40 protein-coding genes and 1 tRNA gene (1 of these 41 running past the window's edge) are annotated in these 57671 nt (G+C 58.3%); 20 read left to right on the forward strand and 21 right to left on the reverse strand.

Annotated features, from left to right (window positions below):
* Positions 1-316 precede the first annotated feature (316 nt).
* The 11 genes from B3C38_RS06005 to B3C38_RS06055 all read left to right on the forward strand — a co-directional run bounded on the left by B3C38_RS06005 (position 317) and on the right by B3C38_RS06055 (position 19853).
* Positions 317-1000 (forward strand): phage integrase SAM-like domain-containing protein, encoded by a 684-nt coding sequence (locus B3C38_RS06005; protein WP_286726233.1) that lies wholly within the window; start codon positions 317-319, stop codon positions 998-1000.
* On the forward strand, positions 882-1574 hold the full coding sequence (locus tag B3C38_RS06010) for a site-specific integrase (RefSeq protein WP_286726326.1): 693 nt from the start codon (positions 882-884) through the stop codon (positions 1572-1574). Before B3C38_RS06005 ends, B3C38_RS06010 begins: the two co-directional genes overlap by 119 nt.
* A 257-nt stretch (positions 1575-1831) precedes the next feature.
* Positions 1832-5014 (forward strand): SusC/RagA family TonB-linked outer membrane protein, encoded by a 3183-nt coding sequence (locus B3C38_RS06015; protein ID WP_286726235.1) that lies wholly within the window; start codon positions 1832-1834, stop codon positions 5012-5014.
* An 18-nt stretch (positions 5015-5032) separates the two neighbouring features.
* Complete coding sequence (locus B3C38_RS06020; RefSeq protein WP_286726237.1) at positions 5033-6502, forward strand: RagB/SusD family nutrient uptake outer membrane protein; 1470 nt, start codon at positions 5033-5035, stop codon at positions 6500-6502.
* Positions 6503-6954: 452 nt separating this feature from the next.
* Entirely contained in the window at positions 6955-10188 is a 3234-nt protein-coding gene (locus B3C38_RS06025; protein ID WP_286726239.1) for a SusC/RagA family TonB-linked outer membrane protein, read from the forward strand.
* A 25-nt stretch (positions 10189-10213) separates the two neighbouring features.
* Complete coding sequence (locus B3C38_RS06030) at positions 10214-11839, forward strand: RagB/SusD family nutrient uptake outer membrane protein (protein WP_286726241.1); 1626 nt, start codon at positions 10214-10216, stop codon at positions 11837-11839.
* A gap of 43 nt (positions 11840-11882) precedes the next feature.
* Entirely contained in the window at positions 11883-14375 is a 2493-nt protein-coding gene (locus tag B3C38_RS06035; protein ID WP_286726243.1) for a hypothetical protein, read from the forward strand.
* Positions 14376-14458: 83 nt separating this feature from the next.
* Positions 14459-16492: a S8 family peptidase gene (locus tag B3C38_RS06040; protein WP_022332948.1), complete on the forward strand. Its 2034-nt coding sequence runs from the start codon at positions 14459-14461 to the stop codon at positions 16490-16492.
* Positions 16493-16520: 28 nt separating this feature from the next.
* Positions 16521-16985: a lipocalin family protein gene (locus B3C38_RS06045; protein ID WP_022332947.1), complete on the forward strand. Its 465-nt coding sequence runs from the start codon at positions 16521-16523 to the stop codon at positions 16983-16985.
* A gap of 339 nt (positions 16986-17324) precedes the next feature.
* A complete protein-coding gene (locus B3C38_RS06050; protein ID WP_022332946.1) occupies positions 17325-18512 on the forward strand; it encodes an FprA family A-type flavoprotein in 1188 nt (395 codons plus the stop codon).
* 27 nt (positions 18513-18539) lie between these two features.
* Positions 18540-19853 carry a UDP-glucose dehydrogenase family protein gene (locus B3C38_RS06055; protein WP_174760568.1) on the forward strand — a complete coding sequence of 438 codons (1314 nt, stop codon included), beginning with the start codon at positions 18540-18542 and terminating at the stop codon, positions 19851-19853.
* A gap of 194 nt (positions 19854-20047) precedes the next feature.
* Here B3C38_RS06055 and B3C38_RS06060 read toward each other — a convergent pair whose 3' ends face one another.
* The 13 genes from B3C38_RS06060 to B3C38_RS06120 all read right to left on the reverse strand — a co-directional run bounded on the left by B3C38_RS06060 (position 20048) and on the right by B3C38_RS06120 (position 35493).
* Positions 20048-20497, reverse strand: a complete 450-nt coding sequence (locus B3C38_RS06060) for a YhcH/YjgK/YiaL family protein (protein ID WP_022332944.1) — start codon at positions 20495-20497, stop codon at positions 20048-20050.
* An 11-nt stretch (positions 20498-20508) separates the two neighbouring features.
* Entirely contained in the window at positions 20509-21663 is a 1155-nt protein-coding gene (locus B3C38_RS06065; protein WP_286726247.1) for an endonuclease/exonuclease/phosphatase family protein, read from the reverse strand.
* A 4-nt stretch (positions 21664-21667) separates the two neighbouring features.
* Positions 21668-22273 (reverse strand): rhomboid family intramembrane serine protease, encoded by a 606-nt coding sequence (locus tag B3C38_RS06070; RefSeq protein WP_018694885.1) that lies wholly within the window; start codon positions 22271-22273, stop codon positions 21668-21670.
* Positions 22274-22311: 38 nt separating this feature from the next.
* Entirely contained in the window at positions 22312-24375 is a 2064-nt protein-coding gene (mutL, locus tag B3C38_RS06075; RefSeq protein WP_286726250.1) for a DNA mismatch repair endonuclease MutL, read from the reverse strand.
* On the reverse strand, positions 24376-24819 hold the full coding sequence (locus B3C38_RS06080; protein WP_286726251.1) for a hypothetical protein: 444 nt from the start codon (positions 24817-24819) through the stop codon (positions 24376-24378).
* Between the two features lie 345 nt (positions 24820-25164).
* Positions 25165-26337: a molecular chaperone DnaJ gene (gene dnaJ, locus B3C38_RS06085; protein ID WP_022332940.1), complete on the reverse strand. Its 1173-nt coding sequence runs from the start codon at positions 26335-26337 to the stop codon at positions 25165-25167.
* Between the two features lie 4 nt (positions 26338-26341).
* Positions 26342-26953 (reverse strand): nucleotide exchange factor GrpE, encoded by a 612-nt coding sequence (locus tag B3C38_RS06090; RefSeq protein ID WP_022332939.1) that lies wholly within the window; start codon positions 26951-26953, stop codon positions 26342-26344.
* A gap of 66 nt (positions 26954-27019) precedes the next feature.
* A complete protein-coding gene (locus B3C38_RS06095) occupies positions 27020-27730 on the reverse strand; it encodes an SAM-dependent methyltransferase (protein ID WP_055210988.1) in 711 nt (236 codons plus the stop codon).
* 1 nt (position 27731) lies between these two features.
* The gene (locus tag B3C38_RS06100; RefSeq protein ID WP_022332937.1) at positions 27732-28220 is read right to left on the reverse strand and encodes a hypothetical protein; all 489 of its coding nucleotides are present in this window, start codon (positions 28218-28220) and stop codon (positions 27732-27734) included.
* Between the two features lie 4 nt (positions 28221-28224).
* On the reverse strand, positions 28225-30594 hold the full coding sequence (alr, locus tag B3C38_RS06105) for an alanine racemase (RefSeq protein WP_286726254.1): 2370 nt from the start codon (positions 30592-30594) through the stop codon (positions 28225-28227).
* Between the two features lie 120 nt (positions 30595-30714).
* Entirely contained in the window at positions 30715-33210 is a 2496-nt protein-coding gene (locus tag B3C38_RS06110) for an endonuclease MutS2 (protein ID WP_022332935.1), read from the reverse strand.
* Positions 33211-33230: 20 nt separating this feature from the next.
* Positions 33231-34232 carry an MlaD family protein gene (locus tag B3C38_RS06115; RefSeq protein ID WP_276655889.1) on the reverse strand — a complete coding sequence of 334 codons (1002 nt, stop codon included), beginning with the start codon at positions 34230-34232 and terminating at the stop codon, positions 33231-33233.
* A 13-nt stretch (positions 34233-34245) separates the two neighbouring features.
* The gene (locus B3C38_RS06120) at positions 34246-35493 is read right to left on the reverse strand and encodes an N-acetylmuramoyl-L-alanine amidase family protein (protein ID WP_055204772.1); all 1248 of its coding nucleotides are present in this window, start codon (positions 35491-35493) and stop codon (positions 34246-34248) included.
* Positions 35494-35635: 142 nt separating this feature from the next.
* On the opposite strand from B3C38_RS06120, the gene B3C38_RS06125 reads away from it, so the two are divergent.
* From B3C38_RS06125 to B3C38_RS06135, 3 genes are all read left to right on the forward strand, one after another.
* Complete coding sequence (locus B3C38_RS06125; RefSeq protein WP_286726257.1) at positions 35636-38506, forward strand: putative LPS assembly protein LptD; 2871 nt, start codon at positions 35636-35638, stop codon at positions 38504-38506.
* Positions 38507-38963: 457 nt separating this feature from the next.
* Positions 38964-41045 (forward strand): BACON domain-containing protein, encoded by a 2082-nt coding sequence (locus B3C38_RS06130; RefSeq protein ID WP_286726258.1) that lies wholly within the window; start codon positions 38964-38966, stop codon positions 41043-41045.
* 105 nt (positions 41046-41150) lie between these two features.
* Positions 41151-41876, forward strand: a complete 726-nt coding sequence (locus B3C38_RS06135; protein WP_286726259.1) for a DNA/RNA non-specific endonuclease — start codon at positions 41151-41153, stop codon at positions 41874-41876.
* Positions 41877-42218: 342 nt separating this feature from the next.
* Here the strand turns inward: B3C38_RS06135 and B3C38_RS06140 are convergent, their stop codons facing one another.
* Positions 42219-43082 (reverse strand): nitroreductase family protein, encoded by an 864-nt coding sequence (locus B3C38_RS06140; protein ID WP_286726260.1) that lies wholly within the window; start codon positions 43080-43082, stop codon positions 42219-42221.
* A 45-nt stretch (positions 43083-43127) separates the two neighbouring features.
* Here B3C38_RS06140 and B3C38_RS06145 point away from each other — a divergent pair, with 45 nt between their 5' ends.
* On the forward strand, positions 43128-43571 hold the full coding sequence (locus B3C38_RS06145) for a GNAT family N-acetyltransferase (protein ID WP_117506973.1): 444 nt from the start codon (positions 43128-43130) through the stop codon (positions 43569-43571).
* Between the two features lie 67 nt (positions 43572-43638).
* Here the strand turns inward: B3C38_RS06145 and B3C38_RS06150 are convergent, their stop codons facing one another.
* A complete protein-coding gene (locus tag B3C38_RS06150; protein WP_022332926.1) occupies positions 43639-44883 on the reverse strand; it encodes a nucleoside permease in 1245 nt (414 codons plus the stop codon).
* Positions 44884-45021: 138 nt separating this feature from the next.
* Between B3C38_RS06150 and B3C38_RS06155 the strand changes: the two genes are divergently transcribed.
* Positions 45022-45092 (forward strand) — tRNA-Gln (locus B3C38_RS06155).
* Between the two features lie 386 nt (positions 45093-45478).
* Here B3C38_RS06155 and B3C38_RS06160 read toward each other — a convergent pair.
* The 3 genes from B3C38_RS06160 to B3C38_RS06170 form a co-directional block, all read right to left on the reverse strand.
* Positions 45479-46486: a hypothetical protein gene (locus B3C38_RS06160; protein ID WP_022332925.1), complete on the reverse strand. Its 1008-nt coding sequence runs from the start codon at positions 46484-46486 to the stop codon at positions 45479-45481.
* Positions 46487-46641: 155 nt separating this feature from the next.
* On the reverse strand, positions 46642-48726 hold the full coding sequence (locus tag B3C38_RS06165; RefSeq protein ID WP_278734817.1) for a M3 family metallopeptidase: 2085 nt from the start codon (positions 48724-48726) through the stop codon (positions 46642-46644).
* A 91-nt stretch (positions 48727-48817) separates the two neighbouring features.
* Entirely contained in the window at positions 48818-50989 is a 2172-nt protein-coding gene (locus B3C38_RS06170) for a M3 family metallopeptidase (RefSeq protein ID WP_237957425.1), read from the reverse strand.
* 96 nt (positions 50990-51085) lie between these two features.
* Between B3C38_RS06170 and B3C38_RS06175 the strand changes: the two genes are divergently transcribed.
* The 4 genes from B3C38_RS06175 to B3C38_RS06190 all read left to right on the forward strand — a co-directional run bounded on the left by B3C38_RS06175 (position 51086) and on the right by B3C38_RS06190 (position 53759).
* Positions 51086-51805, forward strand: a complete 720-nt coding sequence (locus tag B3C38_RS06175; RefSeq protein ID WP_286726261.1) for a 16S rRNA (uracil(1498)-N(3))-methyltransferase — start codon at positions 51086-51088, stop codon at positions 51803-51805.
* A 92-nt stretch (positions 51806-51897) separates the two neighbouring features.
* Positions 51898-52440: a chromate transporter gene (locus B3C38_RS06180; protein WP_286726262.1), complete on the forward strand. Its 543-nt coding sequence runs from the start codon at positions 51898-51900 to the stop codon at positions 52438-52440.
* A complete protein-coding gene (locus B3C38_RS06185; RefSeq protein WP_022332918.1) occupies positions 52437-53009 on the forward strand; it encodes a chromate transporter in 573 nt (190 codons plus the stop codon). Before B3C38_RS06180 ends, B3C38_RS06185 begins: the two co-directional genes overlap by 4 nt.
* Positions 53010-53039: 30 nt before the next feature.
* A complete protein-coding gene (locus tag B3C38_RS06190; RefSeq protein WP_286726263.1) occupies positions 53040-53759 on the forward strand; it encodes a hypothetical protein in 720 nt (239 codons plus the stop codon).
* Here the strand turns inward: B3C38_RS06190 and B3C38_RS06195 are convergent.
* The 3 genes in view from B3C38_RS06195 to B3C38_RS06205 are tightly spaced (at most 12 nt apart) and all read right to left on the reverse strand, a layout consistent with a single transcriptional unit that may run on beyond the window.
* Complete coding sequence (locus B3C38_RS06195) at positions 53724-54011, reverse strand: hypothetical protein (RefSeq protein ID WP_022332916.1); 288 nt, start codon at positions 54009-54011, stop codon at positions 53724-53726. The two genes, B3C38_RS06190 and B3C38_RS06195, sit on opposite strands and share 36 nt — an antisense overlap.
* Before the next feature lie 12 nt (positions 54012-54023).
* Positions 54024-55034, reverse strand: a complete 1011-nt coding sequence (locus B3C38_RS06200; protein ID WP_286726264.1) for a class I SAM-dependent methyltransferase — start codon at positions 55032-55034, stop codon at positions 54024-54026.
* An 8-nt stretch (positions 55035-55042) separates the two neighbouring features.
* Positions 55043-57671: the 3' portion of a glycoside hydrolase family 2 TIM barrel-domain containing protein gene (locus B3C38_RS06205; RefSeq protein WP_286726327.1), read on the reverse strand. Its footprint extends 425 nt past the window's final position; 2629 of the gene's 3054 nt are visible here — the last part of the coding sequence; its start codon lies beyond the right edge, outside the window; the stop codon is at positions 55043-55045.

The raw sequence follows: 57671 nt of genomic DNA on the forward strand, positions 1-57671 counted from the left end.
TTAAATTAATTTTAAAATAAAAAGCCGCCAAAGTGCGTTGAATAATATAATATCTTGATATTCAGCGCACAAGGTCTTTTCTGGCGCAAAATCGGCTAATCAAGACATAATATACTGATTAAAAGGCTTTTAAATCTCTGTAAATGCCTTGCCGGATTGTTGTAGTGTTACTATAAAGTAACCGTCTCACACGGGCTAACATCTATACAATAAGATATTTAGGCTGAATAATACGTTATTCGGGGGTTACTTAATCATTACCTTTAATGCGGTTTGCATATTGTTATTAGGTTAAACACAAAAGGTTATTTGAGCAATGAGAAACACGTTTAATGTATTGTTTTACATCAAGAAAAACGCGCCTCTCCGGAATGGAAACGTCCCGATCATGGGGCGCATCACGATCAACGGAGAGCGGACGCAGTTTTCCACGCGCCTCTCGGTCGCACCCGAACACTGGGACGTCGGTATGGGGCGTGTCGCCGGGCGGAGCAATGCCGCCGGCAGAATCAACGAACAACTTTCGAATATCCACTACCACATCGAAAGGTGTTACAACAAGTTATTCTACGAGCAGTCGTTCGTAACTCCGATGATGGTCAAAGAGATGTATTTCGGCGCCAATCTCCGGCAGGAGACCGTGCTCGCCTTTTTCAGGCAGCACAACGAAGAATTCAACCGTATGGTCGGCATCAGCCGCAGCAAGGCCACATATTATAAATATAGGTGCGTCTGCAAGCATCTGGCAAACTACATCTGGGACAAGTACGACCGGAAAGACCTGATGTTCAAGGAGCTCGACCGGGAGTTCCTCACGGGCTTCCACGCCTATATCGCAAAGGAAGCCGGGTATAAAAAAAAACACGATCTGGATTTACATGATCGCCCTGAAACACATCCTCATGCTGGCCCGCAGCAAGGGATATATGGACAAGGATATCTTTGCCAATTACAAATTACAAAGCGAATTCGTAACACGCAACTACCTGACCATGGATGAAATAAACCGAATGATGCAGTATGAGAACGAGGATGTCACCTTACAACTTGTCAGGGACACGTTTTTGTTCAGTTGTTTCACGGGATTGTCCTATGTCGACATCCGAGGCCTGGTGCCGCAGAATATTCAGAAAATAAACAAACAGCTGTGGGTCAACACGACACGTCGTAAAACAGGGGCGGAGGTCAATGTGCGGCTGTTTACCGTCCCGTACAATATCCTGTTGAAATACATGCCCGCATCGGGCTCCGGACGGATATTCGACCTTCCGAGCAACGGGTGGTGCAATAAATGCCTCGACAAGATCGTTGCCGAAGCGGGGATTCCGAAAAAGATCACGTTCCATGCGGCCCGGCACACGTTTGCCACGACAATTACCCTTTCGCAGGGTGTCGCCATCGAAACAATCAGTAAATTACTGGGACATAAAAACATACGCACAACGCAGATCTATGCGAATATCACCCATTCGCATATCAGCGGAGAGATGGAACGCCTGTCAAAACGTATCAACTCGCTGTGCCCCGACTGGACGCCGTCGGGCATGCCGAACGAGTCGGAAAGGCTCTACTAAGTCACTTTTTTCACCCCTTGCATCCCCTTCCGGCTGGGGAAAATCCCGAAATCAACAAAAAACGCTCCGAAATGGCGATTGCAAATTGTAATCGCCACAGGCCTTATACGCGAAAAATCGTAAGCCGTCAACCACAATTTGAAAGACAGCTGTAACCGTGTTAAATTTTTTTTAATAATTTATTTGTAAATGAGTTAGCAATCCGTTATCTTTGCTTGTGAACTTTTTATTTTAAAATTAATTTAAAATTAACGCTTATGGTAAGAAAAATTGTACTATCGTTAATTGCCGTTTTGGGGATTTGCGCCGTTGCAATGGCCCAGAACCAGCAGGTTTCCGGTACAGTTACCGATGCCGCCGGTGCTCCGGTGGCTGGAGCCACAGTCATGGTCGAGGGCCAGCATATCGGTACCACGACAGGTACGAACGGCACCTTCTCGCTTGCAGCCCCTGCAAACGGGAAACTGGTCGTTTCGTTCATCGGGTATGACACCGAGACCGTCGCGATCGCCGGGCACACCCATGTTTCGGTGACGCTCAAGGAGAACGCACAGGCGATCGACAATGTAGTCATCACGGCTTTCGGTGCAGTCAAGAAGAAGGATTTTACCGGCTCGATCGCATCGGTTTCGGCCGGTGAAATATCCAAAACGACTGTTGCTTCCGCTTCACGAATGCTGGAAGGCGCTGTCACCGGTGTACAGTCATACAGCTCTACGGGACAGCCCGGTGACGACGCTTCGATCATCATCCGCGGTATCGGTTCGATCAACGGAACCCAGACCGCACTGATCGTCGTCGACGGTGTGCCTTATTCGTCGGCGCTTTCGACGATCAACCCGCTCGATATCGAGTCGATCGTCGTGTCGAAGGATGCCGCTGCCAATGCGCTGTACGGTTCGCGTGCCGCAAACGGCGTGGTTTTCGTCACCACGAAGAAGGGGACGCGCAACCAGAAGGCCAACATCATGTTCGAAGCCAAGTGGGGCTGGAACCAGCAGGGTATCAAGGAGCATGAGACCATGCAGAACCCCGGCGACTATTACGAATATGTATACGGCGGGCTTTATAACTACTTTGAGGCGAATAATCCGGGGGCGAGCCATGCTGCGCTTGCCAATGAGGCGAACTCCAACCTCATGCCCGTGCTCGGAAACTACATGGCCTATAAGATCCCCGACGGTACGACGCTGATCGACCCCGCCACGGGCAAGCTCAATTCCGACGCGAAACAGCTTTATGCCGACAACTACGACGACTACCTGTTCACCAAGCAGTTCCGTCAGGAATACACGCTGAGCATCAGCGGCGGCAACGACAAGATGGACTACTACGTTTCGGGCAGCTTCCTCGAAGACCCCTCGTATGTAATCATGTCGGGATTCAAGCGTTACTCGGGTCGCGCCGCCTTCAATGCACAGGCCACCAAATGGCTGAAGGTCGGGACGAACCTTTCGTATGCCCGCCGCGATATTGACAGCCCCGGCTATTCGGGGGCCAACACGGGCAACGTGTTCCTGTGGACGATGTGGCAGAACCCCACCGTGCCGTACTACGCCCGCGACCTGGACGGTAACATCCGTTACAACGCCGACGGCACGAAGATGTACGAGCAGGGCAACGGCACGACCCTTTCGCCCTACGGTGCGACGAAGGATCAGTTCAACTCGTTCAACAACTTCGCGCACCCCATGCAGTCGATGAGCCGCGATATCAACAACTCGGTTCGCGACAACCTCTACGCCAATTTCTACGGCGAGGTCGTATTCCTGAAGGATTTCAAGTTCACGGCCAACTTCACGCTGGACAACGTGTACCGGATGGATACCTTCTACCAAAATAACGAATACGGTAGTGCTGCCACGCCGACCAACAACGGCCTTGTCGAGAAATACAACGATAACTATTTCTCGTACAATACCCAGCAGATGCTCAACTGGAACAAGACCATCAAGGAGAACCACAACTTCGACGTGCTGATCGGCCACGAGTTCGGTAAGACCGACACGCGCGTCGTGGATGCCTACAAGAAAAATATTTTCTACCCGGGCATCCCCGAACTGGGCAACGCCGTTTCGCAGTATAACAACGGCTCGACCTCGAGCACCGTGGTGACCGCCATCGAAGGTTACTTCGCACGTGTGAACTATAACTACGCCGGCAAGTATTTCTTCTCGGGTTCGTACCGCTACGACGGTTCGTCGCGCTTCAAGTACGACAAGTGGGGCCACTTCTGGTCTGTGGGCGCCGCATGGCGTATCAAGGGCGAGAGCTTCATGGACAACGCTACGTGGGTCGACGAACTGAAACTGCGCGTCAACTACGGTGTGGCTGGCAACCAGCTTTCTGCTTCGTATCCCTACACCAACCTTTGGTCGGTCGGAGAAACTGATGGCCAGATCGGCATTACGCAAGCCAGCACGGGTAACCGCAATCTTTCGTGGGAACGCAACTACCAGATCGACCTGGGTATCGACTTCCGCCTGTGGAACCGCTTCTACGGTACGGTCGACTATTATAACCGTCGTACGCACGACCTGATCTGGAACCGTCCGACCCCGTCGTCGACGGGCCTTGCGAGCCGCCTGGAAAACGTCGGTATCCTGGCCAACCGCGGTTTCGAAATCGACCTGGGCGTGGACATCCTCAAGCATAAGGATCTCTACTGGAACTTCGCGGTCAACGCCTCGTTCGCACGCAACCGCCTGATCGACTATCCCTCGGAGCTGGGCAACCCGGCGCTGGGCGGCGACTACATCAGCGGTACGTACCTGCGCGGCAAAGGCAAGTCCTACTACAACCTCTATCTCTTCAAGTTTGCCGGCGTAGATCCCGCAACCGGCCAGGAGACGTTCTGGAAGGATGTCGTTGACGGCGACGGCAAGGTTACCGGACGTGAAAAGACCTTCAATATCAACGAAGCCACGCAGTATGAGATCGGCGATGCGCTGCCCGACGTAACGGGTGGGTTGCGCACCTCGTTCCGCTGGAAGAACTTCGATTTCATGCTGGCTGCGGCCTACCAGATCGGCGGCCGCCAGTGGGACGGCAACTCGGCCAACGTATATGATCCGGGACGTGCCGGTTTTGCAGCCTCGCAAGACCTCGTGGGCAACACCTGGACGCCGGAGCATACCAACGCCAAATTCCCCAAGCTGATGTTCAACGGCACCTGGAATTTCGTGGGTTCGAACTGCGACTACCTCTACCGCGACGCCTCCTACTTCAGCCTCAAGACGATCAACGTCGGCTACACGCTGCCCAAGCGCTGGACGTCGAAGATCTGCATCGAATCGCTGCGTGTCTTCTTCGCTGCCGACAACCTCTACTTCACCTCCGCGCATACGGGCTTCGACCCGCGTACCGCTTACACGGCACAGAACGCATTCGGGTTCCCGCAGGCGAAGACCTTTACTTTCGGTATTACGATGAACTTATAATAAACGAGATATTAGCGTATGAAAAACATAGTATATTACATTGCAATAGCTACGGTGCTCCTATTCGCATCCTGTGCGAGCGAGCTCGACACCGAGCCTTCGGGCAGCGAGGTGTCGGATGAGCAGCTGGCCGAACTGATCAAGGAGAATGCCGACCTCGTGCTCGCCCCCATGATGCAGGGAGCCGTCAACTACATGCATACCGGCAACCGCCAGGCAACGACCAACGACCGCGGATTCATGGTCTGGAATCTGGGTATGGATTTGCAGGGCAACGATATGGTGCTCACGAAACTGACCAACTGGTTTGCCGACGAATATATGTTCGAAAGCATCCGTGCCCAGACCAATGCCTATACGGCAGACCGCTGGTACTGTTACTACAAGATCGTCTATCAGTCGAACCAGATCCTCGACCTGATCCCCGACGATGCTACGGCCAAGGCGCTGGTATATAAGGCTCAGGCGCTGACCTACCGCGCGCTGGCTTACTATTACCTGATGTGCGTTTACCAGGACGACTACATGCACGGCGGCAAGGATAAGGCGGGTGTCCCCCTCTATCTGACCGTCGAGGGTGCCAAGGGACGCACCCCGTCGACCGAGGTTTACAGCACGATCACGACCGATTTGCAGAACGCCATCGCGCTGTTCGAGCAGGAAGGCTACGATCCCAAGAGTTCGACGGCGGACATCGACCAGACGGTTGCGAACATGGTGCTGGCTCGCGTGGCACTGACGACGGGCGATTACACCACGGCAGCCAATGCTGCCGGGGCGGTGATTTCGGCAGGCTACTCGCTCATGAACGAGGAGCAGTATACGACTTCGGGTTTCCAGAGCACTTCGCTTCCCGAGACCATCTGGGGCTATACGTGGGCTGCTTCCACTTCGCTCGGCAACCGTTCCTTCGCATCGTTCATGTCGATCACGGCCGTGGACAATGCCAACAACAAGGGTATTTACATGGCCATCGACGACCAGCTCTACAACCAGATCGCAGATACCGACTACCGCAAGAAGAATTTCAACGCGACCGAGACCACGGTAGGGGATTTCACCTATCCGGCCTACTCGAACGTCAAGTTCAACACCCCGACCTACGAGGCTGACGAAATCTACATGCGCCTGTCGGAGGCATACCTGCTGAAGGCCGAGGCCGAAGCCCGCGGCGGCAACAATTCCGCAGCGCAGCAGACGCTTTACGACCTGGTGTCGAAGCGTGATTCGGGCTATGCGAAGTCCTCGAATACGGGCGATGCACTGCTGAAGGAGATCTTCCTCCAGAGCCGTATCGAACTCTGGGGCGAGGGACATGAATTCTTTACCAACAAGCGCTTCAACGTCGGTGTAGACCGTACGGCATCCTCCAACCACACGCACAAGGTAGTCAAGGCTGCCGGCAAGGAATTCACCTACCAGATTCCGCTGTCGATCGAGCTGAACAGCAACCCATACATCAATGCGGCCGACCAGAATCCGCTTTAGTGGTTAATACTTATTTTCTGGGCCCGGAAGTCGTGACGCTTCCGGGTTTTTTTATGCCCGTACCGTCCGGGGAGCAGCGAGCGCCCCCCCCTGTCGTTGCCGGGATTCCTGGAGGGGGCTTGTGACGCCCGGGGTATATTACGGCATCCGGGGTATTGCCGCGATGTCCGGAGGTATCGTTAACCTTTTGAATATTGCAGCGCGTTTTTGCCGTTTCTGGTTATGCATTGGTAACTCGAGGTGCTCGGCAAGCAGCCATTAATATGCTGTAAATAAATTTTATACACCGTACCCTCAGGTAACTTTCAAGTTACCGTGCCTTTTCAAAACCGGATCGCAACCTTGTGCTCGATTAATTATTTATATGATATTCAGCATCTTACCAGAATCGTAAAATCCTGTTCACAGGCTACTGGCTTTTTATTTTAAAAAACCAATTAAAATTAACGCTTATGGTAAGAAAAATTGTACTATCGTTAATTGCTGTTTTGGTGCTCGGCGCATATGCATTCGCCCAAAACAAGCAGGTCTCCGGTACAGTTTCTGACGCAAACGGGAATCCCGTTGCGGGCGCTACTGTCATGGTAGACGGTACTTCGATCGGTACTACGACCAACGCGGCAGGCCAGTACTCACTTTCGGCTCCGGCTGACGGCACCCTTTCGGTGACGTTCATCGGATATGTGGGGCAACAGCTCCCCATCGCTGGCAAATCGCGCATCGACGTGACTATGCACGAAGATACGCAGGCGATCGACGACGTGATCGTGGTGGCGTTCGGTACCTCCAAAAAGGAGGCGTTTACCGGTTCCGCGACCGTCATCAAGGCGGATGACATCGCAAAGTCGCAGCAGTCGAACGTCGCCCAGTCGCTGGCCGGTAAGGTTGCCGGTGTCCAGATATCCAACGAATCGGGTAAACCGGGTGCCAACCCGATCGTCCGCATCCGTGGATTCAGTTCGATCAACGCCGAGAAAGACCCCCTGTGGATCGTGGACGGAACTCCCTACGAAGGAGACCTGAACAACCTGAACCCCAACGACATCGAGTCGATGATCGTTCTGAAGGACGCAGCATCCAACGCCCTTTACGGTGCGCGTGGTGCCAACGGTGTCATCATGGTCACGACCAAAAAGGCCCGTGGACAGGAAGCCACCGTCACGGTAGATGCCAAGTGGGGTGTGAACTCGCGCGCGATGCAGTCATACGACTACATCAAAAACCCGGCCCAGTATTATGAAACATACTACACGGCCCTGAACAGCTACTACCGGTCACAGGGCATGAGCGAGAGCACGGCACACGCCATGGCCAACAAGAACCTGGCCGCCTCGAAGAACGACGGCGGTCTGGGCTACATGGTTTACAGCGTGCCCGACGGCCAGTCGGTTATCGGCACAAACGGGAAACTCAATCCCAATGCTACGCTGGGCAACCGGGTCGTTTATAACGGACAGGACTACCTGCTTACCCCCGACGACTGGGAAGATATTGCTTTCCGCTCTTCGATGCGTCAGGAGTACAACGTGAGCGTATCGGGCGCCACGGATCGCAGTACGTTCTACGCCTCGTTCGGCTACCTGAATAACGAAGGTATCACCGAAAACTCGAATATGGAACGCTACACCGCCCGTCTGAAAGCCGATTACCAGGCAAAAAAATGGCTGAAGGTCGGTGCCAACGCCGGTTACGCCAACTTCACCTACAATTCGCTGAGCGCGGACGGGCAGGGAAACTCTTCGGCCAACCTCTTCGCCTTCACCTCGTCCGTAGCCCCCATCTATCCCCTCTACGTCCGTGACGGGCAGGGAAATATCATGAAGAACGACGCCGGCATCACGATGTACGACTACGGAGACGGAATGAACGCCGGTTTGCCCCGTCCCCTGCTGCCGAACGCGAACGGTCTGGCGGATTCCCGCCTGAACACCGACCGTTCGGAAGGCAATGCCTTCAACGGCACGGGATTCTTCGACATATTGTTCCTGAAGGATTTCAAATTCACTTTCAATGTAGGTGTTTCGCTCGACGAGACCCGCCGGACGACCGTACAGAACCCCTATTTCGGACAGTTCGCCGATGAGAACGGTATCATAGGCAAATACCATACGCGTGATTTCTCGCACAACCTTCAGCAGATCCTCAACTACACCAAAGTCATCGGCAAGCACAATGTCAATGTAATGCTCGGCCATGAATACTACCAGCGCAGGCAGTACCTGCTTTACGGCAGCACGGCCAACATGTTCTCGCCCGACAACGACGAACTGGCCGGTGCGGTAATCGACAAGCAGAGCGCAACCTCGTATGTCATCACCTATAATAATGAAGGCTATTTCGGCCGCGCGCAGTACGATTACGACGGTAAATATTTCTTCTCGGCTTCGTACCGCCGCGATGCCTCGTCGCGCTTCCATCCCTCGCACCGCTGGGGCAACTTCTGGTCGGTAGGTGCCGCATGGATCGTAACCAAGGAGAATTTCATGTCCGGGACGCACGGCTGGCTCGACATGCTGAAGGTCAAGGCATCGATCGGTTCGCAGGGTAACGACAAGATCGGTGACTACCGTTATGTGGATACCTACCGGCTCGCTTCGTCGAATGGAGAGATGTCCGTGGCATTCCTGGAGAAAGGTAATCCCAACATCACCTGGGAGACCAATACCAACTTCAACGCCGGTATCGAATTCGGCGTGCTCCAGAACCGCATATCGGGTAGCATCGAGTACTTCAACCGCAAGACGACCGACATGCTGATGGCATTCCCCACGGCACCGTCGCTGGGTTACTCTTCCTACTATGCCAACGTCGGCGACATGTCCAACAAAGGTATCGAGGTCGACCTGAACTTCACCCCGATCCGCAGCAAAAACGTGCAGTGGGACATCAACGTCAACCTGACGCACCTCAAGAACAAGATCATTTCATTGCCTCCCGAACGCCGCACCAAAGAGGTGGAAGGTTATTACGGCTACGCCGGCAGTAGCTTCTTCTACGGCGAAGGGCTGCCGCTGTATACCTTCTATATGAAGAAATACGCCGGCGTCTCGGAAGACGGACGTTCCATGTGGTATAAGGATGTAACGGACAAGGACGGGAAGCCGACGGGTGAACGAACGACCACCACAGCCTATTCGGAAGGTAGCGATTACCTCTGCGGCAATGCGATCCCCGACCTTTACGGCGGCTTCGGCACGAGCGTTTCGTTCTTCGGGTTCGATTTCGGCATCAACTTCAACTATCAGATCGGCGGCAAGATCTACGACTCGGGGTATGCCGCAGCGATGAGCACGCCGACCTCGACCGGCAGCATCGGCGTGAACTGGCACAAGGACATGCTCAACGCATGGACACCGGAGAATCCGAACTCGAACATTCCGCGTATGCAGTACGGCGATTCGAACACGACGGATACCTCCGACCGTTTCCTGATCGACGCAAGCTACCTGACCCTGCAGAACATCAACTTCGGCTATACACTGCCGTCGAAGTTCACCCAGAAATTCGGAGTCGGCAAGATGCGTATCTACCTCGCCTGCGAAAACGTATTCTATTGGTCCAAGCGTAAGGGACTGGATCCGCGCTACGCAGACAATACGGACAACCAGGGCGTTCTGGGAACCTCGAATTACGCAACCTATTCTCCGATACGCACCATCTCGGGCGGTATCAATATCCAATTCTAATCCATAACCAGCTAATTATTCGGATATGAAAAATATACTGAAAATATCTATAGCAGCCCTTGCTTCGGCTGCACTGCTTAGCGGGTGCATCAAGGAAACATTCCCGACCGACAGGGCCACATCCGACCAGATCGCAGGTTCCCCCTCGGCCCTCGAAGCGATGGTGAAAGGTATCCCCACGGCGCTTATCCAGGTTAAGTCGCTTACCGACTACGGCAATATGCACTGGAATTTCTCCCTCCCGGCCATCCACCTCGCTACCGATTCAGCAGCAGGCGACATGGCCATAACGGGCGATACGGGCTACGACTGGTTCAGCCAGTGGGGCGCCAACGATGCTCTCGCAGAGAACTACGCGGCCAATCTCCTAACCTGGAACAACTATTTCACTTGGATCAAGTCGACCAACGACATCATCAGCACCATCGACCCGGAAGCTCTCACGACCGCAACCAAGCATATCCTCGGCTTCGCTTATGCTTACCGGGCTTCGTTCTACCTCGACCTGGTACGTCTCTATGAGTTCAAGGAGAATAAATACACGTCCGCAGACGGAGTGCTCGGCCTTGCCGTACCGATCGTAACTGAGACCACGACCGAGGCCGAAGCTAAGGCCAATCCCCGTGCGTCGGCAGCCGACGTCTACGAGAAAGTGATCTTCCCCGACCTCGAAAAGGCGGCGACATACCTTTCCGATTACTCGGCGACAGATCCCTACACGCCCAGTTTGGCTATGGTCTATGGGCTCCAGGCACGTGCTTATCTGGAACGCGGTACTGCCGACAACAATCCCGATGCTTACAAGAAGGCCGCAGAGTATGCCCGCAAAGCCATCACCACGAGCGGTTGCACACCCCTGACCCAGGCACAGTGGGAGGATCCGACGACCGGTTTCAATAGTGCGACGGCAAACAAATCGTGGATCTGGGGCCTGCCGATCACCAGCGACAACGTTTCCAACCTGCTGAACTTCCAGGCCCACATCGGTAACGAGGAGTCGTGGGGATACGGACACCAGGTAGGCCGTGCCATTGACAAGGCCCTCTACAACAAGATCGACAACAAGGATTTCCGCAAGCATTCGTGGCTCGATCCCGACCGCAATTTCTACGCGTACAAGAGTTGCCGCCCCAACGGCAGTGCATACTTCGCAACGCTGAAAGACTATGTCAATATCAAGTTCCGTCCCGCCCAGGGCAACTATACCGACTTCAAAGTCGGCGGGACTACGGATATTCCCTGCATGCGCGTCGAGGAGATGTACCTTATCGAAGCGGAAGCTACGGCGCAAAGCAATATCGTCGCCGCCCGTGAACTGCTTAACGAATTCATGAAGTACCGTTTCACCGACGGCTCGTACGATTGTAGCGAACGCACGCCGACACTCAAGAGTTTCATCGAGGAGCTGATCCTCCAAAAACGCATCGAGTTCTGGGGCGAGGGTATCATCATGTTCGACCTGAAACGTCTGGATATGTCCATGACCCGCGGCTACAAGGGTACCAATTCTCCTTCCGATTATCGTTTGAACACCGACGGCCGCGCTCCCCACTGGAATTTTGTCATTACCCGTGGTGAAATCCAGAACAACCCCGCCGTAGTCAACAACCCCGACCCCTCGGGCAAGATAACGCCTTGGACGGATAAGTAACGGCAATATGCAAAATTTGCTTTAATACCAAAGACCGAATAGTATGAAAACAATCAAATATATATTGTACGCGCTCACAGCGACATTCGTGCTCGCAAGTTGCTCGGACGACATTAAGTATACTCCCGGCGAAGGCGAAGACACGGACTGCTACGGCGTTTATTTTCCCTCGCAGGAAAATGCCGGCGACCAAGAGCTCGATCCGGCGGAGCCTACGACCCTGACCTTCACGGCCATGCGCAAGAACTACAACGATGCGATCACCGTGCCTGTGGAAGTCAGCAGCACCCAGGACGGGCTTTTCACGGTCTCGGAAATCAAATTCGAGGCCGGACAGGAAGCAACCACGTTCTCGGTGGACTTCCCCGGAGCTGAGGTCGGTAAGACCTACGATTGCTCCATCGTGGTGAAGGACAAGAAATACGCACTGCTTTACGGAGAATATTCCAACGGGCTCGATTTCAGCGTCACCCGCGTCCAGTGGGATCTCGTGAAGGGCCCCAACGGTGAAACCAAAGGCACGTGGCGCGACGATTTCTTCACGGCGATAATGGGCTCCAACATAAAGGAAAACGGTGTCCCCAATGCAGAAAAGGAAGTCGAGATTTACGAACGTGCCGATATGAAGGGTTACTACCGTATCAAGGATATTTATGACGAAGCCTACATGGCCAAAATCGTCGGTGGAAGGTATTCCAACGTTCCCTCCGTTCCGACCTATACCATCATCGACGCGCGGGATCCCGAAAAAGTATGGTTCCCGGTACAGCCGACAGGTTTTGAGATCAACGACGTAGGTTACGAAGACAACGGCGCATTCGTGATCGTTTCGTTCTGCCAGGAGAATTATCCCGGCATGGCTTCGGCCACGATGTACGGCACGCTGGAAAACGGCGTCCTCACCTTCCCGCCGAAGGCGATCCTTCTGACGACACCTTCGCTATGGGAAGCAACCAGCTACTTCAAGGCCAATACCGAAATGACCCGCCTGTTGTTCCCGGGCGCGGTAAGCTACGATTACTCGGTAGCCTTCGAGAAGTCGGCGCCCGCAGACGGCAAGGTCGCCATCACGGCTACGCTCGGCAACGACGTCGACAAGGTGAAATATGCCTTCTTCGAGGGTGCGCTCAGCGAGTCGCTCGCTGCGGCCAAATCGGGAGACATCGACGCAGGGACGATCCCGAGCGAAGAGATCACGGCTTCGGGTACGATCACCGCCGTCATGGAGAAGACCGGCATCTACACCATCGTCGGCAATTCTTATGACGAAAAAGGCAACCTCCAGAAATACGGGTACGTATCGTTCGGTTACGTCAAGGCCGGCGAGGAGAAACCCGTCATAATGAGCGTCCGCACAGAGCTTACGTGGGAGAAAGAGCCCGAAGGCCACACACCCGAGAACTCGATCAAGACCATCCTGTTCGGTGAGGAGATCGCATCGGGCTACATCGGCCTGTTCACGACGGCTTCGACCCAGGGCATGAACGAATCGCAGCTGATCGCGGGTGTCAAGGCATCCGGCAAGGCACTTACCACAGCTCAACTCGAAAAGATTAACGGCACAGGTTACGCTCCGTTCTATACGGGTCTGTCGGCAGGTACAAGTTACACCCTGCTGGTATACGCCGACAACGGTTACAACGGCAAACTGTTCGCCGTAGAACAGACTACTGCCGGCAAGGCAGATCCGCTGCAGCGCAAGTACACGATCGACGACCTCTATGTGTTCAGCGATAAAGCCCAACTGTTCAAGACATGGAACCTGTGGGGAATCAGCAACGACGGCTCCGGTAAAACGGATCGCAGCAAGATCGGCCAGGTCGTCTTCTCGGAGAATGAGACCGACGACACCAACAATCTGGATGCAATCAATGTTGCGGGCCTCTCGCTCGGAGCCAATAACGAAGACACGGTTGTCTGGGAGTGGTACAACGGGATCATCTATGTTCTGAAAGGGCAGCCCATGGGCACCATTCCGTACCTGGGAGCGACGCTCTATCTCAAGTATTACATTCTGGACAAAGAAACGGGCATGGGTTCCGACGCAATCGACGGCATGATGATCGGAGGTGTCACGGAAGACGGGTATCTCGCCCTGATTTGTGGCCCCGACTGGTCGGATCAGTATAATTTCGACACCATATTAGTCAAGGCATACACGGATGCCAACTATACGAACTCGATCGGCAACTGGGAAAGCTATACGTCCCCGCTGATGGTACCGGCGACCGGTAGCAACACGGGAGCAGCCGCACCGCGCAAGGTTGCTTCGGATAAGATGCTGACCCTCTCGAAGGAAATCTCCATCAACCCCTCGAACTATGTCGAACTGCGCGGCCGCGAACGTGCTCACGCCCTGATCGACGAACTGTTCGGCAAGCCCGTCAACCGCGGCGCGAACCCGCTCGAAGGTGAGGTGTCCGTTCGGATCGCAACTCCCGCGATGAGTTCGTTCTCCGAAGGTTTTGCACCCCGGGCAAACACTCTGCAAAGCGGAGGCATGGAGAAAATGCCCCTGAAAAAAATGGCTAAATAATTTCAGTCGTTCACCCAATTAGTGATCAAGAGCGGTCTCCCCTTCCACCGGGGAGGGGAGACCCTCAAAAAATAACTCGGATTATGATTGATAAAAAATTACTACTCATTACGGCGCTTCTGCTTGCGAGTTGTACGTCAGACCCTATGACCGACGCAACCGACGGCGGTTCGCAGATACCCGCCACATCGCATAAGATCGTCAACACCTCGATCGACGCCGAAGCGGGCAGCCTGCTCGTTTATTTCGACGACGCAGCCATCGGCAGCCTCGAACAGGCCGCCGAAGCCGCCGCCAAGACACGGTCGGTCGCTACCCGCGCGGGTATCGTCTCCGTGGATGAAATACTTTCGGAGCTGAACGTCAGCTCCCTGAACCGCCTGTTCCCGGTAGACACACGCAACGAGGAGCGCACGCGCGCAGCCGGCCTGCACAAGTGGTACGAATTGCAGTTCGACACCGAAGTCGACCTGGATCTCGCCGCACAGAAACTGTCGGCCGTAGCCGAAGTGGCGAACATCCAGTTCAACACGAAGCTCGAAAAAATGTGGGACGGCAAGGCCACCCCGCTCCGTTCGGATGCGCCCGCCATGTCGGCAGACACACGTTCGATCGTATGGCCGTTCAACGACCCGGAATTGAAGCGCCAGTGGCACTATATCAACAAAGGCGACAAGGCCGTGGCACAGACCGCGCGCGAAGGTGCGGACATCAACGTGGAAGAGGCATGGAAACTCACGGCCGGAGATCCCAAGATCATCGTAGCCGTAGTCGACGAAGGCGTGAAATATACGCACCCCGACCTAGCTGCGAACATGTGGGTCAACACCAGGGAGATGACCGGAACCACGGGCGTCGATGACGACGGCAACGGTTACGTGGATGATTATTACGGGTACAATTTCGTTACGAACGGCCCCATCTCCTGGGATGTGGTCGACGCAAAGGGCGACGGCGACTCCGGTCACGGGACGCATACCGCAGGCACGGTAGCAGCGGTCAACAACAACGGCATCGGTGTCTGCGGAGTAGCGGGCGGCTCGGGCAACAACGACGGTGTACGGCTCATGTCGTGCCAGGCCCTGTCCGGTACGGCAGCAGGTTCGGGCACGACGGCCGTCATGGCAAGGGCATTCAAATACGCGGCCGACAACGGTGCTTCGATCATCCAGTGCTCGATGGGTATCAAGGGCGGTGGCTACACCTCCGACGACCAGTACGCCAAAAAAGCCAAAGCGGAGCATGACGCACTCGCCTATTTCATCGCCACGTCGAACTGCGACGCGATAGACGGCGGTCTGGTCATCTTCTCGGCCGGCAACGACGCACTCGACCGTGCCGGGTACCCCGGGGCGTTCCGCGATTATATTTCGGTAACCTCGTTCTCGCCCGACTTCCTGCCTGCAAGCTACACCAACTACGGCCCCGGCTGTAACATCTCGGCGCCGGGCGGCGACGCTTACATTGCAAGCAATTCGACCGCTACGGTACTTTCGACGATGCCTTCGGAAATGAACGAGGGTTCGGATTACGGCTATATGCAGGGAACCTCGATGGCCTGCCCGCACGTATCGGGCGTCGCCGCACTCGGCCTCTCCTATGCCGTGGCAAAAGGCAAGCACTACACCCGCAACGAGTTTATCAGCATGCTCCTCACCTCGGTGAACGACATGGAACGGTATCTCGACGGCACCAAAGAATCGAACGGCACGATGTACCTCGAAAAATACCGTAAGCAGTTGGGTACGGGCGCAGTAGACGCTTATCAACTGCTGATGCAGATCGAAGGCACGCCGTGCCTCAAGGTCGGTGTAGGGGCTGAAGAGCTCATTCCCCTGACGCAGTTCTTCGGCGGCAGCGCAACGAACCTCACCTACACCGATGTTTCGATGTCCGCAGCCGACATGGCCAAACTGGGGATCGAGGCTGCACCCACGATGGCGTACGGCAAACTGAAGATCAAATGCACCAAGTCCGGCGTGGCGAAGATCACGGTTACGGCAATCGGCGGCGGCGACAAGGTCGGCACGGGCAGCGTGATGGGCGGCATGACGATCACCAAGGAATTCGCCGTCATCGCCCGCGGCGTACAGGCCGGGAACGGAGGTTGGTTATAATACGAATTACGATAACAGCAAAAAGATCATGAGAAAGACTATCTATATTCTCTTTGCCATACTCGGCATGAGCCTGTTCGCAGGGTGCGACGACGACAACAAAGACAACAACACGCCGTTGGCCAAGCAACTCGTCGGAGAATGGCGCCTGACCTCATGGACAGGCCAGGCTCCGCAGGTGTTCGACGCCTACATCGCATTCGACGGCGGGTCGTTCACCATCTACCAGAAGATCGAATCCGTAAAGTACCAGAAATACACGGGCAGCTACTTGCTCAAAGGCGATGTACTTTCGGGAAATTACAGCGACAACACCCCCTGGGGAAGCTCGTACACGGTCACGGCAGACGAATCGTCCAACACCATCACGCTGACCAGCACGGCCGACACCGGCGACGTGTGCGTATACACTCGTGCGACGATTCCGGAGTCGGTAAAGAACGACGCGGTAAGCATGCAGGGCGTACGCTCGGATTTCTTCCGGTTGCTCTAAGCCCCGGCTTGTAATATTTCCAAAGCCTTCGGCACTTGCCGAAGGCTTTTTTTTACGCCTGTCCCCGATGCCGCAGTGCGGGTTCGCCATGCGCAAACGGCAAGCCCCCGGTCAACGCCACAGGCACCCCGCAGGCCGGAAAACCAGCTGCCCAGCCACCGCATCATGCGGGAATCGCTTTTTTTTCGGAAACAGATTTCACGCATATCCGAAAAAACGGTTATCTTTACGCAAATTTTTAATATCCGACGATAGGGAAAAATCCGGCAAGCAGGAAGGCACGCGCCGCTCCACTTTGGCACATTTTTCACTATCTTTGAAACAAATACGCCACGCACCATGAATATCACCGAAATTTTGCCCGGCATCCATTACGTCGGGGTCAACGATCGCACAACCACCCGTTTCGAAGGTCTCTGGTCGCTCCCGCAGGGGGTTTCATACAATGCCTATCTGGTTGCCGACGAAAAGGTCGCACTGATAGATACCGTCGAAGAGGGCTTCGGCAGCCGTCTGACAGAGAACATCCGCGAGGCCATCGGCGACCGCAAGATCGACTACCTGGTCATCAACCACATGGAACCCGACCACTCGTCGTCCGTGCGCGCACTGCGCATGCTCTACCCCGACATCCGAATCGTGGGCAACGCCAAGACGCTGCAGATGCTCCAGGGATTCTACGGCATCGACACCGGGACGCTCGAAGTCAAGGAGGGCGACAGCATATCGCTCGGCTCGAAAACGCTCTCGTTCTACATGGCGCCGATGGTACACTGGCCCGAAACGATGGTGACATGGTGTGCCGAGGCCGGCACGCTCTTCTCGGGCGATGCCTTCGGCACGTTCGGCGCCATCGACGGCGGCATCACCGACTCGCAGGTAGACCCGTCGCGCTACTGGGACGAAATGCGCCGCTACTACGCCTGCATCGTCGGCAAATACGGCGTGCCTGTGCAAAAGGCGCTCGCGAAGGTACGGGGCCTGAACCCCACGACCATTTGCTCGACCCACGGCCCCGTATGGCAGCGCGAGATCCCGCAGGTGATGGACGTCTACGACCGTCTGAGCCGCTACGCAGGCGAACCTGGCGTGGTGATCGCCTATGGCTCGATGTACGGCAATACGGAGCAGATGGCCGAGCGCATAGCGCGCGAACTGGCCGCCGAAGGCGTGGGCCCGATCGTCGTCCACAACATGTCCTACGCCGATGAATCCATCGTCCTGCGCGACGTGTTCCGTTACGACACGCTCATCGTGGGCGGCCCGACCTATAACGGAGGGCTCTACCCGCCCGTGGCACGCCTGCTCGACCTGATCGCGGCACGCTGCGTCCCGCAGCGCAACTTCGGTTGGTTCGGCTCCTTCTGCTGGGCGAGCGCCGCCGTGCGCTGCCTGGGCGAATTCGCACAGAAGATGAAGTGGGAGGCGATCTGCGAACCCGTGGAAATGAAGCAGGGTTTCTCACCGGCATGGCACGAGGCATGCCACGCGCTCGCAGCGCGGATCGCCGGGTGCATGCACCGCTAAACCAACCAAAAACTTGGACATAATATGATGAAAATCGCAGTCGTGGGTACGGGTTATGTCGGTCTGGTATCGGGTGCCTGTTTCGCAGAAATGGGACTCGATATTACGTGCGTCGATGTCGACAGGAAAAAGATCGACGCCCTGAACAACGGCCTCATCCCGATTTACGAGCCGGGGCTCGAAGAACTCGTCAAACGCAATGTCGAGGAGGGGCGCCTGCACTTCACGACCGAACTGACGGACTGTCTGGACAAGGTGGAAGTAGTCTTCTCGGCCGTCGGCACACCGCCCGACGAAGACGGTTCGGCAGACCTGAAATACGTGCTCGAAGTCGCCCGTACGTTCGGTCGCAACATCAAGAAGTATACGGTGCTCGTCACCAAAAGCACCGTACCCGTCGGTACGGCGCAGAAGGTCAAGGCCGTGATCCGGGAAGAGATAGACAAACGCGGCTGCAAGGTGCCGTTCGACGTGGCCTCGAACCCCGAATTCCTGAAGGAAGGCGCGGCCATCAAAGATTTCATGTCGCCCGACCGCGTGGTCGTAGGCGTCGAGAGCGAACGGGCGCGCAAGCTGATGACCCGCCTGTACCGTCCGTTCCTGATCAACAATTTCCGGGTACTGTTCATGGACATCCCCTCGGCGGAAATGACCAAATACGCGGCCAACGCCATGCTGGCGACCCGCATCTCGTTCATGAACGAGATCGCCAACCTCTGCGACCTGGTAGGGGCGAACGTCGAAATGGTGCGCAAGGGCATCGGATCCGATGCCCGCATCGGCAGCAAGTTCCTCTACCCCGGCTGCGGCTACGGCGGCTCGTGCTTCCCCAAGGACGTGAAAGCCCTGGCCCGTACGGCCCAGGAACACGGTTATACGATGCAGGTCATCGAGGCGGTGGAACGGGTCAACGAAGGGCAGAAATCCATCCTGTTCGGCAAACTGCAACGGGCGCTGGGCGACCTGCGCGGGAAAACCATCGCGATATGGGGCCTTGCATTCAAGCCCGAAACGGACGACATGCGCGAAGCGCCGGCACTGGTGGTGATCGACCTGTTGCGTAAGGCGGGCGCCACGGTTCGGGTCTACGACCCCGTGGCGATGGAGGAAGCCCGCCGCAGGATCGGCGACGAAGGGGTGCATTACGCAGGTTCGATGTACGAAGCCGCGGAGGGTGCCGATGCCATCGCGCTCGTCACGGAGTGGAAACAGTTCCGGATGCCCGACTGGCCGCAATTGCTCACGCTCATGCGCGACAACATCCTGGTCGACGGCCGCAACATCTTCGACAAGGAAGAGGTGCTCAACGCCGGGCTGCGCTACTACGGCATCGGAAAATAATACTCTTACGGCACAGGCATAACGACACAATCCCCGGAGCTTCTGCTTCGGGGATTGTCCTTGTCGCCTGCACCGCCTGCTACACCTACCCCGCGATGCGGCTCCCATCCCGAAAACCCGACGCAGCATAACGGCAAAACGAGAGGCGGTTCCGCAGGGAACCGCCTCTCGCGCATCCGTAATCCGGCCCGCCGTTACTTGCGAACCTTCACAATGATCTTGCGCACATCGCCCTCGCCGATCATCGGCGCATGGCCGTCCTCGGGGAAGAAGATCGTGAACTGCCCCGGGCGCAGCGTATAGAAGGTCTGCGGCTCATCGTCGAAGAAACGGATATCCTTCCCGGCATCGAATTCGCCCAGCGGCTTGCGCAGGTCGGCACGCTCGCTCCACCCGAAGGTCTCCTGCTCACCGCGGATCAGCACCTGGATGTCGATATAGGCGTCGTGTATTTCGAGTTTGGCATCCGCCGGTTTTTTCAGCTCAGGTTCCATTACGTTGACATAGATGTCCTTGCCGTCGAGTTCATGGATCCCCGGCTCCATCGTTTCCCAGTCGGTCGAAGCGATGAAGCCGAAGGCTTTTTCCAGACGCGGGCTCACCGGATAATAGAGCGCGCTGTTCTTCAAAGAGTCGAAAATCATAGTTTATCGGATTAGTTATTCAGTAGATTCTTTTGGAGACGCACCACGACGGGCAGGTGATCCGAATATTCGACCTGCGGCACCTCGTAGGAAACCGGGTCGAAACTGTCGGAGCAGAGGACATAGTCGATGCGCAGCGTATTGAAGAAGCCGCGGAAAGTATGCGAATAGCCCGAACCGCTCTTGCTGAAAGCGTCGTTCAGCCCCCCGGCCATCGTGCGGTAGACATAGGACATCGGCGTATCGTTGAAATCGCCGCAGACGATGCACCGCGCACGCGCGTCGGCGATGACATCGGCAATGCTGTCGACCTGTGCGGCACGCAGGATGCTGTTCTCGCGCAGGCGGCTCACGATGCTGCGGATCTTGACTTCGCGTGCCGTGTCGGAGATGAAATCGCGGTTGGTGATATATTCGTTGTCGGCCGCCTTGATCGCCGTCGAACGCAGGTGGTTGTTGAACACGCGCACCGTATCGTCACCGATCAGCAGGTCGGCCCAGACCGACGTATTGGGGGTCAGGACGATGCCCGAGCGCAGGATACGGTATTTGCTCAGGATGAAAAGCGATGCCCCATACAGCGAATCGGGAGCCTGCGTGCGGCCGAAGGCCGCGCTTTCGTATTTCTCGTCCAACAGGGCGAAATCGTCGGATTTCTCGGCCAGGCGGGCATTGAACTCCTGCATGCAGACGATATCGGGATCGTATTCGCCGATCAGGCGCACGATGTCATCGACATTGCTGGCTCCGCTTTCGCCGAAGAAACTGCGCACGTTATAGGTCATGACCTTGAAAGCCCGGCGGTCATAGCTCTCCTCGCCGTAGCTGCGGCGGAATTCGGGCTTATAGAAGAGCGAAACCTTGAAGAGGCAGATGACGACCAGCGCCAGCATCGTCCCGGCGCGGAGCAGCCGCCAGCGGATGACCCAGTAGAGCGCCAGGATGACCGTAGCGACGTAGATCGCCGGGGCGGCAAGCCCCAGCAGGGGAAAGAACCAGACCCCGGCGGGGTTCACATAAGGGACGAAATAGGTGACGGCCATCGTGGCCCCGACAACGACGGTCAGGAGCGTCATCACCAGGTCGAGTAGCCACATGAGCAGGCCGCGGTGCGGTTTCTCCCCGCGCCGGCTGCCGTAATCGTTCTTATAGAATTCGCCGGACATCGGCTCAGAAGCGGATTATGCCGCGCTGCTTCCACCAGTGGAGCAGCAGGAAACCCCAAAGCATACCGCCCACGTGGGCGAAATGCGCCACATTGCCTACGCCGCGCCAGCCGAGGAAAAGTTCGATGACGCCGTAGATGATGACGAACCATTTGGCCTTCATCGGGATCGGCGGGATCAGCAGCATGATGACCGCATTGGGGTGCATGACGCCGAAGGCGAGCAGCAGCCCCATCACCGCGCCCGAAGCACCGACCAGCGACATGGGCAGCTCGCCGAACGCCAGCGCCGTGAAATACTGGATCAGCGCCGCACCGATGCCGCAAACCATGTAATAGGTCAGGAAACGCTTCGACCCCAATTCGTATTCCAACGTACGCCCGAACATCCACAAGGCGAACATATTGAAGAAGATATGCTCGAAATTGGCATGCACGAACATGTAGGTGACGAACTGGTAGGTGTGGAACAACGGCGCTCCCAGCCACAGGGCGCAATACTCCATGATGGCGTTATGTGCCGGTTGGATCAGGGCCGTAGCCATGTAGACCAGGGCATTGATGATTATCAGGTTTTTCACCACCGGGGGTGTCTGAAAATAGCTGTTCATTGCGTAAAATTTTTACAAAAGTACGTTTTTCCACCGGATTATCCCAGTTTGGTACGGATATCTTCGGGGGTTATTTCTGCAGTTATGGCTTTGCCCGAGGGCGAGAAACTGAAATTGCCCGTAGCGGCGAGCTGGGCGAGCAGTACGGCGGCTTCGTCGCGCGACATATTGCGGGGAATGCCTTTCGCCCCGCCGCGCGCCATGACGGCGGCGATCTTCTCGCGGCGCTGATCCGCGAGCGACACGGGCGTCGAAAAGGCTTGCAGCAGGTCGTAGACCATCTGGTCGACGGCATCGGCCGGCATATCGGCCGGAGTGCCCTTCACCTCGATCGTCCCCTCCCCCGCAAAGTCGATGTCGAATCCCAGCGACGCGAATTCCACGGCGTTCTCCTCGAGCAGTGCATATTCGTCACCCGACAACACCAGCCGCTCGGGAAAAAGCAGTTGCTGGCTCACGGAAGACCCGTTTCCGAGCATCTTCAGGTAATCCTCATAAAGAATGCGCTCGCGGGCACGCCGCACGTCCACCACGACGAACCTCCCGCCCAGCAGCGCGGCGAGGTACCCGCCGCCCAACGGCAGGGGATCGGTAAATTCCGGACGCCCCTCAACCGCCAGCCGCTGCTGCCCGGCCGTAGCCCCGGAAGGGATGAACTCCAGAGCACTCGTCCCGAACCCGGCATCGGACTCCACCTCGAAACTGCTCCCCGAAACGAAATCCTCGAACCCGTCGGCCGCCGAGGAAGGGATGGTGAAATCCTCCCCCGCCGGCAGGGTTTGCGGAAGGGTAAATCCGCTGCCGGCGCTGCGCAGCCCGCCGGGCAGGCTGCTCCCGGACGCACTGCCCCCCGACTTGCCGCCGCCCATACCGACGCGCGGGGCGAAGCCCGTCCCGGCCGTATCGGAAAACGTCTGTCCGCGATCGTCGTACGGGACGTCGAAGCCCGTGAAATCGACATTGGGATCGGGCGCCGTAGGGTCGATATACTCCTCGCGGAACGGATTGTAGTCGCCGTTGGACATGGCGCGGGGCTCGCTGTAGACGGCCCCTTTGCTCAATGCCGGGATCTCGACGATGCCGTCGCGGTCGAAATCCATCAGCGGCACGGCCCCCGTCTTGGCGAGCGTCTCGCGCACGGCGGCGTTGATGATCTGCCAGACGGCCTCCTCGTCGGCGAATTTCACTTCGGTCTTCTGCGGGTGGACATTGACGTCGATGCGCGAAGGGTCGATCGTCAGGTAGAGGAAATAGGAAGGCGAACTGCTCTCGGGGATCAGTTTCTCATAGGCCTTCATGATGGCGCTCGTGAGGTACGAACTCTTGAAATAACGTCCGTTGACGAAGAGGTACTGCTCGCCGTTGCGCCGCTTGGCGGCAGCCGGACGGCCGATATAGCCCCCGATGCGGGCGATCGAGGTGTCGGCATCGACCTCCAGCAGGTTCTGCTTGATATGGCGTCCCACCACGTCAACGATACGTCCCGCCAGCGACGTGGCACAGAGCGTATAGACCGGAGCGTCGTTGGCGTAAAGTTCGAAGGCGATATGGGGGTTGCACAGCGCAACACGCTGGAATTCGGCCTTGATCTGTGCGGCCGAAGCCGTACTCTTGTCGAGGAAACGACGGCGGGCGGGCACGTTGTAAAAAAGGTTGCGCACGAAGAACTGCGCCCCCACGGGACACATCACGGGAGTCTGCCCGGCGAACTGGCCGCCGTTGATTTCGGTCTGGGTACCCACCTCGTCGCCCTCCTGCCGCGTGCGCAGTTCGACCTGCGCCACGGCGGCGATCGAAGCGAGCGCCTCGCCGCGGAACCCGAACGTATTGAGGGCGTAGATGTCTTCGACGGAAGTTATCTTGCTGGTGGCATGGCGGTCGAAGGCCATACGCGCGTCGATGGGCGACATGCCCGAGCCGTCGTCGACGATCTGGATCAAATCCTTGCCCCCGTCACGGAAGTTGACCTTCACGGTACGGGCGCCGGCGTCGATGGCGTTCTCCATCATCTCCTTGACCACCGATGCGGGACGGTTGACGACCTCGCCCGCAGCAATCTGGTTGGCGACGACTTCGGGTAATAATCTGATCTTATCTGCCATTTATTCCTGATAATCGTTGGGAACCACCGTGATAGGCTGCTCCTGCCACTCTACGTCGGAAATACCCGTCTGGTCGAGCCCGTTGCGCGGAGCGGATTCGGAGGCAGCGGATTCGGTCTGTGCCGGCGCCGTACGGGCGCGCAGGAACACATCGGCGAGCTTCGGATAAAGGATGTAGATGAACAGCAGGACGATAACTGCGGCACCGGCCATCTTCCAGATGCGCATACGACCCTTGTCATCCTCCTTGGAACGGCGGGCGGCACGGGCATCGCGCTGCGTACGGATATATTGTCCGGGACGGTACTCACGATCCCCGTCTTCGACCCTCTCGCCGCGAAGTTCGGCACGGCGCTGCTCGCGCGCCTCCTTTTCGGGATCGTAGTAGCGCGGTATGTAGTTAAACTTGTTGGCGTGTCTCTTGAACGGGGTGAAACCTAACATGGCGTGTCCTCCTAATTATTTTTGGTAAAGATACGAATTCTCCGGCAATTTTATTGCCTGTAAAACCCTTTTTTCCGCCTGCGGCGCCCGTAAAGTCCTGCCGAGGATGCGGCGCCAGACGTCCGATGCCCCGCAGCAGGGAGAGAGGGGGGGGGCAAGCGGTGCGGAAGGGGAAGCACTCCTCAGACAGGCCGACAATAGCCGCAACCGCCCCGGAAAAGGCGGCGGGGAATACGCCCGCAAACCTCCGTGCACCGCAGCGGAAAGGTCGTTGCGAACGACGGCGGAATGCCGTGGCCCGCAAAGTTCCCCGACATCCCGCCGCATATGCAAACCGCTGCTTCCCTACCGGAAGAAACTCTTCATCCGCTCGAAGATATTCTGGTTCTTGACCGATTCGGCATGCTGGAAACCGGGCTGCTGCGCCAGTTGTTCGACCAGCCGCTTCTCCTCGGCACTGAGCTTCGAGGGGATCGTGATGTCGACCACGACCAGTTCGTCGCCGCGGCCATAGCCGTTGACGTCGGGCAACCCCTTGCCGCCCAGGCGCAGCACCTTGCCGGCATGCGTTCCCGGGGCGATCTTGATCTTGGCACGGCCATCGACCGTCGGCACCTCGACCGTACCGCCCAGCAGGGCTGTCGTAACGGTGATATTGAGGTTGTGGATCAGGTCGTTGCCGTCACGCACCAACTCGGGATTGGACTCCTCTTCGATCATGACCTGCAGGTCGCCGTTGACGCCTCCGTGACGGGCGGCATTGCCCTTGCCCGTGACGGTGAGCACCATACCCTCGCCCACGCCGGCCGGAATTCGGATCTCCACGACCTCCTGGCCGCGGAGGGTTCCCTCGCCCTTGCACTTGTCGCAGGGTGCGGTGATGACTTTGCCCGTACCGCCGCACGTGGGGCAGACGCCCTGCGTCTGCATGCGGCCGAAGAAGGTGTTCTCCACACGCGTCACATAGCCCGTACCGTTGCAGGTCGAACAGGTCGAGTAGGAGTTGCTGTCCTTGGCCCCCGTACCGCCGCACTTATCGCAGGCGACGGTCTTGTTTATCTTGAGTTTCTTGGTGACGCCGTTGGCGATCTCGGCGAGGGTCAGCTTGACCTTGATGCGGATATCCGATCCCCGGTTCACACGACGCCCGCCGCCCGATGACGACGACGAGCGGAACCCGCCGCCGAAATGTCCGCCGAAAATATCGCCGAACTGCGAGAAGATATCCTCCATCGAGAAACCGCCGCCGCTGAACCCGCCGAAGCCGCCTGCCCCGCCACCCGCGGCACCGCTCATCCCGGCATGGCCGAACTGATCGTAACGGGCACGTTTGTCGGGGTTCGACAGCACATCGTATGCCTCGGCCGCCTCCTTGAATTTCTCTTCGGCCTCCTTGTCACCCGGGTTTTTATCGGGGTGGTACTGGATGGCCGCCTTGCGGTAAGCCTTCTTTATTTCGTCAGCGTTAGCGTTTTTCTGGACGCCCAGCACTTCGTAGTAATCCCTCTTTTCTGCCATGGCATTATTCTCCTACAACAACTTTTGCGAAACGCAGCACCTTGTCGCCCAGCATATAACCCGTCTGGACAATGTCGACGACCTTACCCTGCATTTCCTCTCCGGCAGCGAATTTAGCCACCGCCTCGCACAGGTCGGCGTCGAACTCCCTGCCCTTGACGTCGATCTCGGTGACCCCTTTCTGACGAAGCGTATCGGTAAATTTCTGTGAAATAAGCGTCACGCCGGCACGCAGCGCCTCGATGTCGTCGCTCTTCTGCATGGCATCGACGGCACGCTGCACGTCGTCGCGCACGGGGAGCATCGCCAGCAGCACGTCACGGCCCCCGGTCTGCACCAAGTCCATCTTCTCCTTGAGCGTACGCTTGCGGTAATTATCGAATTCGGCCTGCAGGCGGATGAATTTATCCTGCCACTCGGCCAGCGCCGCCGTCAGATCCGATCCCGCTCCGGCCTTGTCGCCGCCTTCGGCAGCGTCTGCCATTGTGTCAGTCCCGTCCTGCGAGTCGTCTGACACATTGGCACAGGGTTCGCCGTCGCACGAAGGGTAACCTTCACCGGGAACGAATCCTTCGTCACCGTCAACAGCCTCATTATAAGTTTTTTCCTTTTTCATATCTCGTGTTTTTCAGATTTTCCGTCTTATATTCGAACAAATTGTATACCAACCGCCGGGCCATGCCTACCCGATGATAAAAATCGCCGGGTGCCTGTTCATTTCCGGCAGCCGCACCGACCGCCACTCGCGCACGGCGAGCGTACGGATATATTCGCCGGGAGCGGTAATGTCCATCGCCAGCGTCAGGCGCGTCTCGGGGGCAAGGGTTTGCAGGAGCTGTTCCATCAGCTTCACATTGCGGTAAGGCGCCTCGATGAAGAGCTGCGACTGGCGTTCGGACTGCGCACGGCGTTCGAAGCGGCGGATCGCCTGGACCCGTTCGGGCGGCTTGACGGGCAGGTAGCCGTTGAAGGCGAACGACTGCCCGTTGAGCCCCGAGGCCATGACGGCCAGGATGACGGACGACGGCCCGACGAGCGGCACCACGCGGATACCGTGGCGGTGGCACGCCTCGACGACCAGAGCCCCGGGATCGGCGACGCCCGGCACGCCCGCTTCGGAAACAACCCCCGCCGAGCGGCCCTCAACGAGCGGTTTCACCAGCTCTTCGACCTCACGCCCGGCGACGGTATGTTCGTTCAGCTCGCGGAACTCCAGCGTGTCGATCGGCCGCGCGATGCCGGCCTTCGACAGGAACCGCCGCGCCGAACGGGTGTTTTCGACGATGAAATAGTCGAGCGAATCCATCACGGCACGGTTCGCCGCGGGCAGCACGTCCCACGGTGCCGTCTCGTCCGAAATCGGACACGGGATCAGATAGAGCGTTCCGTACATCTTATTTCAGTTTTTCGAGTTTGGCCCGGAGTTCCCGCTCCCGGGCAACGGCTTTCGTATACAGCACAGCAAACCAGACGCTCAGCGCCATGACACCGGCGATCACCACCCCGAAAACACCGCTCAGGAAAAATGCGCTCACGACCAGCCCCGCAACCGAAAGCATCAGCGGGGATTTGCGGACATTGCAGCCGATAGCCACATAGCCGCCCGCCAGCACGAGCATCACGATTCCGACCACCAGCCTCTCCCCGTTTCCCTGGGCGTTGACCAGTTCAACCACGCCGCTGGCGAGCGCCAGCAACGCCGCGGCGAACATGGCGCTGCGGGCCTTGCCCAACTGGTTGAGGGCCGATTCGGATTCGAGCTGTGCCGTCAGCAGCCGCGCCCCGAGGCACTCGGCGGCCTCATCGCGCCCGGCGGGGCAACCGCAGGAGGGACACGTTCCGGTTCCGGAAGCGATTTCACCGCCGCAATCATAGCATTTCATAACTTTATTCTTTGAGGTAAATCCGTTTTACGCGCCCCGAAACCGAGGTCATGATCTCATAGGGAATTGTATCGAGCACGCGGGCCATCGTTTCCAGGTCGTTGCCCGGCTCGGGCGAGAAGACCACGACTTCGTCGCCTTCCTTCACGCCGGGAATCCCCGTAATGTCGACCATGCAGCTGTCCATGCAGATGCGTCCGACGATGGGGGCGGGACTCCCGGCCACCAGCACCGACCAGCGGCCGCAGCCCAGGTGGCGGTCGAGCCCGTCGGCATATCCGATGGGGATCGTCGCCGTCGTAGTTTCGCGCGTGAGTTTCCCGGCCCGTCCATACCCTACGGCCTCGCCCGCAGACAGGTGCTTGACCTGCACGATACGCGTGCGGAGGGTCGAGACGGGACGCAGCATCCCGTTATGCCGGTAGCCGAAGCCGTAAAGCCCCAGCCCAAGGCGGCACATGTCGAACTGCGCCTCGGGGAAGCGTTCGATGGCGGCCGAATTGGCCGTATGGCGGATGACCGGATAGGGCAGCGAGGCGGCTACGCGGGCGCTCATGCGGTCGAACAGGGCGATCTGCGCCCGGGTATAGGCATCCTCTTCGGGCATGTCGGCACAGTTGAGGTGCGAGAAGACCGAGGCGACCTTGACCTGCGGGGTTTCCGCCAGCGCCCTGCACAGCGCCCCGACTTCGTCGTCCGTGAATCCCAGCCTGTGCATACCCGTGTCGAGCTTGATATGGATCGGGTAACGGCTCTCGCCCGCATGCACCACGGCCCCGGCGAAGGCGCCGAGCGAATGGAGGCTGTATATCTCGGGTTCGAGGCGGTTGGCGATCATCTGATCGAAACTGTCGGCATCGGCGTTGAGCACCACGACGGGCATCGAAATGCCCCGCTCGCGCAACAGCACCCCCTCGTCGGCGAACGCCACGGCCAGGTAATCGACGCCCTGGTGCTGCAAGAGCTGCGCGACTTCGAAATCGCCGGCACCGTACGAACCGGCCTTGACCATCGCCACGAGCTTCGTACCGAAGCTGAGCTTCGAACGGAAGAAATTGAGGTTGCGCGTCATGGCGTCGAGGTCGACCTCCAGCACCGTCGTATGGCTGCGGCGCGCGAGGGCGTGCGCCAGTTTCTCGAAGCGGAAATCGCGGGCGCCTTTCAGCAGGATGGCACGCCCGGCCACGGCCCTGCGGTCGATGCGCGCGATGCACTCGTCGGTCGAGGCGTAAAACTCCTTGTCGCAGCCGAACAGCCCGGCATGGCGTTTCAGGCGCGGGCCGATGCCAATCAGGAAGTCGACGCCGGCACGTGCGACCATCTCCGCGACACGGCCGTAGAGCTCGCCGTCGGAAAGCCCGCTCTGCGAGATGTCCGACAGGACGAGCGTACGGCGGCGGTTCAGCGCCACGCCGTGCAGGTAATCGAGCGCCAGCGCCAGCGAATTGAGGTCGAGGTTATAGGCGTCGTTAATCAGGATCGAATCGTTGATGCCCTCCTTCACCTCGAGGCGCATGGGCAACGTAGGCGCCGAAGTGAACGACGGCGCGGGATAGTGCATCGCGGCGCAGAACGCCTCGACGATCTGGGCATTGCGGCGCGATGCGGCGTTGCCGATGACCGACTCCGGCACCTCGGGGAACGACGCGGCATCGAGGGGCTTGCGGGCGGCGAAACGCGCCGCGACCATGCCACCCAGTGGTTCGTAATAGCTGTGGTAGACGATTTTCGAAGCATTGCGGGCCAGCACCATCTTCTCGTCGCATTTCTGTTCGAGATTGAGGAAATTCTCCTGGTGCGCGTCGCCGATCGAGGTAAAAATAACCACGTCGGGACGGATGATGCGCTCCAGCCGCTCCATCTCTCCGGGCTTCGAAATGCCCGCCTCGAAGATGGCTAACTCCTCGTCGCCTTCGAGCATCAGCACCGAGAGGGGCACGCCCAGCTGCGAATTGTAGCTTTTCGGAGAGCGGTAATATTTCATCCCCGCGGGCAGTTCTTCGGCGATCCACTCCTTGATGACGGTCTTGCCGTTCGAACCGGTGATGCCGACGACCGTACCCCTGAATTGCGCACGGTAGTGCGCCGCAAGGCGTTGCAGGGCGTCGATGGCGTTGTCCACACGCACGAAGCCGCAACCGGCGGGGCACTCGACATCCCGTTCGACGAGGAACGCACGCACGCCGCGCGCCGACATCTGGGCGACGAAGCCGTGCGAGTCGTGATTGGCACCGCGCATGGCCACGAACATCGGGCAGCAGCCCAGTTCGCACGACAGCGAACGGCTGTCTGTGACAACCGACCGCACTTCGGCATCGCAGCCTGTAAATTTCCCGCCGACAACGGCGGCTATTTCCGAGAGTTTGTAGTTCATCCTGTATCTTATCCGTTTTTCGCCGGGCGGATGGCATCCGGGGCTTCACGAAGCCGGCGGGGCAGGAACATACGCGGAGTATGCGGCTGCCGCGAGCGGAAGCGCCGGAGGCAGCCGTCCTCACGAAAGGTCAAATGTCACGATCGTAATTCCCGCCCCGCCCCGGTCGGCATGCTCGTCGCGGGCGCTTTCGACCTCAGGCACCGTGCGCAGGTAGCGGCGTATCTCCTCCTTGAGAGCCCCCGTGCCCTTGCCGTGGAGAATCGACACCGACCCCACGCCCACCATCAGGGCGTCGTCGATGAAATCCTGCACGGCGTCCAGCGCCTCGGCGGCACGCATGCCCCGCACGTCGATATGGTCTTTGAAGCTGAGCTTGCGGGCCGAAATGCCGGCCGACACCACCGTCCGCGCCGTCTGCGGGCGTGTCGCCTCGCGGAACTCGCTGTTCGAAACCACGGTCAGCATCTTCCGGTCGACCGTAGTCAGTATCTGGCCGAAGGCGACCTGCGCCTTGCGCCCCTTGACCGACTGCACCACGCCGACCATATCCTGTCCGGCCATGCGGACTTTCGACCCGGCCTCCACCTCGCGCGGTTTCGGAGCTTCGGCAGGGGCAGCCCCCGCCGCCTGCGCCTCGCCCCGCTGCGCCTTGCGTTCTTCACGCCGCTGACGGCGGCGTTCGATACGTTCGATCTCGCGGGCGACCTCGGCATCCTTGTCCGCCGTATCGGTCTTCGTCACCGCGTCGCGGAAATCGTCCAGTTCGCGGCGCGCAAGGCGCGTCAGCTCCTTTTCGGCCTGCGCCTCGCGGATCGTCCTGATCGTATTCTCGATCTGCCGGTTGGCATCGGCGATCAGCTGCTGCGCCTCCAGCTTGGCCTTTTTGAGTATCTCCTGCCGCTCGGCCCTGATCTTCGACAGCTGCCCGGCATAGGTCTGCTCCAACTCCTCGACCTTGCGGTCGGTCAAGCGGATGCGGTCGCGCTTCTGTTCCCAGTAATGCTTGTCGCGGGCGATCTCACGCAGCTGCTTCTCGATGTTGATATGGTCGCTGCCGGCCTTCTCGCCCGCCGCGCGGATAATATCCTCCGGGAGCCCGATCTTGCGGGCGATCTCCACGGCGAACGAACTGCCCGGCTTGCCCGTTTCGAGGCGGAACAGCGGGCGGATATTCTGCACGTCGAACATCATGGCGCCATTGGCGATGCCCTCGGTATTCGACGCATAGTATTTGATATTGGCATAGTGGGTCGTGATGACGCCGTAGCACCCTTTGGTCAGCAGGCGTTCGAGGATGGCCTCGGCGATGGCGCCGCCGATGACCGGCTCGGTACCCGACCCGAACTCGTCGATCAGCACCAGCGTCGACGACGAAGCCCCCGCGAGCATGTTCTTCATGTTGAGCAGGTGCGACGAATAGGTAGACAGGTCGTCGTCGATCGACTGCTCGTCGCCGATGTCGATGAAGATCGAACGGAACACGGGCAGTTCCGAAACCTCCGATGCCGGAACGGGGAACCCGCACTGGAACATATACTGCACGAGGCCGGTGGTCTTGAGGCAGACCGACTTGCCACCTGCATTGGGCCCCGAAATGACAAGGATATGCTTGCGGCGGTCGAGCTGCATGTCGAGCGGTACGACCTCGCGCCCCTGCGCCCGCAGGGTTTGCTGCAGGAGCGGGTGGCGGGCATTCTTCAGCACCAGCCGGTCGTCGTCCGAGATGATCGGTTTCACGCAGCCGTTCTGCGATGCCCAGCGTCCCTTGGCACGCAGCATGTCGATCTCGGCCAGGTAGTCGCCCGACGCGGCGATCAGCCCGGCATCGGGGCGCACCGAATCGGTGAACTCCGAGAGGATGCGGACGATCTCGCGCCGCTCGGCATATTCCAGTTCGCGCAGCTCGTTGTTGATCTCCACGACCTCGACCGGTTCGACGTAGAACGTACGCCCCGTGGCCGATTCGTCGTGGATGAAGCCCTGCAGCTTGCGTTTATTGGCCGCGGCAACCGGGATCACGGCCTTCCCTTCGCGGATCGATATCTGGGCGTCGGCATCGACGATACCGGCCCCTTTGGCGGCGGCGAGCACCGCCTGCAACCGCTTGGCGGCCTGCCCTTCGCGTTCGCGGATGGCGCGCCGAATCTCCAGCAGGGCCGGCGAAGCATTGTCCCGGATATTGCCGAAACGATCGACGATGGCGTCGATCCGCTGCACGATCCCGGGGAATGCCTCGACGCCGCGGCTGCGGGCATACAGCGCCGGATATTGCCCTTCGCGGGCGAGGATGAACGCAACGACGCTGCCGACGAGGCTCAGCGCCCGGTGCAGGGTCACCACCTCCCCCACGTCGAGGAACGTCCCTTCGACACGCAGTTTGGCAACGACATGGTCGACGTCGGGATATTCCCCGCCGGGAAAATCGTGCTCCATGTCGAGCAGCAGGCGCATCTGGTCGGCAAGTTCCAGCCTCCGCCCGATCTCGCGCGCCGAGGTCGAGAAAGTCTCTTCGGCGAGCTTCCCGCGGGCGGCACGCATAGTGCAAAGCGCTGCAACCTGTTCCCGAAGCCGGTCGAAGCCGATCTTCTGCTCGAAGTTTGCAGGATAAATCATTTCTATGTCGGGTTGATGGGCTACTGCAGCCGCTTGAGCGAATCGCGCTCAGCCTTGGCAGCAGCCTTGGCGGCCTTCCTGTCGGCACGCTCCTTCATCTTTTCGGGGTTGCGCCCGAAGAGCGAGAGGTGGACGTAACGGCCGGGGTATTGTTTGACATCGGCCAGCAGCGCCGCGAGGTTGTCGCTGGCCTTTTCGAGCGAATCGTACAGTTCGGGGTCGCTGATGAGCTTGCCGATCGTGCCTTCGCCCTGCGCGATGCGTGCCACGAGACCGTCGAGGTGCTCCACGGCCTGCGAAAGCTTGCGGGCAAACTGTTCCTCGGTGAGCTGCGAGGTGAAACGATCCACGTCGCCGATGATGCTGTCCACGCGCCCGGCATTCTCACCGAGCATGTCGGAGAATTTCGAAAGGTTGTCCAGCGCGCTCTTCAGGCTGTTTTTCTCCGCCGAGAGTATCTCGGCCATGTCGCCCGTCACGGAGTTCAGGTTGCCGAGCGTCCCGGCGATGTTGTCCGCATTGGTTTCCATCAGGCCGTTCAGGTTTTCGAGCGTGCGCGAAAGGTCGGTGGTGAGCTGCGAAACCTTCTGCTTGAAGAAATCCAGCTCGGAGCCGGCCATGTCCATCAGGTCGCGGTCGCGGCTCGAACGCAGCGTATCGCCCTTCTGGAGGTAGGTGTCGGCCGTGCCGTAGGTGATTTCGATCGCCTTGGCGCCCATCAGTCCGTTGCTGAAGATCTTGGCCTCGGAATCGGTCGGAATGCGGTACTGGCGCTTGATGGTGAACTGCAACACGACCTTGTCGCTGCGCGCGGGGTCGAACGAAAGCCGTGTCACGGAGCCGATCTTCACGCCCTTCATCATGATCGGCGACGCGTTCTGCACGCCGTTGATCTGGTCGTAGGCGGCATAATACTCGACGTTCCGGCTGAAAATGTCGAAACCTTTCAGAAACCGGATTCCGGCCCAGGCAACGCCGATCATCGCCACGGCGAATATTCCGATCTTAACTTCCCTTTTCATATTTCGCTTGTTTTTATTTCACAATTTGCGTACCCCGGCAGCTCACGACGAAGGCGTCGGGGAAAACCTTGCGCACTTCGGCCAGCCGTTTCTGGGCGGCGGCACGGGTATCGTACTCGCCGACGCAATATTTATAACGGAACCGCCCCTCGGCGGTATACTGTTTCACTTTGTTGCGGTAGGATTTGAAACGTGCGGACGAGGTCGGCACGGTCTGCGCGCTAGCCAGCACCTGCACGGTATAACGCAGCGGCCGGGCGGCTTGTTTGGGGGCATCCCCGGCCTTGGCCGGTTTCTGCGCCCCGGACTTGCCCGCAGCCTTCTCCGGCTCCCCTTTTTCCGGGGTGGCGGCCTTCGCGGCAGGCGCATCGGATGCCTTGTCCTGCTTCGCAGGGCGCACGGGCTCCTTCCCGATGACGACCTGCGTTTCGGGCTCTTTACCGGGCTTCGGGGCTGCTGCGGCCTCCTCTTCGGCGCGGCGCGTTTCGAGCACATAGGCCGAATAATCCCTCACGCCTTCGTAAATCGAGCGGGCGATCTCGTCCTGCCCCTTTTCCGATTTCATATAGGCCATCTCCTGGGCGTTGGACATGAAACCGATCTCGGTCAGCACGCCCGGCATGTCGGTGGCATAGAGCACGCGCAGCAGCTGGGGTTTGATGCCCCGCGAATGGCGCCCGGCCTTCAGGTAATTATTCTGAATACAGCGCGCCAGCGCCATGCTGTACTCGCCGTAGGTGAATTGCAGGTTCTGGATATAGGCCCGCACGATGGCCGCCGTCCGCTCGTCCGACATGTCGATCAGGTCTTCGCGGTTGTTCTCGAACAGGGCGTTCTCGTTGTAACGCTGCTCCTTGGGGCTTTCGCCCATGATGAGCGTCTCGACACCCCGTGCCGCCGAGGATTTCGCAGCATTGACGTGGATCGAAACGAAGAGGTCGCCGCCGGCCTTGTTGGCGATGTCGGCACGCGCCTGGAGGTCGGTTGCCAGATCGGTGCCCAGCGCCTTGTCCGTCTTGCGGGTATAGACCACCTTCACGCCCGGCATCCCCTCCTCGATGAGCTTCCCGAGTTTGAGCGCCACCTTCAGCGTGAGGTCTTTCTCGTAGACATTGCCGTAGTGCGCCCCGGGGAATTTCCCGCCGTGTCCGGCATCGATGACCACAACTTCGACCCCGTGCGCAATATTCCCGGCCGTGGCACCGTTCATTAGAACGGTAACGGCCGCAAACGCGAATAACAGGAACAGTCGTGTGCGCATATTTAATGGAGTCAAATGTGAGCTTTCTGTAATTTTTTACCTATCTTTGTCGCGCCTAAAAAACCCGGCGGGAGTGCATCGAGGCCCCGATCCAGGCGTTTTTGCCGACATGTCGGCAAAGGTACGAAAAATTATTGGGATTTTGGATAGAATCAGGGTAAAATATCTGTTTTCGGCGGCGGCACTCCTCCTCTTCGCCCAGTTGGTGTTCGGCTCGTCCGTACCCCGGGGAATGCTTGCCTCGGCAGCCGAAGACAGCCTCCGCCAACGCCTGTCCGATTCCCTCCGGATCCATTCCGAAGCCGCGGCCGAAGTGCCGGAAGCTGCGACCCAAAGCCGCCGCGACCGCCGCGAGCAGGCACGCGCTGCCCGGGAACAGGCACGTCGCCGCGCCGCATTCGAAGCCCTGCCGCAGGAGCAGTGCGATTCGCTCTTCGGCGCACAGCTCGATTCGCTCATCACGCAGAAAGGCGACTCGCTCGAAGGCCGCGGAGCGGACACCATCGCCCGCGACACGGTGAAAGAGAAAAAGCCCCAGAAACCGGGGGCGTTCCTCGACGACCCGATCTCGGGCAAGAACAAGGATTCGCTGGTCTACGACGTGCGCAACAAGATGGTCTATATCTACAACGAAGGCGACATCACCTATCAGAACAGCAACCTCAAGGCCGACTACATGCAGATCAACATGGACAACAAGATGGTCTATGCATACGGCAAGCCCGATTCGCTCGAAGGCAAACCGATCGTCACCAAGCCCGAATTCTCCGAGGGCGACGCTTCGTACACGATGGATACGATCACCTACAACCTCACCTCGAAAAAGGCCAAGATCAAGGGCGTGGCAACGCAGCAGGGCGACGGCTGGCTGGTCGGCGGGAGCGTGAAGAAGATGCCCGACAACACAGTCAACATCGAAAACGGCAAATACACGACCTGCGACGAGACCGACCACCCACACTTCTACCTGGCGATGACCAAAGCCAAGGTCATCCCCGGCAAGAAAGTCGTCACGGGGCCGGCTTACCTCGTCATGGAGGACGTGCCGATCTACTTCCTCGGCATCCCCGAGGGTTTCTTCCCGATCAACATGGGGCCAAAATCGGGTCTGCTGATGCCCACCTATGGCGAGGAATACACCAAGGGGTTCTTCCTGCGCGACATGGGTTACTATTTCACGCTGGGCGACTACGCCGACGTGGCCGTGCGCGGCGGGTTCTACACGCTCGGTTCGTGGGAGGCATCGGCCGCATCGCGCTACATCAAACGTTACAAGTACAGCGGCAGTTTCAACATGCAGTACTCGAACATCAAGACGGGCGAAAAAGGCGAACCGGACTATATCAAGCAGAGCAACTTCCGCATCCAGTGGACACACTCCCAGGATCCCAAGGCCAACCCCGGGTCGACCTTCTCGGCATCGGTAAACTTCGCGACCAGCGGTTACAGCAAATATTCGGCGACCAACCTCAACGACATCCTCTCGACGCAGACCAACTCGTCGATCGCCTACTCGAAGAACTGGGCGGGCACACCCTTCTCGCTCTCGGCGAACATGTCCATCTCGCAGAACTCGCAGAACAAGAGCCTCTCGGTGACGCTGCCGACCGTGGTCTTCAACGTCTCGCGTTTCTACCCCTTCAAACGCAAGGAACGCATGGGCAAGGAGCGGTGGTACGAAAAGATCTCGATGCAGTATACGGGCAAGATGACCAACTCGGTGACCACGACCGAAGACAAGATCTTCTCGAAGGAGACGTTCGACAACATGAAGAACGGCATCGAGCATAACATCCCCGTCTCGGCGTCGTTCAACCTGTTCAACTACATCAACATCTCGCCGTCGGCGACATACAACGAAAAGTGGTACTTCAAAAAAGTCGAATTCGACTGGAACCCCGTCACGAACAAGGTCGACACGCTGCCGACGCAATACGGGTTTTACCGCCTCTACAACTACAACTTCAACGTCTCGGCATCGACGACCGTATACGGCATGTACGACTTCACCAAGAAGCGCAAAGACCGCAAGATACAGGCCATCCGCCACACGCTCACCCCCTCGATCGGATTCTCCTACACGCCGGACTTCGGCGACCCGAAATACGGCTATCACAAAACCATGCAGACCGACTCGACGGGACGCTTCACCAGCTATTCGCCCTATTCGGTCAACGCATACGGCGTCCCCAGTTCCGGACGGTCGATGTCGATGAACTTCGCGCTGTCGCAGAACCTCGAAATGAAGGTACTGTCGAAGCGCGACACCTCGGGCGTGAAGAAAATCAAACTGATCGACGAGCTGCGCATCAGCGGGTCGTACAATTTCCTGGCCGACTCGATGGGGCTCTCGACCATCCCGATCTCGTTCCGCACGACGATCTTCCAGAATTTCGGCATCAACCTCTCGATGACGCTCGACCCCTACCGGCTGACGCCTGACGGCAAGCGCTACAACAAGCTCTTCTTCCCGGGGCGTATCGTCTCGACGGGCTGGTCGTTCGGTTATACGTTCAAATCGCGCGACGACCGCTCGCAATCGGCCATCAACGACATTACGAGTATCCCGCCCGAATATATGAACCCCTACTACGACCCCTACGGCAATATGGATCCCGTACTGCGGCGGCAATACATGTCGCAGATGTACTACGATTTCTCGCTGCCGTGGAACTTCGGGTTCAACTATGCCATCAACTACAACATATCGACAGGCAACTACCCGCCCAAAGGCTACAAGAAGAACGTCACGCAGACCGTCAGCTTCAACGGCAGCCTTACCATAACGCCCAAGACCGGCATCACCTTCCAGGGCGGTTACGACATCAAGGCGAACAAACTCACCACCTCGTCGATCTCCATCTCGCGCGACCTGCACTGCTGGCAGATGTCGTTTTCGTGGATACCTTTCGGGTTCCACCGCAGCTGGAGCTTCAACATCGGCGTAAAGGCGGCATCACTCTCAGACCTCAAATACGACAAGAGCCAGTCGATGTACGACAATATGTACTAAATCCCGATCCCCGGCTCATCCCCCACCCTCTTCCATCCCGGACGATCCGCATTGCCGCTGCACAATGCGGCACGGACGCCGTTTCCCGTCGTCGGTACCGGTTGCAGTATCCCAAACGGGCAAAATCGGCAAACGAACAGACGTTTGTGTATATATTTTGACCGGAAAGCGGAATTTCACAGTTTTTTAAACGGGAAGAGATTATATTTTGCTATATTTGGTACGAGAGTGTTTTTAACCAAAAAATTTAGCCTTATGAATTACATTCTGTCCACCAGCAAGGGGGGGGGGAAATCCGACCTATCTTCCGCCCGTAATTGAGACGATCGACATCGTGACTGAAAAGGGGTTTGCAACATCGCCCACACCACCCGACGCCTATGACGATTGGGGCAGCGGCGGCGGTGCAGGAGGTATCGGATCGGGAAGCGAACACGAACTCTAATACCGCAGCCCTATGAAAAGTCTCTCTAAAATCACACTGTTTGCAGCTCTCACCGCTGTAACAGCCACAGCCTGCCAAAAGGAAGACAACGGCATCGACACCTCTTCCGGCAAACTCGTCAAGATGACTTTTACGGCCGGGAACCCTGAGCTCAAACCGGAAGTCCGCACCGAGATCGACGGATTGACCCCTTATTGGTCTGTCGGCGATCAGATCGGCATCAGTACCGACGGGACGAAGTCCAACTACCCCTTCACGAACGATGCGACGGAGCGCGCCGCAACAACGACTTTTTCCGGGAACGCGAACATTTCATCAACGATTTACGCTTATTATCCATTCACGGCCAACGGAATCGACAAAGTAGGAGATAATACGGGTGCAAAAGTCGATCTCCCGGCAAACCAAACCCCGACAGCCAGTTCATTCGACGGCAAAGCCGACATCCTGGTCAGCAAACCGCTTACACTCGATTCCGAGGGACAGCAAGTCGCCAATCTGGAATTCAGACGATTGAGCGCCATCGTCAAAGTCGTACTCAAAGACCAATCCACAGGCGCAAAACTGGCCGACCAGCACGTATCGTCATTGTCCATTACGACCGATGGCGACAACACACTGGCAGGCCGGGTTGTTGTAGACCTCTTGAACTACACGATGTATGCACCCTATTATAACGGCTCCAACACCGTAACGGCGACCTATACGACAAATACGGAATACGTTATCAACGGTGTCAGCGGCACCTATTTAAGCGTATATCCGCGATTGCTGGCTGCGGGGTCGAAATTGGTCGTCGAAGCAGCGACAGAAGGGTATGTCATCAAAAAAGAGATTGTCCTGTCCAATGAAATCGATCTGGAAACAGGAAAGATCACCACTTTGAATGTCAATCTTTCAGACGAACACATCACAGCCGCGGCAACCGGTCTGAGCCTGCCGTTTACCGACGATTTCAGTGACCTGACAGGGAACGGATCCGCAGCAAACATCTTGTCCCGCAAAGACAAAAACGGAAACAACTTGTATGTGGCGAACTCCTATGTTTATCAATACAACTCCCCGCATGGCCTACGCATGAGTTCGAGCGACAACTCCGGGTATATCGTCACCAGCGAACTGGATCTCTCCGCACCGTTCTCGGTACTGATTTCGGCCAAAGTCTGGCCGAAAGATACTTCCGGAATCAAAGTAACCGCCGGAGAATCCGCGGCAATCACGACCGCAGACCTGACCGAGGAGTTCAAAACCTACCTGCTGAAATTCGACGCACAAAATTCGAAAACGAAAATCAGGATCGAGCCCTCCGCCGCAAAAGAAAGAATAATTATCGAAAGCATACAGATCGTTCCCGGCCATGACATCACTCTGCCGCCGGTACTGAAAATCACATCGGAAACGACCTTATCCGTTCCTGCGGAAAGCGCTACCAAAACCATCAACTATACGGTTGATAATCCCACAGACGGGGTGTCGGTCGTCGCATCGTCGAACGTTTCCTGGCTCAATTCATTCGTTTATGACGTCGACGGCGTTTCTTTCACGATAGACGCAAATCAGGGCGAGGAACGTTCCGGCACCATCACATTATCGTACGAAGGCGCCGAAGCGCAAACCGTAAGCGTCACCCAACTGGCAGCGGGCGAAGAAGTAAAATCATACGTTAAAGTAACAGCAGACCTTGCAGATTGGAGCGGTAGTTACATTATATCCGCAGGCACCAGCGCTGCCAATGGCACAATCACCGGTAAATGGTTAAAATACACCACTGTTTCCATAGCAAATGATCAAATCGAAAGCAACGCAACGACAGATGCGCTGGCTGCCATCATCGAAAAAAATGCAGACGGCTACTATACGATTAAATTCTCCAGCGGTTTTCTGATGACGATCGATGACAACTCCGGCATTAACGTAACCTCAACGGCAACAAATGCCAATGCACAATGGTCGTTTAGTATCAGTAACGGGAACGTTTCCATTGCAAACAGGGAAACACCTAGACGCATACTGCGTTGTAATGGGAATTCAGGCTATAGGACATACACGGGAACCACAGGAACATTACCCAGTCTCTATCGCTTATCGAATTGAACTCCGGGCGGGGAAGGAGGCGATCCTTCCCCAGACCCTACTCCGGGAACAGGAACAGCGGCATTAGGAAAATCGTGGGCGGAACTGCCCGCAGCGAACACTTCGGTGACCGAGATATGCCACTACATCACCGACGTGGCGGCGACGGGCAACGGTTCCTACCCGCGCAATTTCGCAATGGGTTATGACAAGGCGAAAAAGACGGCCCTATGGGCAGCATATCCGCTGCACGCCTATTATACAGCCCCGAACGCTTCGAAAGAGAGGGCCTACTCGGCCGACCCGTCGCTGGGAAAGACCGAGCAGATGGTGGGCGGCGTGGGAGCACCTTACAACAAGGGACACCAAGTCCCCAACGCCGACCGGAAAGTGAGCAACCTGGCGAACAAGCAGATTTCCTACTATTCAAACATGACGCCACAGCTCGCTACATTCAACAGCGGTGCATGGGGCACCCTGGAAAACAGAGTCCGCGGATGGATGTGCGCCGATACGCTCTATGTGGTAACGGGATGTTATTTTGACGGGACAGAGGGTACGACGACCGACAACGGCGGCAACCCGTGCCCCGTACCGACGCATTATTACAAGGTATTGCTGCGCACCAAGCAGGGCACCACGGGACAACCCGTAACCACGCTTGCGGCCGACGAACTGCAATGCATCGGATTCTGGTACGAACAAACCACAGACAAGGCCCAGACACCGGACAATTGCGCGATGTCCGTGGCGGAGATCGAAGCCAAATGCGGGTTCGAATTCTTCGTCAACGTGCCGAACGCTCCGAAAAGCGGCTACTCCCCGGGGGAGTGGGGCCTTTCGGGCAACTGACACCGAGCCGCAAAGGAGAAGCGGCCCCTGCACAGCAGAGGCCGCTTTTTTTTGTATCCCGGCGACAACCGGCGCTATCCGGCCGCATTCGAGTGGAGGGGCAGAGGCGGGGACGGACAATTCTGCAGCAAGAGGGCAGAAGAGAGGTTTCCACTGGAAGCAACCGGATAAGACAGCCAGGCGGAGCAACCGCGGCAAAAGCCCCCGGGAAAGACAAAGGAGCGAGAGGCCGCGGTTCCATAGACAACAGCCGGATCAAGCGGACAGATGAAGCGAAGAAACAAAGCCCCCGGAAAAAGCGACTGAAATTTCCCGGGCACAGCTCCGGGAAGCCCTGCAAGCCTATCTCCGTTCCAAAGGGGAAGGCGTGCGGTCGATATAATTCGGGTAGCGGAACTGCGGCATCCCGAGCGCCATGACGGCACAGATACGGCGGCCGGCGAGCCCCAGCATCTTGCAGAGCCCCTTTTTCTTATCCTGCCGCACGGCGGTCAGCACGAAGCCCATATATATCTGGCTCACCCCGAGCGCTTCGGCCATCAGCGAAGCGTTCTGGTAGGCGAGGTTGGCATCTTCGGCGCCGAACCGGCTCTCTTTCGGCGCATGGATCAGCAACACGGCCGTCGCACCCCGCAGGATACGGTCGTTGCCCTCGGCATATTCGCGGCGCATTTTCCAGAAAACGGGGATATAGCGGTAGACGTCGGGCAACAAACGGCTCAGCCACGGGCGCACGAGCGGGTGGGAAAGGCGATCCGCGAGCTTGCCGAACACGCCGAGCGTATATTCGCTCATACGGCGCAGCAGCACAGGGTCGGTCACGAGCGTATAGCCCAACTGCCGGGCGTTGGTGGCCGTCGGAGCGAGGTCGGCGGCCGCAACGATCCGGTCGAGCATCTCCTGCGGCACGGGGCGCTGCGAGAGCGCCCGGTTCGAGCGCCGCGCAGCCATCAGCAGTTCGACCTGAGCAGGTGTGGGCATGGCCGCATAGTCGACCGGATGCACCTTGGCGGGCGGAAATTCCGCATGTGCCACAGACCCCGTCGGGCAGGCCGCGACGCAGTGCCCGCAGACGATGCAGTTCTCGGGTTTCGAGAGCGCCACGGGGCCGCCCGCCTTCTCCTGTACGAAAATCTGCGAAGGGCACACCTTCACACATCGGCCGCAACGGATGCAGCTCACACCATCCACACGGATCGTATCCATATCTTCCGAAATTTTAAGTACCTTTGTCATCAATTACAAACCGCCATGTCCCCTGTCCTCACAAAACATTTCAGCGAACTCTCCACCCGGGAATACCACCGTATCGTGCAGGCACGCGAGGCCGTCTTCTTCCTCGAACAGCACATCACGGAACCCGATGCCGACGCCGTTGACCCGCAGAGCGTATTCATGTGGATGGAGGACGGCGGCCGCGTAGTGGCCTTCCTGCGGATCATCCCGGCGGGGATCGCCTACGCCGAAGCCTCGGTCGGCCGCGTGCTGGTCGATGCTGCATACCGCCGCCGCGGGCTGTGCCGCAGCCTGATGTCCGAAGCGCTGCGCTATATTGCCCGGACATGGGGCCCCCAGCCCATCCGCATCTCGGCACAAGAGCACCTGGCCGGATTTTACGCCACCCTCGGGTTCGCACCGGTCTCGGACACCTATTTCGAAGCAGGTATCCCGCACGTCAAAATGCTCCGCCCGTAGCCCGGCACCCGGGTAAAAAAATTCCGGCGGCGAGAGGTTTCCCCGCGCCGCCGGAACCATACTTATATTAATGGTTCACCGAGACCATCTCTTCGGGGTTGTGCTTGTATTTGAACACGACAGCGAAGACCACGGCCACCACGAGGGCATAGCCGGCGAAGATATACCACGAATCGGGCCATCCCCAGGCATCGACGACGGCACCGGCGGCATACGAACCGAAGAACGCACCGAAGCCGTTGGTCATAATCATGAAGACGCCCTGTGCCGAAGAGCGGATCTCGCGGCTGGTCTCCTTCTCGACGAACAGCGAACCCGAGATATTGAAAAAATCGAATGCCACCCCGTAGACGACCATCGAAAGGATGAGGAACGCGGCACCCGAGCCCGGGTTGCCGACGCCGAAGAACCCGAAGCGGAGCACCCACGCCAGCATCGAGATGAGCATCACTTTCTTGATCCCGAAGCGCCGCAGGAAGAACGGGATCAGCAGGATGCATAACGTCTCGGACATCTGCGACAGCGAAAGCAGGATCACCGAGTGTTTCACGATCGCCGAATCGGCATACTGGGGCATCGAGCCGAAGCTCTGTATATAGGAGTCCCCGAAGGCGTTGGTTATCTGCAACGCGGCGCCGAGCAACATCGAGAAAACGAAGAAAATGGCCATGCGCTTCTCCTTGAAGAGCGTGAACGCACGCAGCCCCAGGGTATCGACCCACGACCTGGCCTTGACATTGCGGTCGACGGGGCAGCCGGGCAGCGAGAACGAGTAGACGGAGAGCAGGAACGACAGCACCGCCGAGACATAGAGCTGCCACTCGGTCAGCTTGATCTGCACGCCGCCGATATGCGTCAGGTCGACGAACCACATCGCGGCGATGAAGCCTACCGTACCCCACACGCGGATCGGGGGGAAATGTTTCACGGTATCGAGCCGGGCCAGGTCGAGGGCATTGTATGCCACCGAATTCGACAGGGCGATGGTCGGCATGTAGAACATCACGCTCAGCAGCATACAACTGTATAAAGGCCCATAGGCCGTTTGCGAAGCCGCGGCAATCAGGAACCCGCCGCTCACCAGATGGCAGATGCCGAGCAGCTTCTGCGCCGGGATCCACCGGTCGGCAATGATACCCATCACTGCGGGCATGAACAACGACGCAACGCCCATCGTGGCAAAGAAACTTCCGATTTGCAGCCCTGTGAAGTCGAGGCCACCGCCAAGGTAGGCGCCCAGCGAGATGAGCCACGAACCCCAGATGGCATACTGGAGGAAGTTCATGACGATAAGGCGGAATTTAATTCCCATAATTCTCTGATTTTAGGTTGTTTTTATTTACAAGTTCATTCGGTCGGAAAATGATTAAAACAAATGTACTAATTTTTTTTGTGAATTTTCTTTGCAATTGAAAAATAAAGTTCTACTTTTGCATCACCAAAACGTCATTGAGCTATGGTGTAATGGTAACACAACAGATTCTGGTCCTGTTATTCTTGGTTCGAATCCAGGTAGCTCAACTGAAAAAGCGAGGAAGTCTTCTCGCTTTTTTCATTCTTCCTCCACGCTCCTTCCCCCCCGAACAGCCTGTTTCGCAATGCGAAACAAACAAACCACGCTTCCGTCGGATATCAGCATTATCACCCACACCTGAAATTTTAATTTCAAAATCCGAGCCGTACTCAAAAACAGGCATCAAAAACAGACAATCAATCTGCACGCACACCCGTTTTCCGTCTTGTTTTACCCGAAGCCTTACCCTACTTTTGTATTGCACAGGAGATATGAAGAATTCAAGTGGGATTGTGCAAGGGGCGGGCTACACCCGCAAAAGTGACGCAAGTGGAAAATCCGTCAGGATTTGAAGCACAGGATAGACACCAAGGAACTAGACGCAAGGTTCCGTTTATTCCTGGAAGACTTCGGGGGAGGGTTCTAAGCCCTCCCTTTCCAATTCTGCCACGACAGCTCGCTGCCGCTTGAAGAAATGGATCCGCTGCAATTCCCCGCTGCATGATATCAACGTCGCAAACCGGCTCAGGGCCAGCACCCAGCGTTTGGTGTGCTCGAACATGTCCGGATCGGAGCTGCGCAGCGAGTTGATCGAGAACGCCTCGAGGCAGCTCGCCCGGTAATGCCGTGCCGAAAGGTAGCAGTAAGTCGCTTCGATATCCATATCCGAAATAAAGACCGACACAGGCCGCCCGCTGCGGAACTGCCCGGAAACACAAATCTCTTCCAGGTCGTCGAGCATTTGCAACAACTCGGCTTTCAGCACTTCGACGCTTTCGTCCCTAATCAGATGCATGTTGCGGAATGCGCAGATGGCGTTGACCCAGCGTTTGGTACAACTGCCGTCGAATATCAGGGTCGTGGCAGGCATCAGCTGCGCTTCGTGCACCAGGTCGCGGTAGCTCTGCAAAAGCACCTCCGGCACTTTCATATCCTCGAATTTAGCCCCCGAACAGTCGATGAGCCCCTGCTGGTAGAGCCATTTGAAAAGTTTGAAATTGGTCAGTTTCGGATAACGCATGTAAAGCATCCGCGGAAACGAATTTCCGGCGATGGCCTGTTCGGCATCGACGTCGGAGGAAACCTCACGGTAGAAAAGGGTATCCTGGTCGATAACCCCCGTGTAATCTTCGAGCGCCGTATGGTAATCACTGAAACTCAGCCGGAAAAGCACATTCCCGAAATCCAAGGCCCCGACCGTGCGGTCGAGCGAAAAATTCATCTGCGCCGAAAGTACGCCCGCCTCCCCGAAGGTGAAAGGCACTTCGCCGCGCAGCCGGCGGTAAGCCGCCTCGCGGCCGATATTGAGCTTGTCCGTCAGAATGGCCGCCGCATTGGTATATTCCGGGGTACTATTTTGTATAGCACCGATCAGTGCCGCATTTAGTTTTTCCAGAGGCATAGTGCAAGTGTATTAGCGTAATAAAATTCTCAATCCCAACCGCAAATTTAGTAAAATATTCATCACAAGGAACATTTCAGGGCAAAAGAAATGCACCGTAAAAAAGGGAACCTCCTGTTGGGAGGTTCCCTTTTTTATCGGGTATGGGAATGCGGTTATTTGCCGAGCCCCATTTTCTCGATCAGCGCCCTGGTTTCGGGTTTGTGGCCGCGGAAGCGCACGTAGAGTTCCATCGGATGCTCGGTACCGCCCTTCGAAAGGATATTCTCACGGAACGAGCCGGAGACCTCGCGGTTGAAGATGCCCTTTTCCTTGAAGAGCGAGAAGGCGTCCGCCTCCAGCACTTCGGCCCACTTGTAGCCGTAATACCCCGCGGCATAGCCGCCCGAGAAGATATGTCCGAATGCCGGGGCCATCGCCGTTCCGGGAACTACGGGCAGCACCTGCGTCGGGGCCATCGATGCGACCTCGAACTGCTCGACGTCGCCCTCGAAAGGCTCGGTGATCGTATGCCATGCCATATCGGTCAGGCCGAACGAAAGCTGGCGCACGTTGGAATAGGCCGCCAAATAGTTCTGTGCGGCGACGATGCGGTCGACGACCTCGGCCGGGATCGGCTCGCCCGTCTGGTAATGCACGGCCCACAGGTCGAGGAACTCCTTCTCGGTAGCCCAGTTCTCCATGATCTGCGAAGGCAGCTCCACGAAGTCACGGTAAACGCTCGTTCCGGTCTGCGACTCGTACTTGCCCTCGCCCAGCATGCCGTGGAGCGAGTGGCCGAACTCATGGAGGAAAGTTTCCACTTCGTCGAAAGTCAGCAGCGAAGGGGTCGTTTCGGTGGGCTTGGTGAAGTTCATCACCAGCGACACCAGCGGACGGGTCTCCTTGCCGTCAACGATCTTCGCACCGCGGAACTCGGTCATCCATGCCCCAGAACGCTTCGATTCGCGGGGAAAGAAGTCCAAGTAGAGTACCGCCATGAAACGGCCGTTCTCGTCGGTCACGTCGTAGGCCGTCACGTCGGGATGGTACACCTCGATCTTGTCGTTGGGCGTGAAATTCAGCCCGTAGAGCTTGTTGGCGAGCATGAAGACGCCCTTGCGGACGTTTTCGAGTTTGAAATAAGGTTTCACCAGCTCGTCGTTGAGCGCATATTTCTCGTGCTTGTACTTCTCGTTGTAATAGCCCCAGTCCCACGGCATGAGCTGGCCTTTGAACCCGAGCGAAGCGGCATAGTCGCCGACGGTCTCATAGTCCCGGTCGGCATAGGCTTTGGTCTGGGAAAGCAGCTCGTCGAGGAAGGCCATGACCGTCGGGGTGTTCTCGGCCATGCGGCGTTCGAGCACGTAGTCGGCATAGCATTTATAGCCCAGCAGGTTGGCGATCTTCAGGCGCAGGTTGGCGATCTGTTTCACGACCGGCGTATTGTCGTTCTCGCCGCCCAATGCGCGCGAATTGTAGGCACGCCAGAGTTTCTCCTTGAGCGCACGGTTCGACGAATAGGTCAGGAAAGGCACATAGCTCGGTGCCTGCAACGTCACCGTCCAGCCCTTTTCACCGCGCGCCTTGGCATCGGCTGCCATGCCCTCCTTCACGAAGTCCGGCAGTTCGGCCACGACCTTCGGGTCGGTGATGTTGATCGAGAAGGCATTGGTCGCAGCCAGGGCGTTCTGGCCGAATTGGAGCGTCGCGGCCGACAACTCGGACGAATACTTGCGGTAGAGCTCCTTGTCCGCGTCGGACAGGGCGGCCCCGTTGCGTGCGAAACTCTGATAGGTATCCTCGAGCAGCTTCTTGTCCTCTTTCGAGAGGCCGCGGCCGGGTTTCCCGTAGACGGCCTTCACGCGGGCGAAGAGCTCGGGGTTGAGCGAGATGTCGTTCGACAGTTCGGTCAGCTTAGGCTGCACGCGCAGTGCGATCTGCTGCATTTCGTCCGACGTATCCGCTTCGAGCAGGTTGAAGAAGATACCCGAGATACGATCCAGCAGCGCACCGTGGCGCTCCAGAGCCACGATAGTATTGCCGAAGGTCGGCTTCGAGGGGTTGGCGACGATCGCGTCGATCTCGGCACGCGAGCAGGCGATGGCCGCGTCGAACGCAGGCTCGTAGTCCGAGAGTTCGATCTCGGAGAACGGCGGGGTCTGGTGGGGCGTATTCCACGCCGCCAGGAGGGGATTCGACATATCAAGTTCGGGCAGCTGCGCTTTGGGGATCGAATTGTCGGCGCAGCCTGCCGCCATAGCGGAAAATGCCATAATTACCAGTGCTTTTTTCATTTTATATCAGTTATGCGGTTTCTTCTCGATGAGTTATCTGATTATACTATATGGGTTATCTGACTATCGGTATCGTATTGAGGAGCGCAACCTCCAGTGAATCCAAGGACGGCGGTTCGGGGGTCCACAGGCCGCGGCTGCGCAACATCGCCCGCTTGTCGGGATCGGCACCGCGGAATGCCCGGTAGAGCGACATGCCGTCCTCCGAACCGCCGCGCGAAAGCAGCTTGGCGCGGAAATCTGCGGCGATCTTCTTGTTGAACAGGTCGCCGCTCTCGCGGAAGGCCTCGAACGTATCCTTGTCGAGCACCTCGGCCCAGGTATAGAAATAGTAACCTGCCGAATAGCCGCCGTCGAAGATATGGCTGAAATAGGGGTAACGGTAGCGGGGCTCGATCTGCGGGATCAGGCCTCGCTTCTCGTTGAGCGCCTGCCGCTCGAATGCCATCGGGTCGAACGGTTCGTATTCGGTGACCGAGTGGATATCCATGTCGGAAAGCGACGCGGCGATCAGTTCCGTGGTGGCGAAACCCTGGTTGAAGAGTTCGCTCTTGCGGAGTTTGTCCACGAGGTATTTCGGGATCACTTCGCCCGTGCGGTAATGCACGGCATAGTGCTTCAGCATCTCGGGTTCGAATGCCCAGTTCTCCATGACCTGCGAAGGCAGCTCGACGAAATCGCCCTCGACCTCCGAGAGGCCGCGGTATTTCACGTCGTGAAACAGGAAGTGGAGCGCATGGCCGAATTCGTGGAAGAGCGTTTCCGTCTCGTCGAGCGTCAGCAGTGCGGGCGTATTGCGCACCGGGCGCGTGAAGTTGCAGACGACACTCACCACGGGCGCCACGCGCTTGCCGTCCTTATAGGTCTGCTCGACATAGTTGCCGCACCAGGCGCCCTGGCTCTTGCCGTCGCGGGGGAAATAGTCGAAATAGAGCACGCCCAGGTGCGAGCCGTCGGCATCGAGCACCTCGTAGGCGACCGCATCGGGATGGTAGAGCGGCACGACGATCGGCTGGAAGGTGATGCCGTAGAGGCGGTTGGCCAGGTAGAAGATGCCGCCCTGCACGTTCTCGAGCGAGAAGTAGGGACGCAGCATCTCCTCGTCGAGGGCATAGTTCTGCTTGCGCAATTTCTCGGCGTAATACCACCAGTCCCACGATTCGAAGGTGGCACCGGGGATGTCCTTCTGCAAAAGCGTGTCCATCTCGGCCAGCTCGCCCTTGGCGCGTTCGAGCGCCGGCGTCCAGATCTGGTCGAGCAGGCCGTAAACGGCATCGGTCGTACCGGCCATCTCGTCCGCCACGACATAGGCGGCGTAAGAGGGATAGCCCAGCAGGTGTGCCTTCTCCGTGCGCAGGCGGATGAAATCGTTGATGAGCTGCTTGTTATCGTATTCGTCGCCGTTGTTGCAGCGGTTCAGATAAGCCTTGTATATTTTCTCGCGCAGGTCGCGCCTGGTAGAATAGGTCAGCAGCGGAATCAGACTGGGCTTGTGGAGCGTGAAGACCCACTTGTCGCCCTTGCCCATCTGCTGGGCCTTCTCGCGGGCGGCATCGCGGATGCCTGCCGGCAGCCCGTCGAGTTCGTCCGACTTGAGTTCGAGCACGAAATTGTTGTTTTCTGCGAGGATGTTATTCCCGAATTTCACGGCCGTGAGCGACAACTGCCCGTTGATCTCTTTCAGGCGGGCCTTCTGCTCGGCGTCGAGCAACGCCCCGGCACGCACGAAGGAGTCGTAGGTTTTCTGCAACAGGCGCATCTGCTCGGCGTCGAGCCCCAGCGCCGCACGCCTGTCGTAAACCTCCTTCACACGGACGAAGAGCTTGTCGTCGAGGCGGATCTTGTCCCTGTGCGCGGCCAGCAGGGGCATGGCCTGCTCTTGCAGGGCCTGCATGCGGTCGTTGGTTTCGGCGGCACACAGCATGCCGAACACCAGTTCGGTCTGCGCGAGCATTTGCCCGGCATCGTCATAGGCAAGGATCGTGTTTTCGAACGTGGCCTCGTCCTTGTTCGAGGTGATGGCGTCGATCTCGGCCTCGTGCAACGACATGCCGCGCTCGAAGGCGGGCATGAAATGCTCGGGCAGGATCTTGTCGAACGGAGGTACGCCGTGCGGCGTATCCCATTCGGTGAAAAACGGGTTTTCCCCGGCCGTTTTCCGGGAATCGCATGACGCAAGTGTCATAAGCAGTAAAAGTGTTGTGAATAATCCTGCAATACGTTTCATCTATCGTGTTATTTTGTGTAACTTTGCAATCGCCGACGGCGGAGGCATCTTCGATGCGTCCGCACAGCGATGCAAAGTTAGTAATTTATAACAGGTATGCAACTTTTTTACGCCCCCGACATCACGCCGCCCCTCTATACGCTGAGCGAAGAGGAGTCGAAACATTGTGTCCGCGTGCTGCGTCTGGGGCGCGGCGATACCCTCCATATAACTGACGGAAGGGGCAATTTATTTTGTTGCCAGATCACCGACGACAACCCGAAACGATGTACGGTTCGCGTCACCACGACACAGGCGCAGTGGGAACCGCTCCCCTACCGGCTGGTGATGGCCGTGGCGCCGACCAAGAACGCCGACCGCTTCGAATGGTTCCTCGAAAAGGCCACCGAGGTGGGGGTCAGCGCCATCGTCCCGCTCGAAACGGAACACAGCGAACGCCGCGTCTTCAAACCCGAACGCGCGGGGAAGGTCATCACGGCGGCGATGAAACAGTCGCTCAAGGCCTACCGCCCGGAGCTGCACCCGCTTACGCCGTTCCGCGAGGCCGCAGCCAGGCCGTTCGAGGGGCGGAAATTCATCGCCCACTGTGCCCCGGCGCTGTCGCCCGCAGGCAAAGCCTACCTGCCCGCGACGCTCCGCAAAGGCGAGGCGGCGCTGGTCTTCATCGGCCCCGAAGGCGATTTCTCGGCCGAGGAGATCGCTTTCGCGTGCGCCAACGGGTTCGAGGAGATCACCCTCGGCACGCAGCGCCTGCGCACCGAAACAGCAGCCGTCGTCGCCACGGTCATGACGTCGGTGGCCAACGCCGGACAATAAAACGGCCGGGCGGGAAGCATAGCCGCCCCCGGAACCCCGCCCCTGCGACAGGGCCGCCGCACACGCCGGATTAAGTAAAGAACACGGAAAACATGCAACGACTTCGTACCATTTTCGCCTCCTTCTTCAAGATCGGGCTTTTCACCTTCGGCGGGGGATACGCCATGCTGCCGCTCATCGAGCAGGAGCTGATCGCCAAGCGCGGCTGGATCGAGCACAAGGAGTTCCTCGACCTGCTGACCCTCGCACAATCCGTTCCGGGCCCCATCGCCATCAACACCTCGGTGTTCGTAGGCTACAAGATGCGGGGGCTGAAAGGCGCCGTGGCGGCATTGCTGGGCAGCGTCCTGCCATCGTTCGTCATCATCCTCGCGATCGCGCTCCTGTTTGCCGACATCCGCCACAACCCTATCGTGGACGCCGCATTCAAGGGCATGCGCCCGGCCGTGGTGGCACTGATCGTCGTGCCGGTGATCTCGCTGGCGCGGGGGATGCACTGGGCCATGTTCGCGGTGATCGCCGCGTCGGCGCTGGCCGTATGGTACCTGGGCTGGTCGCCGATCTATATCCTGATCGCAGCGGCGGCCATCGGCATCGCATGGACATTATTCATCGCTAAAAAAGCAGGCAAATGATCTTCTGGCAACTGTTCGTAAGCTACCTGAAAATAGGGTTCTTCGGCTTCGGAGGCGGCTACGCCATGCTCTCGCTCATCCAGAACGAAGTGGTCGTGCAGCACGCCTGGATGACCAACGCCGAATTCGCCGACATCGTAGCCATCTCGCAGATCACCCCCGGGCCCATCGCCATCAACTCGGCCACCTATGTCGGCTACACGGTCGGCGCACAGGCCGGCAACGCGTGGTGCGGCATCCTGGGTGCGGCGCTGGCGACGTTTGCCGTATGCCTGCCGTCGCTCACGCTGATGCTGCTCATCACGCGCTTCTTCCTCCGCCTGAAGCAAAACCCCGTCGTCGAAGGAGCCATGAAGGGCATGCGCCCCGTGGTCATCGGCATGATCGCCTCGGCGGCACTGCTGCTGATGTTCCCGCACAGCAAAGCACCCGACGAACAGAACTTCATCGACGGCTGGAGCTGGGCGCTGTTCGGCGGCGTCTTCGTCGCCTCGGTCAAAAAAGTGAACCCCATCCTGCTGATCTGCCTCTCGGCCGCGGCGGGCATCCTGATATACTACATATTCTGAGCATCCCGGAAGGGAAACACCCTCGCAGCCATGAAGAAACCCCTCAAGAAACGAATTAAAAAGTGGAAAATCGGCGACTACGCGCGCCAGTTCTCGATCGTCACGGGCGGCGTACTGCTGACCCTGTGGCTGACCGCCCGGATCACCGAAGCGGCCAAACAGCGGGAGGTACGGCAGGCCATGCAACTCGTCGCATCCGAACTGCACGACAACCTGCAGGTCGTCCGGGATTACAAGTACACATACGGCAAAGACAAATGGGTGGCACGGCGCCTGCTGGAAGCGGATTTTTCGCTCGCAGGGTTCCCGTCCGACACGGTCGAAACCTATTCGCGCTACATCACAGGCGGCATGGACAAGCCCTACCGCCTGTCGAGCGATGCGTTGGAAATGCTCAAGACGACGGGCATCGCCTCCCATATCGCCGACAAGCAGACCCTCATCGACCTGCTGCGCTGCTATAAGGAACTCGCGGCGTTCGACGACTACATGCAGCTGTACTACGACCAGCGCATGCAGGCCATGCTACCCTCCCAAATGGAGAATCTCCATTGGAATTCACCCTACCGCGAAGGATTCGAGAAAACGCTCTCCGACAAAACGGTACGAAACTGGATCGGGCTGATCCCCAGGGCCTTCGACGACTGGTTTTTCGGAGAGTACGAGAAGAAACTCGAAAACATGATTCTCCTGCTGGAGGGGCGTTACGGGAAATCAGAACATGGCGACGACGGCGCCTCCGGCCAGTAACAGGATCAGGAAGGCGCAGAGGAACAACAGGCCGAGGATGGCCACGAACGTGCCGACGCAGCCCCAGCGCTGGCCGCCGTACGGCAACGGGTCGGTCAGCAGGGTGATGATAAGCCCCACGAGCGGCGTGAAGATCAGGCTCACGAGGAATGCCAGCCCGAAGCCGATGCGCCGGCTGCTGCCGATGATGCCCACCAGGACGGACAACAGGCAGTCGCTCAGCAGGCCGAACAATACGATCAGAATACTCATGGTTCCAAGTTTTTAACGTGTAAAACGGTAGTACGTACCGAGCGGCAGCTGCTTGCCCGCCCGGTCGGTAAAACATAGTTCGCCGTACTGCTCCGTACGCGGTGCACCGAACGCCTGCCGCACGGCCGTACGGGCCAGCGTGGACGAAAGCCCCATCGAGTAGAGGTTCAGCACGAGGAACGCTCCCTGCGGCTCCAGCAACCGGGCACAGCACTCGAGCATCTCGCAGATGTTGTCCTCGAGAATCCATTTCTCGCCGTTGGCACCCCGCCCGTAGGCCGGGGGATCGAGGATGATGCCGTGGTAACGGTTGCCGCGGCGGACTTCGCGCTGCACGAATTTCAGCGCATCCTCGACGATCCACCGGATGCCGTCCAACCCGCTCAGCTCCATGTTCTCGCGCGCCCAGGTGACCACCTGCTTCACCGAATCGACATGCGTCGTATCCGCCCCTGCGGCACATGCCGCGAGACTCGCCCCGCCCGTATAGGCAAAGAGGTTCAGCACGCGCAGCGTGACGCAACGCCCCGGGCCGGTGGCAGAGTGCCCGTCCCGGCCCGATCCGGCGCCTGACGGCACTGCAACATCGTGTGCCGGCAGGAGACTCCCGGCCGCGGCCGCACCGGAAATATCCGCAGGAAACGTCCCGCCCGAAGCCAGCGCCCGGCAATTATCGTAGATGAAGTTCCAGTTGGCCGCCTGTTCGGGGAAAATGCCGACATGCTTGAACGACGTGAGTCCCAAGCGCATACGGAGTGCCATATCCTTGTATTCGTAGGCCACCGTCCAGCGCGGGGGCATGCCGGGGCGCAGGCACCATTCGCCGCGTTCGTCGCTGCGCACGTCGCGCAGGAAGGCCGCGTCGGCCATGTGGCGCCACTCCCCCTCGGGGAGCGAGCGCCGCCAGATGGCCTGCGGTTCGGGACGTCGGGTGACGTACTGCCCGAAGCGTTCGAGCTTCTCGAAATCCCCCGTGTCGATCAGTTCGTAATCCCCGAACGAGGGTGTCAACTGTCCTTGCATGCTTATGGTTACTTTACCGTCGGCTTCAGCATGAAGCGGAACGTATAATCGCCGTAGGGCACCCGGAACTGCTTTTCGGGCAATGCGCCCCAGCTGTCGATACAGCCCAGGCCCGATTGCAGCAGGTCAAAGTTCACGAACGTGGCATCGCGTGCCACGAGCGTCCCGGAATGCTGCTGCGGCGGAAAATTCGATACGTCGAGGTCTGCCGTGGCGTACGGCAGCGCCGAGGCCGAGAACGGCGCATCGGCAAGGATCGTCAGCCCCGTACCGGCGCTGTCGGCCACCGTCCACCAGCGCAGGCCGCCCTTGGTGCCGGACTCCTGCGGACGCACGTATTCATCGTGGTACTGGTCGGCGACACGCTGCTCGTAAAGCCCCAGGTCGGCCGACGAAAGGCGGTCGGCATAGTTCTCGTGCGCACCGCGGCCGTAATAAATCACACGGTCGTAACGCGCCGGCATCGTGAGCGTCATGCCGAAGCGGAACAGATTGGGCACCTCGGCCGTCTTGTCGGCGGTCATCCGCTCGGTGACCTCCATTTCGCCCGCACCGTTGATGCGGTAGGTCAGCGCCAGCGTAGCTTTCACGGCGGGCAGTTCATAGAGGGCCTCCACGACAGCCACCCCGTCCTCGACCGCAGCGTCGAACTTCGTAAGCCGCAGTTCGGGGTTCTTCCATACGGCCTGACGCTGGTGCAGCCTCGCCCCGAGGTCGTTCTCGGTCGGGGCACGCCAGAACTGCGGGCGCAGTTCGGCGCCCTCGGCCATCAGCTCACGGCCGTCGACCGTGTATGCCGCCAGGAACCCGTCGCGCGAGAAGAACACCTGCCACGTATCCCCTTCGACACGCGCACCGCGTTCCCAGCGGGTCACCTCTACGGGACGCGCCGAGGCCGCAAGGCCAAAACCGGCCTTACAGTCGTACTCGCGTACGACGAACTGCTGTCTGGCCGCCGTATGGCCGATGTCGAGCAGCGGCTGCTTCTCTTTGAGTTTATAGGCCACGTTCACCAGGATTTCCTTCGCCTGCGGGCAGAAATCGGCTGCAGTGAATCCCAGCTCATATGCACGGCGCTGCTGCGGGGCGACATCGAGGTCGCCGATGCGGCCGGCCTTCACCACACGGCCGTCGGCAAGCAGCTGCCACTCCATTTCGTAGGCATCCAGCCCGATGAAGAAATTTTCGTTATAGACCTCGACCCTGCCCCGCGCAAGGTCGACGGGCGTAGTCCAGATGCTCTGGTACTGGCGCTGCACCTCGTAGGCATGGGGGTGCCACGTGCGGTCGGGGGCGATGATACCGTTGCAGTTGAACGAGTTGTCCGTCGCATCGTAGTCGTTGAAATCGCCGCCGTAGAGGAACGACACACGGCCGTCGGGCTCGTAGCGGACAAGCCCCTGGTCGACGAAGTCCCAGATGAAACCGCCCTGGTAGGAGGGGTATTTGCGCACCAGTTCCCAATAATGGTCTAGGCCCCCCATCGAATTTCCCATGGCATGGGCATATTCACACTGGATGAGCGGTTTGGAGGGGTTGTTGCGAGCATATTTCTCGCATTGTTCATAGCCCCAGTACATGGGGCAGATGATGTCAGTGAAGGCCCCGTCCTGATCGTACACGGCACGTTCGTAATGCACCGGACGCGAAGGGTCGTACTCCTTGATCCAACGGTAGCATGCCTCGAAGTTGGGGCCCATGCCCGCCTCGTTGCCCATCGACCAGATGATGACCGAAGGATGGTTCTTGTCGCGCAGCACCATGCGCCGGTTGCGTTCCATGTGTGCCTGCGCATAAGCCGGCGCCTTGGCCAGCGTGTTGTCGCCGTAGCCCATGCCGTGCGACTCGACGTTGGCCTCGTCCACGACATAGATGCCGTAGCGGTCGCACAGCTCGTACCACTGCGGGTCGTTGGGATAGTGGCTCGTGCGTACGGCGTTGATATTCATCTCTTTCATGATGCGGATGTCCTCGATCATCCGTTCGCGGCTCACCACATAGCCGCCGACGGGATCCATCTCGTGGCGGTCGGCGCCCTTGATCAGCACGGGCTGCCCGTTCACGAGCAACTGTGCGTCCCTGATCTCCACGGAACGGAAGCCCACGGGCTGCGTCACGGTCTCGGTCACGCCCCTGCCGTCCGACACGGCGATCTCGAGCGTATAGAGGTTCGGGGTCTCGGCCGACCATTTGGCCGGGTCGGCGACCTCGAAGACATACCCGCCCTTGCCGCCGGCAGGCTGCAATCGATGTTCCGCCACGACACCGCCCGCCGCATCGCGCAGCGTCAGACCGACCGACTTCACGCGGGGCGTGGTTTCCACCTCGACGCGCAGCGTGGCGTCCTTATATTCCGAATCCAGCACGGGCGTGATACGCACGTCTTCGAGGTGCGCCTTGTCGCGGGCAGTCAGCTCCACGCCGCGGGCAATGCCCGCGAAGCGCCAGAAGTCCTGGTCTTCGAGGTAGGTGCCGTCCGACCAGCGGAACATCTGCAGGGCGATGAGGTTTTCGCCCGGCTTCACGAACTTCGTGATGTCGAACTGCGCGGCCAGCTTGCTGTCCTCGCTGTAACCGACGAAACGTCCGTTGACCCAGACATAGACGTTCGACGTAGCGGAACCGATCGAAAGATGG

Origin of the sequence: Alistipes sp. UBA1686 (assembly GCF_002320215.1) — a bacterium.
Lineage (GTDB): Bacteria > Bacteroidota > Bacteroidia > Bacteroidales > Rikenellaceae > Alistipes > Alistipes onderdonkii.

Bases quoted from the DNA above. Each gene is read 5' to 3' on its own strand.
- B3C38_RS06060 (WP_022332944.1), bottom strand. From the start codon at position 20,497: ATGATTTTCGACTCTTTGAAGAACAGCGCGCTCTATTATCCGGTGAGC.
- B3C38_RS06090 (WP_022332939.1), bottom strand. From the start codon at position 26,953: ATGAAAAAGGAAAAAACTTATAATGAGGCTGTTGACGGTGACGAAGGA.
- B3C38_RS06130 (WP_286726258.1), top strand. From the start codon at position 38,964: ATGAAAAGTCTCTCTAAAATCACACTGTTTGCAGCTCTCACCGCTGTA.
- B3C38_RS06175 (WP_286726261.1), top strand. From the start codon at position 51,086: ATGCAACTTTTTTACGCCCCCGACATCACGCCGCCCCTCTATACGCTG.
- B3C38_RS06065 (WP_286726247.1), bottom strand. From the start codon at position 21,663: ATGTCCGGCGAATTCTATAAGAACGATTACGGCAGCCGGCGCGGGGAG.
- B3C38_RS06025 (WP_286726239.1), top strand. From the start codon at position 6,955: ATGGTAAGAAAAATTGTACTATCGTTAATTGCTGTTTTGGTGCTCGGC.
- B3C38_RS06120 (WP_055204772.1), bottom strand. From the start codon at position 35,493: ATGCGCACACGACTGTTCCTGTTATTCGCGTTTGCGGCCGTTACCGTT.
- B3C38_RS06195 (WP_022332916.1), bottom strand. From the start codon at position 54,011: ATGAGTATTCTGATCGTATTGTTCGGCCTGCTGAGCGACTGCCTGTTG.
- B3C38_RS06040 (WP_022332948.1), top strand. From the start codon at position 14,459: ATGATTGATAAAAAATTACTACTCATTACGGCGCTTCTGCTTGCGAGT.
- B3C38_RS06200 (WP_286726264.1), bottom strand. From the start codon at position 55,034: ATGCAAGGACAGTTGACACCCTCGTTCGGGGATTACGAACTGATCGAC.
- B3C38_RS06095 (WP_055210988.1), bottom strand. From the start codon at position 27,730: ATGTACGGAACGCTCTATCTGATCCCGTGTCCGATTTCGGACGAGACG.
- mutL (WP_286726250.1), bottom strand. From the start codon at position 24,375: ATGGCAGATAAGATCAGATTATTACCCGAAGTCGTCGCCAACCAGATT.
- B3C38_RS06190 (WP_286726263.1), top strand. From the start codon at position 53,040: ATGAAGAAACCCCTCAAGAAACGAATTAAAAAGTGGAAAATCGGCGAC.
- B3C38_RS06080 (WP_286726251.1), bottom strand. From the start codon at position 24,819: ATGTTAGGTTTCACCCCGTTCAAGAGACACGCCAACAAGTTTAACTAC.
- B3C38_RS06170 (WP_237957425.1), bottom strand. From the start codon at position 50,989: ATGAAACGTATTGCAGGATTATTCACAACACTTTTACTGCTTATGACA.
- B3C38_RS06005 (WP_286726233.1), top strand. From the start codon at position 317: ATGAGAAACACGTTTAATGTATTGTTTTACATCAAGAAAAACGCGCCT.
- B3C38_RS06045 (WP_022332947.1), top strand. From the start codon at position 16,521: ATGAGAAAGACTATCTATATTCTCTTTGCCATACTCGGCATGAGCCTG.
- B3C38_RS06185 (WP_022332918.1), top strand. From the start codon at position 52,437: ATGATCTTCTGGCAACTGTTCGTAAGCTACCTGAAAATAGGGTTCTTC.
- B3C38_RS06050 (WP_022332946.1), top strand. From the start codon at position 17,325: ATGAATATCACCGAAATTTTGCCCGGCATCCATTACGTCGGGGTCAAC.
- B3C38_RS06140 (WP_286726260.1), bottom strand. From the start codon at position 43,082: ATGGATACGATCCGTGTGGATGGTGTGAGCTGCATCCGTTGCGGCCGA.
- dnaJ (WP_022332940.1), bottom strand. From the start codon at position 26,337: ATGGCAGAAAAGAGGGATTACTACGAAGTGCTGGGCGTCCAGAAAAAC.
- B3C38_RS06115 (WP_276655889.1), bottom strand. From the start codon at position 34,232: ATGAAAAGGGAAGTTAAGATCGGAATATTCGCCGTGGCGATGATCGGC.
- B3C38_RS06180 (WP_286726262.1), top strand. From the start codon at position 51,898: ATGCAACGACTTCGTACCATTTTCGCCTCCTTCTTCAAGATCGGGCTT.
- B3C38_RS06035 (WP_286726243.1), top strand. From the start codon at position 11,883: ATGAAAACAATCAAATATATATTGTACGCGCTCACAGCGACATTCGTG.
- B3C38_RS06160 (WP_022332925.1), bottom strand. From the start codon at position 46,486: ATGCCTCTGGAAAAACTAAATGCGGCACTGATCGGTGCTATACAAAAT.
- B3C38_RS06100 (WP_022332937.1), bottom strand. From the start codon at position 28,220: ATGAAATGCTATGATTGCGGCGGTGAAATCGCTTCCGGAACCGGAACG.
- B3C38_RS06030 (WP_286726241.1), top strand. From the start codon at position 10,214: ATGAAAAATATACTGAAAATATCTATAGCAGCCCTTGCTTCGGCTGCA.
- B3C38_RS06145 (WP_117506973.1), top strand. From the start codon at position 43,128: ATGTCCCCTGTCCTCACAAAACATTTCAGCGAACTCTCCACCCGGGAA.
- alr (WP_286726254.1), bottom strand. From the start codon at position 30,594: ATGAACTACAAACTCTCGGAAATAGCCGCCGTTGTCGGCGGGAAATTT.
- B3C38_RS06020 (WP_286726237.1), top strand. From the start codon at position 5,033: ATGAAAAACATAGTATATTACATTGCAATAGCTACGGTGCTCCTATTC.
- B3C38_RS06110 (WP_022332935.1), bottom strand. From the start codon at position 33,210: ATGATTTATCCTGCAAACTTCGAGCAGAAGATCGGCTTCGACCGGCTT.
- B3C38_RS06055 (WP_174760568.1), top strand. From the start codon at position 18,540: ATGAAAATCGCAGTCGTGGGTACGGGTTATGTCGGTCTGGTATCGGGT.
- B3C38_RS06070 (WP_018694885.1), bottom strand. From the start codon at position 22,273: ATGAACAGCTATTTTCAGACACCCCCGGTGGTGAAAAACCTGATAATC.
- B3C38_RS06015 (WP_286726235.1), top strand. From the start codon at position 1,832: ATGGTAAGAAAAATTGTACTATCGTTAATTGCCGTTTTGGGGATTTGC.
- B3C38_RS06165 (WP_278734817.1), bottom strand. From the start codon at position 48,726: ATGGCGGCAGGCTGCGCCGACAATTCGATCCCCAAAGCGCAGCTGCCC.
- B3C38_RS06150 (WP_022332926.1), bottom strand. From the start codon at position 44,883: ATGGGAATTAAATTCCGCCTTATCGTCATGAACTTCCTCCAGTATGCC.